Origin of the sequence: Streptomyces sp. NPDC101181, assembly GCF_044767975.1 — a bacterium.
Taxonomy (GTDB): domain Bacteria; phylum Actinomycetota; class Actinomycetes; order Streptomycetales; family Streptomycetaceae; genus Streptomyces.
The window spans coordinates 1-56,094 of sequence record NZ_JBIWOX010000018.1 but is presented as its reverse complement, the minus strand read 5'-3'; the positions used below and the strand labels follow the sequence as shown (position 1 = coordinate 56,094).

51 protein-coding genes (1 of these 51 only partly in view) are annotated in these 56,094 nt (G+C 72.9%); 27 read left to right on the top strand and 24 right to left on the bottom strand.

Annotated elements, in window-relative coordinates; translation table 11 throughout:
• The 6 genes from ACIRRU_RS24165 to ACIRRU_RS24140 form a co-directional block, all read left to right on the top strand.
• Positions 1–855: the 3' portion of an amino acid adenylation domain-containing protein gene (locus ACIRRU_RS24165; protein WP_403683779.1), read on the top strand. The gene continues 9,570 nt to the left of window position 1, outside the view; 855 of the gene's 10,425 nt are visible here — the last part of the coding sequence; its start codon lies beyond the left edge, outside the window; it ends in the stop codon at positions 853–855.
• A gap of 11 nt (positions 856–866) precedes the next feature.
• Complete coding sequence (locus ACIRRU_RS24160) at positions 867–1,073, top strand: MbtH family protein (RefSeq protein ID WP_363199963.1); 207 nt, start codon at positions 867–869, stop codon at positions 1,071–1,073.
• 68 nt (positions 1,074–1,141) lie between these two features.
• Positions 1,142–2,152: an ATP-binding cassette domain-containing protein gene (locus tag ACIRRU_RS24155; RefSeq protein ID WP_403683776.1), complete on the top strand. Its 1,011-nt coding sequence runs from the start codon at positions 1,142–1,144 to the stop codon at positions 2,150–2,152.
• Complete coding sequence (locus ACIRRU_RS24150) at positions 2,149–2,949, top strand: ABC transporter permease (RefSeq protein ID WP_363199961.1); 801 nt, start codon at positions 2,149–2,151, stop codon at positions 2,947–2,949. Before ACIRRU_RS24155 ends, ACIRRU_RS24150 begins: the two co-directional genes overlap by 4 nt.
• Before the next feature lie 384 nt (positions 2,950–3,333).
• A complete protein-coding gene (panD, locus tag ACIRRU_RS24145; RefSeq protein ID WP_403683774.1) occupies positions 3,334–3,759 on the top strand; it encodes an aspartate 1-decarboxylase in 426 nt (141 codons plus the stop codon).
• Between the two features lie 56 nt (positions 3,760–3,815).
• Complete coding sequence (locus ACIRRU_RS24140; RefSeq protein WP_403683772.1) at positions 3,816–4,199, top strand: GNAT family N-acetyltransferase; 384 nt, start codon at positions 3,816–3,818, stop codon at positions 4,197–4,199.
• A 627-nt stretch (positions 4,200–4,826) separates the two neighbouring features.
• Here the strand turns inward: ACIRRU_RS24140 and ACIRRU_RS24135 are convergent.
• From ACIRRU_RS24135 to ACIRRU_RS24125, 3 genes are all read right to left on the bottom strand, one after another.
• Positions 4,827–6,182: a diaminopimelate decarboxylase gene (locus tag ACIRRU_RS24135; RefSeq protein ID WP_403683770.1), complete on the bottom strand. Its 1,356-nt coding sequence runs from the start codon at positions 6,180–6,182 to the stop codon at positions 4,827–4,829.
• Between the two features lie 83 nt (positions 6,183–6,265).
• Entirely contained in the window at positions 6,266–7,708 is a 1,443-nt protein-coding gene (gene gndA, locus ACIRRU_RS24130; RefSeq protein WP_403683768.1) for an NADP-dependent phosphogluconate dehydrogenase, read from the bottom strand.
• 150 nt (positions 7,709–7,858) lie between these two features.
• Positions 7,859–8,419, bottom strand: coding sequence for a DUF5709 domain-containing protein (locus ACIRRU_RS24125; protein ID WP_403683766.1), 561 nt, complete (start codon positions 8,417–8,419; stop codon positions 7,859–7,861).
• Between the two features lie 385 nt (positions 8,420–8,804).
• Between ACIRRU_RS24125 and ACIRRU_RS24120 the strand changes: the two genes are divergently transcribed.
• Both ACIRRU_RS24120 and ACIRRU_RS24115 read left to right on the top strand, forming a co-directional pair.
• Positions 8,805–10,343: a carboxylesterase/lipase family protein gene (locus tag ACIRRU_RS24120; protein ID WP_403683765.1), complete on the top strand. Its 1,539-nt coding sequence runs from the start codon at positions 8,805–8,807 to the stop codon at positions 10,341–10,343.
• Positions 10,344–10,425: 82 nt separating this feature from the next.
• Complete coding sequence (locus ACIRRU_RS24115; protein ID WP_403683763.1) at positions 10,426–11,439, top strand: TerC family protein; 1,014 nt, start codon at positions 10,426–10,428, stop codon at positions 11,437–11,439.
• A gap of 22 nt (positions 11,440–11,461) precedes the next feature.
• Here ACIRRU_RS24115 and ACIRRU_RS24110 read toward each other — a convergent pair whose 3' ends face one another.
• On the bottom strand, positions 11,462–12,493 hold the full coding sequence (locus tag ACIRRU_RS24110; protein ID WP_403683762.1) for an SCO7460 family lipoprotein: 1,032 nt from the start codon (positions 12,491–12,493) through the stop codon (positions 11,462–11,464).
• 273 nt (positions 12,494–12,766) lie between these two features.
• Here ACIRRU_RS24110 and ACIRRU_RS24105 point away from each other — a divergent pair, with 273 nt between their 5' ends.
• From ACIRRU_RS24105 to ACIRRU_RS24095, 3 genes are all read left to right on the top strand, one after another.
• The gene (locus ACIRRU_RS24105) at positions 12,767–13,909 is read left to right on the top strand and encodes a S1 family peptidase (RefSeq protein ID WP_403683760.1); all 1,143 of its coding nucleotides are present in this window, start codon (positions 12,767–12,769) and stop codon (positions 13,907–13,909) included.
• A gap of 334 nt (positions 13,910–14,243) precedes the next feature.
• Positions 14,244–15,359 carry a DUF1996 domain-containing protein gene (locus ACIRRU_RS24100; RefSeq protein ID WP_403683759.1) on the top strand — a complete coding sequence of 372 codons (1,116 nt, stop codon included), beginning with the start codon at positions 14,244–14,246 and terminating at the stop codon, positions 15,357–15,359.
• Between the two features lie 176 nt (positions 15,360–15,535).
• Positions 15,536–17,302, top strand: coding sequence for a discoidin domain-containing protein (locus tag ACIRRU_RS24095; protein ID WP_403683758.1), 1,767 nt, complete (start codon positions 15,536–15,538; stop codon positions 17,300–17,302).
• A gap of 118 nt (positions 17,303–17,420) precedes the next feature.
• Here the strand turns inward: ACIRRU_RS24095 and proP are convergent, their stop codons facing one another.
• The 5 genes from proP to ACIRRU_RS24070 form a co-directional block, all read right to left on the bottom strand.
• A complete protein-coding gene (gene proP / locus ACIRRU_RS24090; protein ID WP_403683907.1) occupies positions 17,421–18,920 on the bottom strand; it encodes a glycine betaine/L-proline transporter ProP in 1,500 nt (499 codons plus the stop codon).
• A gap of 245 nt (positions 18,921–19,165) precedes the next feature.
• Complete coding sequence (locus ACIRRU_RS24085) at positions 19,166–20,524, bottom strand: GH1 family beta-glucosidase (RefSeq protein WP_403683756.1); 1,359 nt, start codon at positions 20,522–20,524, stop codon at positions 19,166–19,168.
• Between the two features lie 20 nt (positions 20,525–20,544).
• Positions 20,545–21,438, bottom strand: coding sequence for a carbohydrate ABC transporter permease (locus tag ACIRRU_RS24080; protein WP_403683754.1), 894 nt, complete (start codon positions 21,436–21,438; stop codon positions 20,545–20,547).
• Entirely contained in the window at positions 21,431–22,444 is a 1,014-nt protein-coding gene (locus tag ACIRRU_RS24075) for a sugar ABC transporter permease (RefSeq protein WP_363199948.1), read from the bottom strand. Before ACIRRU_RS24075 ends, ACIRRU_RS24080 begins: the two co-directional genes overlap by 8 nt.
• Before the next feature lie 11 nt (positions 22,445–22,455).
• On the bottom strand, positions 22,456–23,766 hold the full coding sequence (locus ACIRRU_RS24070) for an ABC transporter substrate-binding protein (RefSeq protein WP_403683752.1): 1,311 nt from the start codon (positions 23,764–23,766) through the stop codon (positions 22,456–22,458).
• 142 nt (positions 23,767–23,908) lie between these two features.
• Between ACIRRU_RS24070 and ACIRRU_RS24065 the strand changes: the two genes are divergently transcribed.
• Positions 23,909–25,243: an ROK family protein gene (locus ACIRRU_RS24065; protein ID WP_403683750.1), complete on the top strand. Its 1,335-nt coding sequence runs from the start codon at positions 23,909–23,911 to the stop codon at positions 25,241–25,243.
• 114 nt (positions 25,244–25,357) lie between these two features.
• On the opposite strand, the gene ACIRRU_RS24060 is transcribed toward ACIRRU_RS24065, so the two are convergent.
• A complete protein-coding gene (locus ACIRRU_RS24060) occupies positions 25,358–26,320 on the bottom strand; it encodes an AraC family transcriptional regulator (RefSeq protein WP_403683748.1) in 963 nt (320 codons plus the stop codon).
• A 117-nt stretch (positions 26,321–26,437) separates the two neighbouring features.
• On the opposite strand from ACIRRU_RS24060, the gene ACIRRU_RS24055 reads away from it, so the two are divergent.
• Positions 26,438–27,190 (top strand): SDR family NAD(P)-dependent oxidoreductase, encoded by a 753-nt coding sequence (locus ACIRRU_RS24055; protein ID WP_403683746.1) that lies wholly within the window; start codon positions 26,438–26,440, stop codon positions 27,188–27,190.
• 55 nt (positions 27,191–27,245) lie between these two features.
• Here the strand turns inward: ACIRRU_RS24055 and ACIRRU_RS24050 are convergent, their stop codons facing one another.
• Positions 27,246–28,322, bottom strand: a complete 1,077-nt coding sequence (locus tag ACIRRU_RS24050) for a LacI family DNA-binding transcriptional regulator (RefSeq protein WP_403683745.1) — start codon at positions 28,320–28,322, stop codon at positions 27,246–27,248.
• A gap of 224 nt (positions 28,323–28,546) precedes the next feature.
• On the opposite strand from ACIRRU_RS24050, the gene ACIRRU_RS24045 reads away from it, so the two are divergent.
• The gene (locus tag ACIRRU_RS24045; RefSeq protein WP_403683743.1) at positions 28,547–29,833 is read left to right on the top strand and encodes a transglycosylase family protein; all 1,287 of its coding nucleotides are present in this window, start codon (positions 28,547–28,549) and stop codon (positions 29,831–29,833) included.
• On the opposite strand, the gene ACIRRU_RS24040 is transcribed toward ACIRRU_RS24045, so the two are convergent.
• Entirely contained in the window at positions 29,803–31,047 is a 1,245-nt protein-coding gene (locus tag ACIRRU_RS24040; RefSeq protein WP_403683741.1) for a DMT family transporter, read from the bottom strand. The two genes, ACIRRU_RS24045 and ACIRRU_RS24040, sit on opposite strands and share 31 nt — an antisense overlap.
• A gap of 237 nt (positions 31,048–31,284) precedes the next feature.
• Here ACIRRU_RS24040 and ACIRRU_RS24035 point away from each other — a divergent pair, with 237 nt between their 5' ends.
• Positions 31,285–31,989 carry a (2Fe-2S)-binding protein gene (locus ACIRRU_RS24035; RefSeq protein WP_403683740.1) on the top strand — a complete coding sequence of 235 codons (705 nt, stop codon included), beginning with the start codon at positions 31,285–31,287 and terminating at the stop codon, positions 31,987–31,989.
• A 43-nt stretch (positions 31,990–32,032) separates the two neighbouring features.
• Here the strand turns inward: ACIRRU_RS24035 and ACIRRU_RS24030 are convergent, their stop codons facing one another.
• Positions 32,033–32,395: an STAS domain-containing protein gene (locus tag ACIRRU_RS24030; protein ID WP_403683738.1), complete on the bottom strand. Its 363-nt coding sequence runs from the start codon at positions 32,393–32,395 to the stop codon at positions 32,033–32,035.
• A 225-nt stretch (positions 32,396–32,620) separates the two neighbouring features.
• Positions 32,621–33,172 carry a MarR family winged helix-turn-helix transcriptional regulator gene (locus ACIRRU_RS24025; protein ID WP_403683736.1) on the bottom strand — a complete coding sequence of 184 codons (552 nt, stop codon included), beginning with the start codon at positions 33,170–33,172 and terminating at the stop codon, positions 32,621–32,623.
• Positions 33,173–33,258: 86 nt separating this feature from the next.
• Here ACIRRU_RS24025 and ACIRRU_RS24020 point away from each other — a divergent pair, with 86 nt between their 5' ends.
• The gene (locus ACIRRU_RS24020; RefSeq protein WP_403683734.1) at positions 33,259–34,428 is read left to right on the top strand and encodes a PP2C family protein-serine/threonine phosphatase; all 1,170 of its coding nucleotides are present in this window, start codon (positions 33,259–33,261) and stop codon (positions 34,426–34,428) included.
• A 56-nt stretch (positions 34,429–34,484) separates the two neighbouring features.
• Here the strand turns inward: ACIRRU_RS24020 and ACIRRU_RS24015 are convergent, their stop codons facing one another.
• From ACIRRU_RS24015 to ACIRRU_RS23995, 5 genes are all read right to left on the bottom strand, one after another.
• On the bottom strand, positions 34,485–34,940 hold the full coding sequence (locus ACIRRU_RS24015) for an ATP-binding protein (RefSeq protein WP_363200261.1): 456 nt from the start codon (positions 34,938–34,940) through the stop codon (positions 34,485–34,487).
• Between the two features lie 96 nt (positions 34,941–35,036).
• Entirely contained in the window at positions 35,037–35,480 is a 444-nt protein-coding gene (locus ACIRRU_RS24010; RefSeq protein WP_363199936.1) for a response regulator, read from the bottom strand.
• The gene (locus ACIRRU_RS24005; RefSeq protein WP_403683732.1) at positions 35,477–37,111 is read right to left on the bottom strand and encodes a CHASE3 domain-containing protein; all 1,635 of its coding nucleotides are present in this window, start codon (positions 37,109–37,111) and stop codon (positions 35,477–35,479) included. Before ACIRRU_RS24005 ends, ACIRRU_RS24010 begins: the two co-directional genes overlap by 4 nt.
• On the bottom strand, positions 37,101–38,339 hold the full coding sequence (locus ACIRRU_RS24000; RefSeq protein WP_403683906.1) for a PP2C family protein-serine/threonine phosphatase: 1,239 nt from the start codon (positions 38,337–38,339) through the stop codon (positions 37,101–37,103). The genes ACIRRU_RS24005 and ACIRRU_RS24000 overlap by 11 nt, the downstream gene beginning before the upstream one ends.
• A 118-nt stretch (positions 38,340–38,457) precedes the next feature.
• Complete coding sequence (locus tag ACIRRU_RS23995; protein ID WP_403683730.1) at positions 38,458–39,354, bottom strand: RNA polymerase sigma factor SigF; 897 nt, start codon at positions 39,352–39,354, stop codon at positions 38,458–38,460.
• A gap of 209 nt (positions 39,355–39,563) precedes the next feature.
• On the opposite strand from ACIRRU_RS23995, the gene ACIRRU_RS23990 reads away from it, so the two are divergent.
• Positions 39,564–41,048 (top strand): SDR family NAD(P)-dependent oxidoreductase, encoded by a 1,485-nt coding sequence (locus tag ACIRRU_RS23990; RefSeq protein WP_363199932.1) that lies wholly within the window; start codon positions 39,564–39,566, stop codon positions 41,046–41,048.
• A 357-nt stretch (positions 41,049–41,405) separates the two neighbouring features.
• Positions 41,406–41,582, top strand: a complete 177-nt coding sequence (locus ACIRRU_RS23985; RefSeq protein WP_403683728.1) for a hypothetical protein — start codon at positions 41,406–41,408, stop codon at positions 41,580–41,582.
• Between the two features lie 145 nt (positions 41,583–41,727).
• On the opposite strand, the gene ACIRRU_RS23980 is transcribed toward ACIRRU_RS23985, so the two are convergent.
• On the bottom strand, positions 41,728–42,258 hold the full coding sequence (locus tag ACIRRU_RS23980) for a DUF1990 family protein (RefSeq protein ID WP_403683727.1): 531 nt from the start codon (positions 42,256–42,258) through the stop codon (positions 41,728–41,730).
• Positions 42,255–43,115, bottom strand: a complete 861-nt coding sequence (locus ACIRRU_RS23975) for a YndJ family protein (RefSeq protein ID WP_403683726.1) — start codon at positions 43,113–43,115, stop codon at positions 42,255–42,257. Before ACIRRU_RS23975 ends, ACIRRU_RS23980 begins: the two co-directional genes overlap by 4 nt.
• Positions 43,116–43,287: 172 nt before the next feature.
• Between ACIRRU_RS23975 and ACIRRU_RS23970 the strand changes: the two genes are divergently transcribed.
• The 7 genes from ACIRRU_RS23970 (at position 43,288) to ACIRRU_RS23940 (ending at position 51,688) form a co-directional block, all read left to right on the top strand.
• A complete protein-coding gene (locus ACIRRU_RS23970) occupies positions 43,288–44,388 on the top strand; it encodes a DUF6777 domain-containing protein (protein ID WP_403683724.1) in 1,101 nt (366 codons plus the stop codon).
• A 111-nt stretch (positions 44,389–44,499) separates the two neighbouring features.
• Complete coding sequence (locus ACIRRU_RS23965; RefSeq protein ID WP_403683722.1) at positions 44,500–46,563, top strand: SpoIIE family protein phosphatase; 2,064 nt, start codon at positions 44,500–44,502, stop codon at positions 46,561–46,563.
• Between the two features lie 244 nt (positions 46,564–46,807).
• Positions 46,808–47,668 (top strand): Fpg/Nei family DNA glycosylase, encoded by an 861-nt coding sequence (locus tag ACIRRU_RS23960; protein ID WP_403683720.1) that lies wholly within the window; start codon positions 46,808–46,810, stop codon positions 47,666–47,668.
• Positions 47,669–47,797: 129 nt separating this feature from the next.
• Complete coding sequence (locus tag ACIRRU_RS23955) at positions 47,798–48,550, top strand: LytR/AlgR family response regulator transcription factor (RefSeq protein ID WP_403683719.1); 753 nt, start codon at positions 47,798–47,800, stop codon at positions 48,548–48,550.
• 86 nt (positions 48,551–48,636) lie between these two features.
• On the top strand, positions 48,637–48,999 hold the full coding sequence (locus tag ACIRRU_RS23950; protein WP_403683717.1) for a hypothetical protein: 363 nt from the start codon (positions 48,637–48,639) through the stop codon (positions 48,997–48,999).
• A complete protein-coding gene (locus ACIRRU_RS23945; protein WP_403683715.1) occupies positions 48,996–50,501 on the top strand; it encodes a cation acetate symporter in 1,506 nt (501 codons plus the stop codon). Before ACIRRU_RS23950 ends, ACIRRU_RS23945 begins: the two co-directional genes overlap by 4 nt.
• Positions 50,498–51,688 (top strand): sensor histidine kinase, encoded by a 1,191-nt coding sequence (locus tag ACIRRU_RS23940; RefSeq protein WP_403683714.1) that lies wholly within the window; start codon positions 50,498–50,500, stop codon positions 51,686–51,688. Before ACIRRU_RS23945 ends, ACIRRU_RS23940 begins: the two co-directional genes overlap by 4 nt.
• Before the next feature lie 28 nt (positions 51,689–51,716).
• Here ACIRRU_RS23940 and ACIRRU_RS23935 read toward each other — a convergent pair whose 3' ends face one another.
• Positions 51,717–52,238, bottom strand: a complete 522-nt coding sequence (locus tag ACIRRU_RS23935) for a hypothetical protein (RefSeq protein WP_403683712.1) — start codon at positions 52,236–52,238, stop codon at positions 51,717–51,719.
• Between the two features lie 35 nt (positions 52,239–52,273).
• A complete protein-coding gene (locus tag ACIRRU_RS23930; protein ID WP_403683711.1) occupies positions 52,274–52,849 on the bottom strand; it encodes a sigma-70 family RNA polymerase sigma factor in 576 nt (191 codons plus the stop codon).
• 259 nt (positions 52,850–53,108) lie between these two features.
• On the opposite strand from ACIRRU_RS23930, the gene ACIRRU_RS23925 reads away from it, so the two are divergent.
• Positions 53,109–54,311, top strand: a complete 1,203-nt coding sequence (locus ACIRRU_RS23925) for a CapA family protein (RefSeq protein ID WP_403683709.1) — start codon at positions 53,109–53,111, stop codon at positions 54,309–54,311.
• A gap of 31 nt (positions 54,312–54,342) precedes the next feature.
• Here the strand turns inward: ACIRRU_RS23925 and ACIRRU_RS23920 are convergent, their stop codons facing one another.
• The gene (locus ACIRRU_RS23920) at positions 54,343–54,804 is read right to left on the bottom strand and encodes a universal stress protein (RefSeq protein ID WP_403683707.1); all 462 of its coding nucleotides are present in this window, start codon (positions 54,802–54,804) and stop codon (positions 54,343–54,345) included.
• 172 nt (positions 54,805–54,976) lie between these two features.
• On the opposite strand from ACIRRU_RS23920, the gene ACIRRU_RS23915 reads away from it, so the two are divergent.
• A complete protein-coding gene (locus ACIRRU_RS23915) occupies positions 54,977–55,825 on the top strand; it encodes a polysaccharide deacetylase family protein (RefSeq protein ID WP_403683705.1) in 849 nt (282 codons plus the stop codon).
• Positions 55,826–56,094 lie beyond the last annotated feature (269 nt).

Here is a 56,094-nt window from a genome sequence, read left to right as displayed (position 1 = left end):
GCGCCCACCGTCGCCGCGCTGGCGGAGCGCCTGGGAAGCGGTGTCCAGGACGACCCGCTGGCGACCCTGCTCCCGCTGCGCACCAGGGGAACCCTGCCTCCGCTGTTCTGCGTCCACCCGGCGGGCGGACTGGCCTGGGCCTACGCCGGGCTGCTTCCCCACCTGGACAACGACCGGCCGGTCTACGGACTGCAGACCCCCAACCTCGACGGCACCCGGCCCTTCCCGGACAGCATCGAGGCCATGGCCGCCGTCTACGTGGCCGAGCTGCGGTCCGTCCAGCCGCACGGCCCCTACCACCTCTTCGGCTGGTCCTTCGGCGGCAACGTCGTCCAGGAGGTCGCCGTCCAGCTCCAGGAAGCGGGCGAGGAAGTGGCCCTGCTGACGATCCTGGACGCCTTCCCGCTCGCCCCGCTGGACGACCTGGACAGCGCCAGCCGGGACACCGTCTTCCGGGCCCTGCTCTCCAACATGGGGGTCGGCCAGGAGGCGTTGGAGGGCAACGGGCCGGTCGAGGCCGTCGCCGTACGCGACCAGTTCCGGGCCAACGGCAGCCCCCTCGGGGCGCTGGAACCGGCCACGATCGACGCGATGGTCGACAACTTCGCCGGTCAGGCCAGGCTGATGCGGAAGTACACCCCCCGCGTGTTCCACGGTCCGGCACTGTTCTTCACCGCCGTCGAGGGACGCCCCGCGAACACCTTCGACCTGTCCCTGTGGGACCCCTACATCACCGGTCCCATCGAGAACCACGACGTGGCGTGCGCGCACGCCCAGATGATGCAGCCCGCCGCGCGGGAGCAGATCGGCACCACCGTCACGGCCGTGCTCGCGGCCGGTCACCCCACCGATTGAGGAGAGCTGTCATGACGAACCCCTTCGACGACCCCAACACCCAGCACCGCGTCCTGGTCAACGACGAGGGCCAGCACGCCCTGTGGCCGTCCTTCGCGGCGGTCCCCGCCGGCTGGGACGAGGTCTTCGGCCCGGCGGAGCACACGGCCTGCCTGGAGTACGTGGAGGTCAACTGGACCGACATCACCCCCAGGAGCGCCCGCACGCGCGTGGCATGAACCCGGCCCCGCCCCCGCACGGGCCGCGCCTGGCCCCCGTCCTGAGCACCCACCTGAGAGAGGCGTCGATGACCTCCCCTCCGACCCGCCCGGCCATACGCGCCGAAGGACTCACCAAACGCTTCGGGAAGAAGCAGGCGCTGGCCGGTGTGGACCTGGAAGCGGCCCCCGGCACCGTGCTGGGGGTCCTCGGCCCGAACGGCGCGGGCAAGACCACCACGGTCAGAATCCTTTCCACACTGCTGCGACCGGACGGCGGCCGCGCCTGGATGGCCGGTCACGACGTCCTCGCCGCCCCGGAGGCCGTACGCCGCGACCTCGGGCTCTCCGGGCAGTACGCCGCCGTCGACGAGAAACTCACCGGGCGGGAGAACCTCTACCTGGTCGCACGGCTCTACGGATTCGGCCGGCACGCGGCCCGCCGCCGGGCCGCACAACTGCTCGGCGACTTCGACCTGAAGGACGCGGCCGACCTGCCGAGCAAAACGTACTCCGGGGGAATGCGCAGACGTCTGGACCTGGCCGGCGCCCTGGTGGCGCGGCCGCCGGTGGTGGTCCTGGACGAGCCCACCACAGGGCTCGACCCCCGAGGACGGGCGGACACCTGGCAGGCCGTCAGGAACCTGGTGGCCGACGGCACGACCGTGCTGCTCACCACCCAGTACCTGGAGGAGGCCGACCAGTTGGCCGACGCCATCGTCGTCATCGAGAGCGGCACCGTGGTCGCCCGTGGCTCCGCCGCCCAGCTCAAGGCGCGCGTGGGCGGCGAGCGCCTCTCACTCACCGTCGCCGACCCCCGGAACCGCCGCACCGCTACGGAGATCCTGGCCACGCTCGGCGACCACTTTCCCGACCTCGACCAGCGCACCGGACGCCTGACGGTCGCCACCGACCACGGCGCACGGAGCCTGGAGTACGCCCTGGGCTGTCTGCGGCTGGCCGGGATCACCGTCCAGGACGTGGAGCTGGCACCGCCGACGCTGGACGACGTCTTCCTCTCTCTCACCGGCCGGACCCCCGCACCCGACGAGGCAGCGCCCTCTCCGGGCGTCGCGGCGGTCGGCGGAGGTGCCCGATGACCACCGTCCAGCGGCTGGGCCGCGACTCCTCCATCATCGCCTGGCGCAATCTGCTGAACCTGCGCCGGACGCCCGGATCGGTCATCGCGGCGCTCGTGCAGCCGGTGATGTTCGTCCTGCTGCTCGCCTACGTCTTCGGCGGCAGCCTCGGCGGAGCCGAGTACCGTACCTTCCTCATGGGCGGCATCTTCGCCCAGGCCGTCACCTTCAACTCCGCCTTCACCGCCCTCGGCCTGGCCAACGACATGGACAAGGGCATCGTGGACCGCTTCCGCTCCCTCCCGATGCCCGCCATGGCCGTGCTGCTGGGACGCACCCTCTCCGACCTGACCATGAGTGCCATCACCCTCGTCGTCACCTCCCTGTGCGGTCTGCTGGTCGGCTGGCGCATCAGCGCCTCACCCACCGAGGCGCTCGCGGCCTACCTGCTGATCCTGCTCTTCGCCTTCGCCATGTCCTGGGTGGGGGCGGCGATCGGGCTGATGGCCCGCAGCGTCGAGGTGGCCCAGAGCGCGGGGCTGATCTGGCTCTTCCCGGTGACCTTCGTCTCCGCGGCGTTCGTCTCCCCGCACACCATGCCCGGCCCCCTGCGTACCGTGGCGGAGTGGAACCCGGTCTCCGCCACGGCCACCGCGGTCCGCGACCTCTTCGGCAACCCGCCTCCGGCCGGCCTGCCCGCGAGCGACGCCTGGCCCGTCGTACACGCGCTCCCTTACGCCACGGCCTGCGCCGTCCTCATCACCGGCGTCTTCATGCTCCTCGCGCTGATCCGTTTCCGGCGCATCACGCTCGGCTGAGCCGAGCGGTCTCCGGACTCAGTGACCTCTTCGCCCGCACTCTCACCCGCCAGGGCGCCCCGCTCCCGACGTCCCCCAGGTCGAGCGCCGGCCAGGGCGCGCCGTCGTCCACGCGCCCCCACAGGTAGCCAGGCGCTTTGACCTGGACGGACCACCGCGCGCGGTGCCGTCAGGAGGTGACTCCTCGTTCGGCCCGATGGTCGCCAGGAGGCGCCCCGTGTCATCCGGCGAAGCGCCAGCAAAGTCAGCGAGGTCCGCAAGTGGTCAGCCTGAGTCCTGAAGACCCAGGGGAACGCCGCCCGGCACGCGACGCGTTGTAGAGTCGGTAAACAGCCCTTGACCTGCACGTACGCAGGCAGGGAGCCGAAAAACGGGAGTTCGTCCATGTTGCGCACCATGTTCAAGTCCAAGATCCACCGCGCCACCGTCACCCAGGCCGACCTGCACTACGTCGGTTCCGTGACGATCGACGCCGAGCTGATGGACGCGGCCGACCTGCTGCCCGGCGAGCTGGTCCATATCGTTGACATCGACAACGGCGCCCGTTTGGAGACCTACGTCATCGAGGGCGAGCGCGGCTCCGGAGTCATCGGGATCAACGGCGCCGCCGCACACCTCGTGCACCCCGGCGATCTGGTCATCCTGATCAGCTACGCCCAGGTCGACGACGCCGAGGCGCGTTCCCTGGTGCCGCGGGTCGTGCACGTGGACGCGGACAACCGGATCGTGGCGCTCGGCGCGGACGCCTCGGCGCCGGTGCCCGGGACCCGCACCGAGCGGAGCCCGCACGCTGTCGTCGCGGGCGGCTGAGGCCGCCCCACCCGGGCGGGGGCGCGTCCGGGATCACGAGCGAGGGAGCATCAGCCATGACGGAGAACACGCCCGCGGAGGACACCCCAACGGGGAACACGCCCCCGGAGATCAAGGACGACCGGGAGCACGGCGCTCTCACGGCCTACGTGGCGGGCGAGCCCGCCGGGAGCATCGCGTACTTCGTCATGGAGCCCGCCCCGGGTGCGCTGGTCGCGGTGCACACCGTCGTCCGCCCCGAGCACGAGGGCAAGGGCGTCGCCGGGGCGCTCGTCCGGGAGTTCTACGCCCTGGCCGCCCGCGACGGCGTTCCCGTCGTACCGCTCTGCCCGTACGCCGCGACGTGGGCGCGGCGCCATCCCGAGGCGGCCCCCGAGGCGCCGGAGGAGCTGGTCCGGGAGGCGAAGCGGCAGCTCAGGAAGCACCCCGAGCTGTTCTGAGCACCGCGGTGGCGGCGGACGAGGCCGCAGGGGGTCCTGGTCGCCGCCCTCGTTCACGTGTGGACTCGGCGGGCGCGGGCAGCCGCACCGGGAGACGGTGGAGGAAAGCTCCATCTGTCCGTTTCGTGTCGTTGTGGAGGTTCGTATGACCCACCCGTACCCCGACCCCGTACCGCCTGCCCCGACGCCTCCGCCCGCGCCGGGTCCGCCCACCCCGGTGCCGAGCCCGACGCCGCCGGGGCCCGCGCCCGTGCCGCCCGGTCCGACGCCGGACCCCATCCCGCAGCCGCCCGGCCCGGACCCCGTACCGGCCCCGGAGCCCGAGCCGCAGCCCGCGGGGACCTGAGGACGCACCTCGCCCGGATCTCGTGCGCGCCGGCCGCCGCGGGGCCTTCGTCGCGCGCCCACGTCCGGTCCCTGTGTGAGGCCCCGCCCGCCGTGGTGGGGTCCAGGGCGGGGACCCGTGGCGCCGGGCCGCGCGGGGGCGTCTTCGGGGTCCCGGCCGTGACACCCCGCCCGCCGCCCGGGGGCCCGCCTCCGCTGATCGGGGCGGGCTCCGCGCTCCCTCGGGCCGATGGCCCCCGCGAGACGGATCGGCGAGCATGGCGAGAACAGGGCGCCCGGAGGTCAGCCCCCGAGGAGCAGCGCGTCCGCGTGCGCGAGACCGCTCTCCGCGGCGATCGCGTCCATCGTCTGGGCGTCCCGCACCGTCGCGAACACCACCGCCCCGTCCGGTCCGGCGCTCCGGAACCCGTACACCGCGGGCCGCGGCAGGCTGTTGTACGCCCACGGGGTGGAGAAGTAGTACGCCCCCGTGTCGTACAGCACCACCACATCGCCCTCGGTCAGTTCCGGAAGCTCCCTCCCGTACGCCACCACATCGCCCGCGAAGCAGCACGGGCCCGCGATGTCCTGCGCCAGCACCGGACCGGACTTGGGCGCCCCGTCCGGGCCGAACGCTCCGATCCGCAGCGGCCAGTCCCCGGGCATGAGCACCGTACGGGTCGCGGTCTGCGCACCCGCGTGGGGGAGCGCGATCCGGCGGGCCCCGGCGTCCTTGGTGTACTCCACCCGGGCCCCGATGAACCCGTTCTTCGCCAGCAGCGACCGTCCGAACTCGGTCACCAGCCCGTAGCGCCCGGAGAAGAGGCCGGGGGCGGCCCCGGCGAGCGCCGTCACGTAATCGGCGTAGCCGGGGCGCACCGTCTCGTCGGTGAAGTTGACCGGCAGGCCGCCGCCGATGTCGAGGCTGGTGACCTGTCGGGTGCCGAGCGTCGCGTTGATCTCCTCGGCCAGCTCGTACGTCCGGGCCACCCCGGCCGCGATCAGCTCCAACGGGCAGCCCTGCGAGCCGACATGGGTGTGCAGCCGGGTCAGCCACGGCCGGTCCGCGAAGGCCCGCACCACCGCCTCGCGGGCTCCGGGGTCGCGCAGCGCCACCCCGAACTTCGCGGTGTCCGTCGCCGTGCTCATCGGGCCGATCGAGCCGGCGCCCACCTGCGGGTTGACGCGCAGTCCGAACACCGAGGCCGTGGCCCGGTTCCGCAGGGCGTCGACGCGGCGCAGCTCTTCGAGGCTGTCCGCGTTCACCGCCACACCGAGGGCGAGCGCGAGGCGGATCTCCTCGCGGGTCTTGGCGGGGGAGTCCAGCACGATCGAGGCCGGGGCGAACCCCGCCTCCACGGCGAGCCGCAGCTCACCCGGGCTCGCCACCTCGCACCCCATGCCCTCGGCGGCGAGCAGCCGCAGCACCGGGACGAGCGAGCAGGCCTTCGCCGCGAAGGTGTGCAGCACCCCGGGCGCCCTCGCGAAGGCGTGGTGCAGGGCGGCGACGGAGGCGCGTACGCCGTCCGTGTCGATGAACCCGGCGACCGGGCCCCTCTCGCCCAGCAGCCCCTGCCCGACGGCCGCGCGGACGGCGGCGTCGAAGCGGGAGGCGGCGGGCGGTGCCGGACCGGGAGGGGCGGGAGGCGGCTGTGTCATGAGCCACCATCCCGGACCGCCGCTCCCCCCGCCGCCCGTCCACGCCGGTCCCGGAGCCCCCGGGGCACACCCGGCCGGGCGGGTCAGCTGGCCGCACCCTCCGACCGGTCGCCGCCCCACAGCGTGTGGAACGTCCCGTCCCGGTCCGTACGCCGGTAGGTGTGCGCCCCGAAGAAGTCCCGCTGCCCCTGGGTGAGCGCAGCGGGCAGCCGCTCCGCCCGCAGCCCGTCGTAGTAGGCCAGCGCCGCCGCGAAACCCGGCGTCGGCACGCCCTGGCGCACCGCCTCCGCCACCACCGCCCGCCAGTCGTCCTGGGCCGCGCCGGTCTCCCGCCCGAACTCCTCGTCCGCCAGCAGGCTGACCAGACCGGGGCGGGAGTCGTACGCCGCCCTGATGCGGTCGAGGAATGCCGCCCGGATGATGCAGCCCGCCCGCCAGATCGCGGCGACCGCCCCGAGGTCGACGTCCCAGCCGTACAGCTCACTGCCCGCCCGGATCTGGTGGAAGCCCTGCGTGTAGGAGACGACCTTCGAGGCGTACAGGGCCTGTTCGACCCGGTCCGCGAACGCCGCCGCCTCCGCGCCCCGCAGCGGCCGGGGCGTCGGCCCCGGCAGACCGCGCGAGGCCTCCCGCAGATCGGTGTGGCCGGAGAGCGACCGGGCGAAGACGGCCTCGGCGATGCCGGAGACCGGGACGCCGAGGTCGAGCGCGATCTGCACGGTCCAGCGCCCGGTTCCCTTCTGCTCGGCCCGGTCCTGGACGATGTCGACGAAGGGCTTCCCGGTCGCGGCGTCGGTATGGGCCAGGACCTCCGCCGTGATCTCGATCAGGTACGAGTCCAGCCGCCCCGTGTTCCAGGTGCGGAAGACGTCGGCGATCTGCGCGGGGGAGTAGCCGCCGACGGCGCGCAGCAGGTCGTACGCCTCCGCGATGAGCTGCATGTCCGCGTACTCGATGCCGTTGTGGACCATCTTCACGAAGTGCCCGGCGCCGTCGGGGCCGATGTGCGCGGTGCACGGCGTACCGTCCTTGGCCCGCGCGGCGATCCGCTCCAGCAGGGGCCCCAGCGACGCGTAGGACTCCGCCGAGCCGCCCGGCATGATGCTGGGCCCGTGGAGCGCGCCCTCCTCACCGCCGGAGATCCCCACCCCGACGAAGTGGATGCCGCGTCGGCGCAGCTCCTTCTCGCGGCGGCGGGTGTCCTCGAAGTGGGCGTTCCCGCCGTCGATGACGACGTCGCCCTCCTCCAGCAGCGGCGCGAACTCCGCGATCACCGCGTCGGTCGGCTCACCGGCCTTCACCATGATCACCAGGCGCCGGGGCCGCTCCAGGGCGGCGACGAACTCCTCCGGGGTCCGCGTCGCGACGAAGGTTCCCTCGTCGCCGAACTCCTCGACCAGCTCCTCCATCCGGGAGGTGGTGCGGTTGTGCAGGGCGACGGTGAAGCCGTTGCGGGCGAAGTTCCGGGCGAGGTTGCGGCCCATGACCGCGAGCCCGGTGACGCCGATCTGGGCGGTGCCGTTCATCTCTGTGCTCCTGGGGTGAGGGGTGGGGGGTGTGTACGTATGCGGGCGCCGTGCGGGCCGCGCGTGCGCCCCGGTGCGTTCAGGGTTACGGGGGGCTTACGGGTTGCGGGACGGGGACCAGGGGAGTCGTGGTGTCGGGGAGGCGGCGGCTCAGGGTTGCGTGCTGCCCAGGCTGGGACCGTCCGGGCCGCCGGAGCCGGGACCGTCCGCATCGCCGGGGCCGGGGAGCGCCCCGCCGTCGACGAGCGGGTCCTCTTCCGCGGGATCGGGGATCACGTGCATGGCCGCTTCCTCGGCGGACGCCGCCGCGCCGTCGATGCCCACATCGCTCGCGGTGAGCGTGGCCGGGACGCTCCACTCGGCCTGCTGGGTCAGCCGACCGGCGCGGGCGACCCCCACCTCGTCGTCCCAGAGCTCCCCGTCCCCGCCCACCAGGTCACCCACACCGTCACCCCGGTAGCCGTCGGACTCCGGCACCTCACGGGTCAGCCGGTCCTCCAGCGACTCACCCGCAAGGCCCTCCGTCGCGGTGGTGCCCCGGCCCTCGACCGCCCACGGCCGGTCCGGCGGCGAATAGCCCTCGTCCAGCGGATCGCCGGTGCCGGAGGGGTCCATGAGCGTGTCCTCGGCCCCCAGCTGCTCCGTGGGGTCGGAGGCCTCCGGCTGGTCCTGGGGCTGGTAGACATCGTCCCCCCGGTCGGTGTCGCTCATGGCGCGTCCTTTCCTCGGCGGAACCACGGTCCCCTGTACGCAATTCCACTCCGGTCCAGCTCCGGCCGCAAAGGGAAGATCGGCCTCCGCTCCCCATGCGGGGCGGCCGGGCGAGCCGCCCCGCCCCGGACGTACGGCCACCGCGCGCGGACCCGCCCGCTCCCCGGCGCCCCGGGCACCACGGACCTGCCCGCTCTCCGGTGCCCCCGGCACTCCGGCGCGCACAACCCGTCATCCACCCCGTAGTCCCCCCCGGCACGCCCATCGTCAGGGATTAAGCGCTGGCGCGACGGCCGCGCGGCCTGCGAAGCTCTCCGGCGGCCGACCGAGCGGCGGCCGACCGAGCGGCGGCCGACCGAGCGGTCGCCGGAGAGAGGGGGCGGGAGTGGCAGGGGCGGACGTCTTCACGACGAGGTCGGGGCGGGTAAGGGGGCGGCGCTCTCCCCGGGACCCGGAGATCGTGACCGTGCTCGGCCTGCCCTACGCCGCCCCGCCCTTCGGCGCGCTCCGGTTCCGGGCACCGCGCCCGGCCGCACCGTGGGACGGGACGCGTGAGTGCACCGCCTTCGGGCCGGTGGCTCCGCAGTCGGCCGAGCTGCCGGGCGCCCCGGCCTGGTCGCCCGGCGACGAGGACGTCCTCACGCTGAACATCTGGACGCCCGCCGACGGTCCCGGGGACCTCCCCGTCCTGGTCTGGCTCCACGGCGGCGCGTACCTCTTCGGCTCCTCGGCCCAGCCCGATTTCGACGGCACCGCGCTCGCGGCCCGGGGGCTCGTCGTCGTCACGCTCAACAGCCGCCTCGGCTTCGAGGGGTTCGGCCATGTCCCCGGCGGCTCGTTTCCCGACAACCGGGGGCTGCTCGACCAGATCGCCGCCCTGGAGTGGGTCCGCGACAACATCGCCGCGTTCGGCGGCTCGCCCGACCGGGTCACGGTCGCCGGGCAGTCCTCGGGCGCCACCTCGGCGGCCTGCCTGGTGGTGGCGGACCGGGCGCGCGGCCTGATCCGCCGTGCCGTTCTGCACAGCGCCGTCAACGCCTGCGCGTCGGTGAGCCAGGCGGCCCGTACCACCGCCGAGGTCGCCTCGGCCGCCGGTGTCCCCGCCACCGCCGACGCGTTGCCGCTCGCCCCGCCGCACACCCTCGTCGCCGCCTCGGACCGGGTCATGGACCGCTACCGGCAGGACCCCGGCTCGGGAAAGCGCCACTACGACCCCGCGCTCTACGGCCCGGTCGCCGACGGCGTCCTGCTGACGGCCGACCCGCTGGAGGCGCTGGCGGCCGGGGCGGGCGGCGAGGTGGAGCTGCTGGTCTGCCACACCACGGAGGAGTACGGGCTGATGGACGCGGTCGGCGGTGGCGCCACGATCGCGACGGAGGCCGGGCTGAGCGCTTTCGCCGCCGCCTTCGGCCTCCCCGCGCCCCTGGTGGACGGCTATCGCGCACGGCTGCCGGGAGCCTCGGTGGCCGATGTCCACCTGGCCCTCCACTCCGACCTGCTGTTCGCGGAGTACACCACCCGCCTCGCCGAGGCGCACGCCCGCGCGGGCGGCCGGGCCCACCTCGCCCGGTTCGACCGCCGCCGGGGCGGCCGGGGGAAGCGGGTGCGCGCCTGGCACTGCGCGGACATCCCGTTCGCCTTCGGGAACCTCCACGAGGAGAGCGTCCACTTCCTCATCGGCGGCCCGCCCGGCGATCAGGACGAGAAACTGTCGCGCCGCATGACCCGCGCCTGGGCGTCCTTCGCCGCTCACGGCGACCCGGGCTGGGACCCGCTGACCCCGGACACGGGGGCCGGGGCGGCGGTGCGGGTGTGGCGTACGGCGGGGGAGACCGGGGGAGTGCCGCGCGGTGGTGACCCGGGGCGGGGCGACGGGTTCCGGGACCTGTGGCGGGCGGCCGGTCTGCCCCTGCTCCCGCCGTGAGCACCCCCGTACACGGGCGCGGCATACATAAAATCGACCCGCACCGATGTTAAAGGAACGGCAAAGAGGGCATGAAATCGCTATGGACGTGCCGCCCATTGCCTGGATCGCGCTCATCGGCTTCATCGTCGTCGTGCTGGTCCTCGACCTCTTCGTCTTCCACCGCAAAGCCGCCGTCATTCCGGTCAAGGAAGCCGCCGTGTGGAGCGCCGTCTGGATCACCCTCGGACTGAGCTTCGCCGGACTTCTCCATCTGTGGCAGGGGCACGTCGCTGCGGAAGAATATCTGGCGGGTTATCTCATCGAGAAGAGCCTGTCCGTCGACAACATCTTCGTGTTCGCCCTCATCTTCGGGTACTTCGGCATCCCGGACCGCTACCAGCACCGCGTGCTGATGTGGGGCATCGTCGGCGCCCTGCTGATGCGCGGTGTGTTCATCGCCGTGGGCGCCGCCCTCCTCGACGCCTTCCACGTCACTCTCTACGTGTTCGGCGCGTTGCTGCTGCTCACCGCGTACAAGGTGCTCCGGCACGGAGCGGCCCAGGTCCGCCCCGAACGCAACATCGTGCTGCGCGGGCTGCGGCGGATCATGCCGGTCACCCGGGAACTGCACGGGCAGCGCTTCTTCGTCCGCTCCCGGGGGGTTCTGATGGCCACCCCGCTCTTCGCCGCGCTCCTGGTGGTGGAGACGACGGACGTCGTCTTCGCGGCGGACAGCATTCCCGCGATTTTCGCCGTCACGGAGACCACCTTCATCGTCTTCGCCGCGAATGCCTTCTCGCTGCTCGGAATGCGCGCCGCTTATTTTCTCATCAGTGGGGCCGCGCGTCGATTCCGGCGACTGCAAACCGGACTCGGCGTAATTCTCGCGGGCATCGGCGTGAAACTGCTGCTCACCGATGTCTACAAGGTGCCCATTTGGCTTTCCCTCTCCTTCATCGTCACGGTCCTCGCCGTCACCTTCGCCGTCTCCTGGTACGAGACACGCGGTGAACGAGGACGGGCGAAGCGCGAGGAGGCCGCACCCCGGGAGGAGTTGCCGGACGCCGGGGACGAACTGCACCCCGAAGCGGACCGGAACGCCGGCGGCAGGTGAGCTCCCGCGGGGTGTCCGGCGCTCAGTACGGCGGCAGCCGCAGGGCCCCGCTCCCGTCGCGGACATCGTGCACGACGTGCAGCTCACCCACCGGGTTGCCGTGCTCGTCGGTGGTGACCAGGACCGCGTCACCGCTGTTGACGCACTGTCCGCGCGGGCCCGGCTCCGGGCAGAACAGGACGTAGCCCCTCTGCCGGTCGACCCGGCCCGGTTCCAGCCGCCAGATCCACTGGTAGTCGCTCACGACCGCCCGCGGATAGGTGGCGCGCAGCCGCTCCCGCACCGCGTGCTGGACGGTCTCCCCGAACTTCTGCCGCTCCCGGAACGGCCGGACGGCCCGCGCGCTGCCCGTGGTGTCGACCCGGCCCGCCCCGATCTCGTAACTGGCGGAGAAATAGGCGCGCTTGGTAAGTGACGCCAGAAGGTCCGAACTGGTCAGCCGCATCAGCGTCGGCCAGGAGTCCTCACCCCGGTCGCGGCGTTCGGCCACCTCGGGGGAGACCACGTTGACGTAGGTGGCCTTCGCCCGGCCGAGCGGGCTGTCGGCGCCGCTCGCCGCCACCCAGCGCTGGACGCACTCCCCGATCTCCCTGAGCCTCTTCGCCACGGTCGCGTTCGTGAACTCGGCGACCACATAGGGCGGGGTCCCGGTCGGGCCCAGGGCGACGACCTCGTAGCCACACGCGTCGAACGCCTCCCGCAGCGTGCGGTAGTCCTCGGCCTGGGCCCGCGCGCGCTCCATCGCCTCCGCCAGTGCGCCCGCGCAGTCCTCCCGGTCGCAGGTGCCCGCGTCCGCGTCGACGCGGAGCCTGACCACGGCGTCCCGGTCGCCGGTCATCGCGAAGGACACCTCGGAGCCGCCCGGACCGGGGAAGAGCGTCCGCGCCCCGACCACCTGGAGCTGACCGGGAAAGTGCTTGTCGGCCAGCTCCTTCGCCGCTCGCCGGTCGTCCTTGGTGCCGAGCACCCCGCACCCGGCGCCCAGCAGGACCAGCGATCCCGCCACAACGCCGGTGAGTGCGGCTCTCCACTGTCGGCGGTGTGATCCGGCCATGGTCGGCTCCTCGTCGTGATGGTGCTGTCCGGTGTTCCTGTGACAGTAGGACCGGTCGCGGCAGGCCGGATGAGTACGCCTACTCACCCCGGTGGTACGGACGCCTCCCAGCCCCACGACCGCCCCTGTCATTGGCATGGACCTGACTCTGGAACTCCGCTACAGTCCGGGAACGGCACATCTGAGAGCGCTCTCAAAGCTCGATCGGATCGCGCTCCCGGACGCCTCCCGTTCCACCCCCACGTCGTTGGAACAACAGGAAGGGTCACCCCCGTGAGACACGCAACCCTGCTGCGGACCGGCCTGTCCGCGCTCATGGTGCTCGGCGCCTGGACCGCCGCCGGCCCGACGTCCGCCTCCGCCGCACCCACCCCCGCCGAGCCCCCCGCCTCCGCCGCCCTGCTCTCCGCGATGCAGCGCGACCTCGGCCTCACCGAGAAACAGGCCGTCACCCGGCTCGCCGACGAGAAGGCCGCCACCGCCCTGGAGAAGAAGGCCCAACGCGCCGCGGGCGCCGCCTTCGGCGGGTCCTGGCTCGACGCGAAGACGGGCAGGCTGACCGTCGCGGTCACCACCGCCGAGAAGGCCGAGGCCGTACGGGCGACCGGTGCCGACACCCGGCTCGTCCAGCACTCGGCCAAGCAGCTGGACGCCGCCAAGGCGCGGATCGACGCACTGAAGGCCCCGTCCGGCGTGAGCAGCTGGCACGTCGACCCGGCGACCAGCCGGGTCGTGGTGAACGTCGTCAAGGCCGAGCAGGCTGACAACGATGTCCGCTCCTTCGTCGCCCAGGCCCGCGAGACCGCGCCCGTCACCGTGCGGACCACCGCGGCGGCGCCGCAGACCTTCGCGGCCGGGACCGTCGGCGGCGACCCGTACTACACGGGCAACGTCCGCTGTTCCATCGGCTTCTCCGTGCACGGCGGCTTCGTCACCGCCGGGCACTGCGGCGGCGTCGGCCAGCAGGTCCGCGGCTGGGACAACTCCTACATCGGCAACTTCCAGGGCTCCTCCTTCCCCGGGGACGACTACGCCTGGGTCAACGTCGGCAGCGGCTGGTGGACCGTTCCCGTGGTGCTCGGCTGGGGCACGGTCCCCGACCAGCTGGTCCGCGGCTCGAACGAGGCCCCGGTCGGCGCCTCGATCTGCCGCTCCGGCTCCACCACGCGCTGGCACTGCGGCCGCGTCCTCGCCAAGAACGAGACCGTCAACTACAGCCAGGGCGCCGTCCACCAGATGACCAAGACCAGCGTCTGCGCCCAGGGCGGCGACTCCGGCGGCTCGTTCATCAGCGGCGACCAGGCCCAGGGCGTCACCTCCGGCGGCTGGGGCAACTGCTCCAGCGGCGGCGAGACGTGGTACCAGCCCGTCAACGAGATCCTCAACCGGTACGGGCTGAGGCTGCACACCGCGTGACCCGGGGGAGCCGCCCCGCCGTCCTCCCCCGGCGGCGCGGCTCCCGTCGGCGCACCAGTACCGTGGACCAGCGGCCCCGCCTCGGCGGGGCCGCTCTCGTGTTTCCCGGTGTTCCCCGCAGGTTCCCGGACGCCCCCGATGCCCCCAACAGCCTTTGCGCGGTGCATCGTTCACAGGCTATTGACACTCTCTCAGCACCGGCGCAACACTGGCACCGCCTTGGAGAGCGCTCTCCCAGAGGCTGAGCCTCTTCCCGGCTGCACCGTCCAGCTCACCCGTACTCCCCCCACCGTGCACCCGATGTGCAGGGACGAAGAGCGGCATGGAGGCCCTTATGGTGACCAGACTCAACCGCACCACCCTGGTGTCCGTCCTGATCGTGGCAACCGCCCTGGCGCTGGTCGCCCTCGGGCTGACCACGATCGGCGCGGCGGGCGCCGCCCCGGCGGGGGCGTCCCCGCCCGCCGGAGACCGGCCCGCCGCCGCGGCCCACGCGATGCAGGGCCACTCGATGGCTCCCGCCAAGCCGGTGGCCTTCGGTGACGACCCCGACGGCGACGGCTACATACCGGCTGTTCCGCCGGTCACCGGAGTGAAGCCGTCCCACGAGATACCGCCGCACACCTACTTCCACGAGTTCCAGGCGAACTGCTCGGTGACCCACACCGCCCCCGACGACCCGATCGTCTACCCCGGCCGGGCCGGCGCCTCGCACGACCACACGTTCATGGGCAACGACACCACGAACGCGAGCAGCACCACCGCCTCCCTCAGCGCCGGCGACACCAAGTGCCGTGCGCCCGGCGACCTGTCCGCGTACTGGATGCCGACCCTCTACGACGGGAACGAGGAGATCCGTCCGGTCGGCCCCCAGACCATCTACTACAAGGCCGGTGTCACCGACTACCGCACGGTCCGCCCCTTCCCCAAGGGGCTGCGGTTCGTCGTCGGCAGCCCCACGCAGACCGCCCAGCAGTTCCGCGACCACCCCGGCATGGTCGAGGGATACGAGTGCGGTGAGAGCTACCACAACTACGACTTCCCGGCCGCCTGCCCCACCAGCCAGGACACCCAGCTCAACCTGCGGATGCAGGCGCCCAGTTGCTGGGACGGGAAGTACCTGGACACCCCCGACCACAAGTCCCACATGGCCTATCCCGTGGTGACGGGGGCCAACCAGGACGTCTGCCCGCCGAGTCACCCGGTCGCCCTGCCGATGATCGAGTTCAAGATGGCATGGCCGGTCAACGGGGACATGTCGCAGGTGAGACTGGCGAGCGGCCCCGGCTACTCCTTCCACTACGACTTCTTCAACGCCTGGGACGACGCCACCCTCGACGCCCTGGTCGACCACTGCGTCGTCGGCGGTCTCCAGTGCGACGCCCGGGGCTACGACCAGAACAACCCGGGCCGCGGCGCGGCGCTGGACGAGAACTACGAGCTGCCCTGACCCGATGCGGCCGGGAGAGCTCCTCCCGGCGGGCCCGTTCCGCCCGGCCGGGAGGGCTCTGCCCGACGGACTCACCGCACCCGTCGGGGAGAGCGCTCTCCGGCCGCGCTCCGGGCCTGACCCCGTCTTTCCCGCCCCAACCCCCTCCACCCGCACCCGTGAGGAGCCCTTCCCCCATGAACCTTTCCCCTCTTCGACGGCCGCCCCGCGCCCGGGGCGCCACGGCCGCCCGTCTCGCCCTGGCCGCGCTCCTCGCCGCGGCCGCGACCGCCCTCCCGGCCCCCGCCGCCCAGGCGGCGGGCAGCGTGGTGAAGGTGACCGGCTCCCAGGGAGCCTGGCAGCTGACCGTGAACGGCGCCCCGTACACCGTGAAGGGCCTGACCTGGGGCCCGTCCGTCGCGGACGCCGGGCGGTACATGCCCGACGTGAAGTCGATGGGCGTCAACACGATCCGTACGTGGGGCACCGACGCCACCACGAAGCCGCTGCTGGACAGCGCGGCCCAGCACGGCGTCAAGGTGATCGCCGGATTCTGGCTCCAGCCCGGCGGCGGGCCCGGCAGCGGCGGCTGTGTGAACTACCTGACGGACACCGGCTACAAGAACGACATGCTCGCCGAGTTCCCCCGGTGGGTCGAGACCTACAAGGACCATGAGGGCGTCCTCATGTGGAACGTGGGCAACGAGTCGGTGCTCGGCCTCCAGAACTGCTACAGCGGTGAGGAGCTGGAGCGGCAGCGGAACGCCTACACCACCTTCGTCAACGACGTCGCCAAGAAGATCCACGCGGTCGACCCCAACCACCCGGTCACCTCGACCGACGCCTGGACCGGGGCCTGGCCGTACTACCAGAGGAACGCGCCCGACCTCGACCTCTACGCCGTCAACTCCTACGACGCCGTCTGCGACATCCGCGGCACCTGGGAGCGCGGCGGCTACGACAAGCCCTACATCGTCACCGAGGGCGGTCCGGCCGGCGAGTGGGAGGTCCCGGACGACGCCAACGGCGTACCGGACGAGCCCACCGACGTGGCGAAGGCCGACGGATACCAACGTGCCTGGGACTGCGTCACCGGGCACCGGGGGGTGGCGCTCGGCGCCACGCTGTTCCACTACGGCACCGAGTACGACTTCGGCGGCGTGTGGTTCAACCTGCTCCCCGCCGGACAGAAGCGGCTCTCCTACTACGCGGTGAAGGAGGCGTACGGAGCGGACACCTCCCGCGACAACACCCCGCCCGTCATCACCGCGATGAGCGTCGACAACGCCTCCGCCGTCCCGGCGGGCCGGAAGTTCACCGTCCGCGCCTCCGTCACCGACCCCGACGGCGACCCGCTGACCCACCAGGTCCTGGTGAACTCCAAGTACGTCGACAACAGCGGCCAGTTGACCGACGCTGCGTTCACCGACCGGGGTGACGGGACCTTCGAGGTCACCGCCCCCGACCGGCTCGGCGTGTGGAAGGTCTACCTCAAGTCGACCGACGGGAAGGGCAACGTCGGCATCGAGACGAAGTCGTTCCGGGTCATCCCGCCGCCGGCCGACGGGGTGAACGTGGCCCAGGGCAGGCCCGCCACGGCGTCCTCCTTCCAGCCGGACAGCGTCGGCTGCCCGTGCCCGGCGGGGAACGCCGTCGACGGCTCCTACGACACCCGCTGGGCCAGTGAGTGGGCCGACCGCCAGTGGATCCAGGTCGACCTGGGGGCGTCCACCTCCTTCGACCGCGTCCAGCTGGCCTGGGAGGCGGCCTACGCCAAGGCGTACACGGTGCAGACCTCCGCCAACGGCCAGGACTGGAACACCGTCCACACCGAGACCGCGGGCAACGGCGGCATCGACGACATCCAGGTCTCCGGCAACGCCCGCTACGTCCGCGTCAGCACCTCCGAACGCGGCACCCCCTGGGGCTACTCGCTCTACGAGTTCGGCGTCTACCGCCGCTGACGCCCCGAGCCCCCACCGGCCCGCCGCGCCGGCTCGTCCTCGCCGCCGGCGCGGCGCGTGAGCCCGGGGCGGCCGCGGGAACCCCCGCGGCCGCCCCGGGCGCCGCCGTGCCGCCCGTTCAGCGCTCCGGGCCCCGCCACAGGGTCCGCACCCGCAGCCACACGTCGCGGGCCTGCCGTCCGGCGGCGGTACGGCTCCGCGCCACCAGCTCCCGGGCCTGCTCGGGCGTCTCCACCATCGGGCCGGAACCGCGCAGCGGCCGCCCCGCCGTCTCGTGCAGGAAGAAGGTGGCCACCAGCCCGACCACCCCGGCCGCCATCAGGTAGTACGCGGGGACCATCTCGTTCCCCGTGGCCTCCACCAGACCGGAGGCGAACAGGGGAGTGGTGCCGCCGAACAGCGACACGGAGATGTTGAAGGCGATGGACAGCGCGCCGTAGCGCAACCTGGTCGGGAACAGCGCGGGCAGCGTCGAGGCGGCCGTCCCCGCGAAGCAGACCAGCAGCAGGCCGAGCACCGCGCACCCCAGGGCGGGCAGCAGGATGCCGCCCTGCCGGATCAGCAGGAAGGCCGGGGCGGACAGTGCGATCAGGGCCACGCTGCCGGCCAGGAACACCGGTCGGCGGCCCCACCGGTCCGAGGTCCGGCCCACGGTGGTGATGAGCAGCACCACCAGCAGCATCGTGCCGAGGACCAGCAGCTGCGAGGTGGTCTCCGGTTCGCCGAGGGTGGAGGACATGTACGTGGGGAGGTAGGAGGTCACCATGTAGTTCGTGACGTTGTACAGCAGCACCAGCCCCATGCAGACGAGCACGGCCTGCCAGTGCTTCGTGAAGATCTCCTTGAGCCGCCCCTTGCCCGACTGTCGGGCCTCCTCGACCGGATCGTCCCCCGGTCCCGCGGACGCCTGGGAGGCCTCCTCGCGCTTGAAGGCGGGCGTCTCCTCCAGCTTGAGCCGCATGTACAGTCCGATGATCCCCATCGGACCCGCGACGAAGAACGGGATGCGCCAGCCCCAGTCCGTCATCCCGTCCGTGCCGAGGACGGCGGTGAGCACGGTGACCAGCCCCGAGCCCAGCGCGTAGCCCACGAAGGTGCCGAAGTCGAGCCAGCTGCCGAGGAAGCCGCGCCGCTTGTCGGGGGCGTACTCCGCGATGTACGTCGTGGCGCCCGCGTACTCCCCGCCGGTGGAGAAGCCCTGCACCAGGCGGCAGACCAGGAGCAGCAGCGGCGCGGCGAAGCCGACCGCCGCGTACGTGGGCAGGAACCCGACGGCGAAGGTGCTCGCCGCCATCATGATCATCGTGAGCGCCAGGACCTTCTGCCGTCCCACCCGGTCGCCCAGCGGCCCGAAGACCAGCCCGCCCAGCGGACGCACCAGGAAGGCCGCCGCGAAGGTCGCGAACGTCGACACCACCTGGGCGCCCGGCGAGCTGGCGGGGAAGAAGACCTTGCCGAGCGTCCCGGCCAGATAGGCGTAGACCCCGAAGTCGAACCACTCCATGGTGTTGCCGAGAGCGGCGGCCGTGACGGCACGCCGGACCTTCGGGGGATCGGTGACGGTGACGTCGTCCTCGCGCAGGGACTTCTTGCGCCGCCGGATGAGGGTGCGGACCATCCGCTCCACGGCCACCTGGTCATTCCCGTGCCGGGGAGCGGGCCCCCGCCGTGCCGGTCCGGCCATCGGTCCGCCCTCTCCGCCCGCGAGGACGGCCACCGCGCGGAGCACGGGGCGTCCGGGGCTGTCCGAGCTTCCGATTCTGGCCCTGGGGGCCACCCCCGGCCCTCCGGGTGGTGCGCACGGGTGACGGCGGCCGGACGCGCGAGCCCGACCGCCGTTTCCCTGGTGCGTCCCGGCGGGTGTCAGGCGGTGCGGGGGGCGTGGTGCTCCGCGTGCCGCCGGACCAGCTCCGCGTAGCGGCGGCCGCTGCTCTTGACCGTACGGCGCTGCGTGGCGTAGTCCACGTGGACCAGGCCGAACCGCTTGTCGTAGCCGTAGGCCCACTCGAAGTTGTCCATCAGCGACCAGGCGAAGTATCCGGCCAGGGGCGCGCCCTTGCGCACCGCGCGGGCGCAGGCGGCCAGGTGCTCCTCCAGATAGCGGACGCGCTCGGGGTCGTGGACCGATCCGTCGGCCGCCACGACGTCGTCGTAGGCGGAGCCGTTCTCGGTGACGTAGACGCGCTCGACGCCGTACTCCTCAGTCAGCCGCAGCAGCAACTGCTCCAGACCGTCCGCGTGGACCTCCCAGTCCATGTGCGTCAGCCGGGCCCCGTGCACGGAGACCTGCCGGGCGTGCGGCGCGGGCCCGGACGGGTCGTCGGTGACCACCTGGCGGAAGTAGTAGTTGAGGCCCAGCCAGTCGAGCGGCGCGGCGATGGTCTCCAGGTCGCCTTCCCGGACCGGGAGGTCGACGCCGTACAGCTTCACCATGTCCTGCGGGTAGCCGCGTCCCAGGACCGGGTCGAGCCACCAGCGGTTGATGTGGCCGTCGGCGCGGCGGGCGGCGGCGAGGTCGGCCTCGCGGGTGCTCGCCGGTTCGACGGGGCTGAGGTTGTTGACGATGCCGACCCGGGCGCCGGAGGAGGCGGCCCGGATCGCCCGGACCGCGAGGCCGTGGCCCAGGTGCAGGTGGTACGAGGCGCGCACGGCGGCCGTCAGGTCGGTGAGCCCCGGGGCCATCCGCCCCTCCAGGTGTCCGATCCACGCGGAGCACAACGGTTCGTTGAGGGTCGCCCAGTCCTTGACCCGGTCGCCCAGGCGCTCCACCACGTGTCCGGCGTAGGCGGCGAAGTGCTCGGAGGTCTCCCGGACGGTCCAGCCGCCCCGGTCCTGGAGCACCTGCGGCAGGTCCCAGTGGTAGAGCGTGGCGAACGGGGTGATCCCGGCCGCCAGCAGCCGGTCCACCAGCCGGTCGTAGAAGTCCAGGCCCGCCTTGTTGACGGGACCGTCGCCGCCGGGCACGACGCGCGGCCAGGCGACCGAGAAGCGGTAGGCGTCCGCGCCGAGCCCGCTGATCAGCCCGATGTCCTCGGCGACCCGGTGGTAGTGGTCGCAGGCCACGTCCCCCGTGTCGCCGCCGTCGACCTTGCCGGGCGTGTGCGAGAACGTGTCCCAGATGGAGGGGGAGCGGCCGTCCTCGGCCACCGCCCCCTCGATCTGGTACGCGGCGGTGGCCACACCCCAGGTGAAGTCGGCCGGGAAGGCGTGGAGATCGGACACGTACGTCCTTTCCGAGGAGGTCACTTGACGGCTCCGGCGGTGAGACCGGCGACCAGATAGCGCTGGAGGAGCAGGAAGCCGACGACGATCGGGACGCTGACGACGAGGGACGCGGCCATGACCTGGTTCCAGTACACGTCGTTCTGCGTGGCGTAGCCCTGGAGGCCGACCGAGAGCGTGCGGGTGGCGTCGTTGGTCATGACCGAGGCGAACAGCACCTCGCCCCAGGCGGTCATGAAGGAGTAGACGGACACCGCGACGATGCCCGGCACCGCCGCCGGGACGACGACCCGGAACAGGGCGCGGACGGGGCCGCAGCCGTCCACCAGGGCGGCTTCGTCGAGGTCGCGGGGGATGGAGTCGAAGTAGCCGATCAGCATCCAGATGGAGAACGGCAGCGAGAACGTCAGATACGTGAGGATCAGCCCGCCGCGCGAGCCGTAGAGCGCCACACCCGTGCTGTTGCCGATGTTGACGAAGATGAGGAACAGCGGCAGCAGGAAGAGGATGCCCGGGAACATCTGCGTCGACAGCACCGTGACGGTGAAGACCCGCTTGCCCCGGAAGCGGTAGCGGCTGACGGCGTAGGCCGAGAACACCGCGATGGTCACCGACAGCACGGTCGCCGAGCCCGCCACGATCAGCGAGTTGACGAAGTACTTGGCGAGCGGAACGGTCTCCCAGATGTCGAAGTAGGGCCGGATCGTCAGCGTGGAGGGAATCCACTGGAACGTCCCCGACACGTCCTGGAGCGGCTTCAGGGAGCTGCTGACCATGACGTAGACCGGCAGCAGCACGAACCCGGCGAGCAGGGTCAGGACGATGCGCCGGGTCCACAAAAAGGACCGCGGCGCGGCCATCGGGGAGCGGGGGCGCCGGCGGGCGGCGCGGGCCGTCCGCGTCGGGCTAGACATCGGCGCCCTTCCTTCCACGCGAGGTGAGGAACAGGTAGACGGCCGTCACCAGCAGCAGGAAGAGCAGCAGCAGGACGGACATCGCCGATCCGGTGCCGAAGTTCCAGGTGACGAACGAGGACTGGTAGATGTGGATCGAGATCAGGTCCGCGCTCTCCGGGGCCGACTTCCCGAACAGGACGTAGGGGGTGTTGAAGTCGTTGAACGTCCACAGGAAGAGCACCAGGACCAGGACCTGGTTGACCGGTCGCAGCGAGGGCAGGGTGATCCGGCGGATCTGCTGCCAGATCCCGGCGCCGTCGATCGAGGCGGCCTCGTACAGCTCGCGCGGGATGTTCTGGAGCCCGGCCATCAGCATCAGGAAGGCGAACGGCCAGCCCTTCCACACCGACACGATGATCAGGGTGTAGAGGCTGTTCTCGCCGATCAGCCAGAACGACGGCTCGTCGGTGATGCCCAGCTGGTCGTGGAGCACGTGGTTGATCAGCCCGTTGTCCCGCTGGAACATGAACGCCCAGGTGATGACGGCCGCGTAGACCGGCAGGGCGTACGGCACGAGGAAGACCGCCCGCAGGAAGCCCCGGCCGCGGAAGCTCTCCTGGAGCAGGATCGCCGCTGCCGTGCCGAACAGCCAGGCCAGGCCCACCGAGAAGAACGTGAAGACGCAGGTGACGAGGAACGAGTGGAGCAGGGCCTCACCGATCGGCGCGTCGAAGTCGACGGCGATCCGGTAGTTGTCGAGACCGGACCAGGGCGCCGCGCCCCAGTTGTTGATGAAGAACTGCGTGAGCTGCCGGAAGCTCATCACGATCCCGATGACCATCGGGATGATGTGGATGAGGAGTTCGAGGAGGGCGGCGGGCAGGAGCAGGAGATAGGGCAGTCCGCCTCGGCGGATCCGGTCGGGGATGCGCGGCAGCCTCCTGCGCGCACCCCCGGTGCCCCGGCTCGTCCCCCCGCCGGCCGACTGGCCGACCCCGGGGTCCGTGGTGACGGTGGCGGTCATGGGTCAGGGCCTCACTGCTGCATCGTCTGCTGGGCCTTTTCCAGGCGCGCCTTGACGGAGTCCTCGGTCACGGGGCGTCCGGCCGCCGCGTCCGCCCACAGCTCCTTGACCGCGGTGCCCACGGCCGTCTCGAACTGCGACTCGTTGGGCACCTGGGGGAGCGGGGCGGCGCTGGTGGTGAGCGTGTCGCGCAGGACCTTGAGGTCCGGGGCGCCGAACGCGGCGTCCTGCTGCGCGGCCTTGACCGGAGGGATCGAGCCGTAGGTCTTGTTCAGCAGTTTCTGCTGGGCGTCGCTCGTCATGAACTTCACGAACTTCTTCGCGCCGTCGATGTTCTTGGTGTTCTTGAAGACCGCCAGGTTGATGCCCGCGACCATCGAGTTGACCTGCTTGCCCGCGCCCGGAGCGCCGGAGGGGACCGGCACCGGGGCCGCGCCCCAGTCCTCGGGCTTCATGCCCTGGGCGGCGAAGGTGGAGGCGGCGGCCTGCCACAGCACCATCCCCGTCCTGCCCTTGGCGAAGTCGGTGAGCGACTGGTTCTGGGCGTACTCCGCGTTGCCCGGGGCGATGATCTTGTCCTTGGCCATGAAGTCGACGTACTGCTTGACCGCCGCGACCGCGCCGTCCGAGGTGAACGTCGCCCTGCCGTCCGCGTCGAAGAAGTCCGCGCCGTGCTGCTGGCCCAGGACGAAGGTCTGGTGGATGTTGTTGGAGACGTTGCCCCCCTCCGCGCCCAGCCCCCACTTGCCGTCCTTGGACAGCTTCTTGCCCGTCGCGACCAGCTCGTCCCAGGTGGCCGGGGGCTTCTCGACGCCCGCGTCCGCGAACATCTTCTTGTTGTAGTAGAGCGCGTACGCCAGCGAGTAGAGCGGCACCGCGGCGGGCGGCTCGCCCTCCTTGCCCGCCGAGGCCACCGCCGAGTCGACGAAGCGGTCCCGGCCGCCGATCGCCTCGAAGTTCTTCTCGTCCCACGGCAGCAGCGCGCCGGTCGCCTGGAGCGAGGCCGACCAGGTGTTGCCGATGTTCAGCACGTCCGGGCCCTGGCCGGAGGTGGTGGCGGCGAGGATCCGGTTCAGCAGGTCGGCCCACGGCACGACCTCCAGCTTCACCTTGATCCCGGTCTCCTGCTCGAACTTCTTCAGCTCGGGCGTGAGGATCTTCTTGTCGGCCTCGATGCTGGGGCCCTGGTTGGAGGCCCAGTAGGTGAGGGTCTTCGGGGACTCGTTGCTGCCGCCCGTGTTCGATCCGCCGCCGCAGCCGGTGGCGGCTGCGGCGATGGCGATGGCGAGGGTGACGGCGCTGGCGGCTCTGACGTGACGCATGAGAGGTGGCCCCTTTCCGGGGATGGCTGCGTTCGGGAACCGAACGGCCTCCATGACTTAATTTATGCCGTGATTTAAGAGGTGAGGGAAGGTCGCGTCAAGGGCTTGGGCCGGGGTATGTTCCTGGACGGGAAGGAGCAACATGGCCGAGCGCGACAGACGGACCGTGCGTGACCTGCGCCGGGGCAACCGGGCCAGGATCCTGCAACGGTTGTATTTCGACGGGCCGTTGAGCCGCCAGGAGCTCGGCCCGGTAACCGGCCTGAGTTCAGGATCCATCAGCAACGTCGTCGCGGAGCTCTCCGCCGAGGGACTGCTGGAGGAGGCCGGGGTCGTCGATTCCGACGGCGGCCGCCCCCGTACGCTGCTGCGCGTCGCCCCGGACGGCGGGCTCCTCGTCGGCATCGACATCGGGGAGACCCGGGTCCGCGTCGAGCTGTTCGACCTCTCCCTCACCGAACTCGCCCGCACGGAAAGGCTGCTGGCCCAGCACGGCTACGACGTCGACCGCGTCGTCGGCCATGTCCGCACCGCCGTCGCCGACGTGCTCCGCGACGCGGGCGCCGACCCCCGCCGGCTCCTCGGCATCGGGGTCGGGGTCCCCGGCATCATCGAGCGCGACGGCCCCGAACGCCCCGACGGCACCCGCGGCGCGGTGGTCCACGGCCAGACGATCGGCTGGCGCGCGGTCCCCCTGGAGCAACTGCTGCGCGAGGCGGTCGACGTGCCGGCCGAGGTGCCGTTGTTCATCGACAACGGCGCCAAGACGCTCGGCCAGGCCGAGATGTGGTTCGGCGGCGGCCGGGGCGCGGGCGCCGCCGCCATCGCGCTCATCGGCTCGGGCGTGGGCGCCTGCGTCGACCACGGGGACGTCCTGGACGAGGACCGCGCGAGCCTCGCCCTCGAATGGGGCCACACCACCGTCCAGCTCCGCGGCCGCCGTTGCCGCTGCGGCTCCGTCGGCTGCCTGGAGGCGTACGCGGGCGCCGAGGCCCTGCGCGAACGGTGGCGGGAGGCGGGCGGCCCGCTGCCGGAGAACGCCGACGACGAGACCGCGCTCGCCGCCCTCCTCGCCGCCGCCTACCCCGCCCCGGACGGCCCCGCCCCGGACCCGGTGGCCCTCGCCCTCCTCGACGAGACGGCCGAATGCCTCGGCGCGGCCCTCGCGGACCTGGTCAACCTCTTCCTCCCCGAACGCGTGCTCATCGGCGGCTGGGCGGGCCTGCTGCTCGGCCCGCGGCTGCTGCCCGAGATCCGCCGGTACGCGGACGCGTACGCCCTGAGCCACGCGGCGGCCCGCACCACCATCGAGATGGGCCGCCTCGGCCCGGACGCGGTCACCGTCGGCGCGGCCACCCTGCCGCTCGCGGCCTTCCTCACCCGGGGCGGCAGCCGCCCCGCTCCGGGGGGCACCGGCGCCCCGCCGCGCACGGCGGCGCGGACGGTCCGGGAGCGGCACCGGGCCTCGGTCACCTGAGGAGCGGCCGTGCCGCGCCGGGACGCCGCTCCCCGCCCGGGGGCGGGGGAGCGCGGCGGTCGCGGCCCCCCGTGGACCGCGCCCAAGGCGCCCTTCGCGCCCCTTCAGCCCCCTTCAGCTTCCGTTCGCCGCCGAGCGGACCGGCTGCCGCCGCGTCCGGCTGCGGAACTGGGCGGGCGACGAGCCGACCACGCGCCGGAACGCAGTGCTGAACGCGCTCTCGGACAGATAGCCCGTGGCGTGGGCGAGTTCGGAGATCGGCAGGGTGTCGCGGGCGAGGGCGTCGCGCGCCAGGCTCATGCGCCACTGGATCAGGTACTCCAGCGGAGGGAGTCCGACGTGGCTCTTGAAGGCCTGCGCGAACGCCGACCGCGACATGTGGCTGATCTCGGCCAGTTCCTTGAGGCTCCAGGAGTGGGCCACGTCCGCGTGCACGGCTCGCAGGGCGGCGCCGACGCCGTCCTCGTGCAGGGCGCCCAGCCAGCCGGTGGGCCGGTCCGTCTGGGCGGCGTGGGCGCGCAGCATGTGCACGAGCAGGATCTGGGCCAGGTGGTTCCGCACCAGCGGGCTCCCGGCGGCGGCGTCCCCGACCTCGGTGGCCAGGTGGTCGATCAGCTGCCCGAGGCGGTCGCCGTGCGGATCGGCCGCGCGGACGACCACGAGCGGCGGCAGGAGATCGGTGAGGAGGGTGGCGTTCCGTTCGTCGAACCCGATGTGACCCGCACAGATGTAGAGGTCGTCGTCGGACTCGGGACCGATCTGCACGATGCCGTCCCCCGCGGCCGCCAGCACCTCGGCCGCCGGACGCGGGCTCGCGTCGAGCGAGCCGGAGAGCACGTAGGGCGGCGGATTGCCCAGCATGAAGGTGTCCCCCTCCCGCAGCAGCACCGGCTCGTGCCCGTCCAGGGCCAGCCAGCACGTGCCGCGCACGAGGCCCCCGATCCGCACGTGCGGGAACGGTTCGAAGCGCAGGGCCCACTCCCCGGTGGCCCGGAGCGTGGGGCCGATCACCGTATGGGGCCGAAGCAGGCCGATCGCGTCAGCCACCGGGTCGCCGAAGCCGAGCACTGCCGACACCTCCTGGACGATACGTAAAGTATTGCGGACTGTACATCATAGATAGTACGACCACGCTGACGCATTCTCGAAAGCGAACAGGTTGACATCGAGATCGAGAGTGACGGAGACATCCCCATGGGGCAGTTCGAGGGCAAGACGGCAGTGGTCACCGGCGGCAGCACCGGCATCGGTCTGGCCTCGGCCGTGCGGCTGGCGGAGGAAGGCGCGCACGTCTTCGTCACCGGCCGGCGCGCGGCCGAGCTGGAGGCCGCGGTCAAGACCATCGGACCGGACCGGGTCACCGCCGTCGTCGGGGACATCGCGAAGCCGGAGGACCTGGACCGGCTCTACGAGGCGGTGAAGGCGCGGGGTGCGGGTCTGGACGTCCTGGTGGCGAACGCGGCGATCGGCACGTTCGTGACCCTGGAGCAGACGACCGAGGAGCACTTCGACCAGACGTTCGGAGTCAACGTCCGGGGCACGCTCTTCACCGTGCAGAAGGCACTGCCGCTGCTCAACGACGGGGCCTCCGTCGTCCTGGTCGGTTCGACGGCCGGTGACCGCGGGGTGGAGGCGTTCGGCGCGTACGCGGCCTCCAAGGCGGCCGTGCGGTCGTTCGCCCGGACCTGGTCCAACGAGCTCAAGGGCCGCGGCATCAGGGTCAACGTGGTCTCGCCCGCCTGGATCGAGACGCCCGGAGGCACCGCCGCCTTCGGTGACGAGGAGACCGCCCGTGCCGTGAAGGAGAACGTGGCCGCGACCGTCGCCAAGGGCCGGATGGGCCGGCCCGACGAAGCCGCCGCGGTGGTGGCCTTCCTGGCTTCGGAGCAGAGCAGCTACGTCGTCGGCGCGAACCTCTACGTCGACGGTGGCACGAACCAGATCTGACCGGAGGGCCCGCGTGCGGTCGCGGGCCCCACGACTCCGGGCCGCGACCCGCCGATCACGCCGACCCCCGCACCACCAGCTCCGGTTCGAAGATCACCGAGGTCGGCGGGCGGTCCGGGCGGGTCAGCCGGTCCAGCAGCAGGCGCGTCATCTCCGCCGCCATCTCCTCCACCGGCTGACGGACGGTGGTCAGCGGCGGACGGCACGCCAGGGCCGCGCTGCTGTCGTCGAAGCCGACCACCGCCACGTCCCCGGGCACGGACCGGCCGCGCTCCCGCAGCACATGGCAGGCGCCCAGCGCCATCAGGTCGTTGGCGGCGAAGACCCCGTCCAGGTCCGGCTGTTGGGCCAGCAGCCGTTCCATCGCCTCCTCGCCGCTCTCCTGGGTGAACTGTCCCTCGGCCACCGGCACGTCACGATGCCCGTGCCGCGCCATCGTGTCCCGGAAACCGGCCAGCCGCGCCTCGCTCGCGGGCACGTCCAGCGGGCCGCTGACCGTCACGATCCGGCGGCAGCCGCGGGCCAGCAGGTGCTCCGCGGCCAGCCGGGCCCCGTCCTCGTGGGCGAGGTCGACGTAACTGACCGGGACCGGGCGCGCGGGGCGCGCGTAGAGCACCGCCGCCAGCCCCGCTTCGGTGAGGAGTCCGGGCAGCGGGTCCCCGGCGTGGGTCGAGACGACCAGCGCCCCGTCCGCGCGGCCCTGACGCAGATACGACAGCACCTCCTCGCGGGCCCGTGAGGTGTCCGCGAACATCAGCACCGGGTGCATCCCGCGCGGCCGCAGATAGTTCACCACCCCGGTCACCACCCGGCCGAAGAACGGGTCCGCGAACACCCGCGTGGTGAAGGCCCCCTGATCGCCGCTGCCGCCCGGGTCCGGGGCTCCCGGTTCGACGCCCGTCCCGGACACCACCAGAGCCACGGAGTCGGCCCGCCGCGTCACCAGGGAACGCGCCGCCCGGTTGGGGGTGTAGCCCGTGACGGCGACCGCCTGCCGTACGGCCTCCTGAATCGCCGGATCGACGTTCCGTACGCCGTTGACGACCCGGGAGACGGTGGCGCGCGAGACACCGGCCGCCCGCGCCACGTCCTCCAGGGTGGGGGTTCTGGTCGCCCGGGGATCATCCGTCATGAGCGCCTTTATAGCATCAGCGGAGAGCGCTCTCCATCGCCCTCTGCGCACGGGCGCCCGCGCCGGTGCACCGGGCGACGGGCCAGGTTCCGCCACCGTCCGGCGAATTCCGGCCACGCGGTGACCGGTGGTGGCCGAGTGTCACCTTTTGCTTGTGATCAGTGAGGGAGCGGACCTACGTTGCCGTGTGCGACGTGTCCCAAATCCCGTGGGGGAGTGCAGGTATGGCCGCTAACGGACGGCACCGGAGATATCAGCCCAGCCGGATCAACCGTGCCTCGCTCACGGTGACGGCGGGCGGCGCGGGTCTCGCGCTCCCGCTGATCACCGCCGCATCGGCGGGGGCCGCTACCGGCGAGGTCTGGGAGAAGGTCGCCGCCTGTGAATCCAGCGGCAATTGGTCCGTCAACACCGGCAACGGCTATTACGGCGGGCTCCAGTTCAGCGGGTCCACCTGGGCGGCCTTCGGCGGTACGCAGTACGCGCCGCGCGCCGACCTCGCCACGCGCGACCAGCAGATCGCCGTCGCCGAGCGGGTGCTGGATGGCCAGGGCCCCGGCGCCTGGCCGACCTGTTCGGTGCGCGCGGGGCTCACCCGGGGCGGCGACGCGCCGGACACCACCGCGCAGAGCGCGGGCAGCCGCCCCGCCCAGGCCGCGGCCCCGGCCACGGCCCCGCCCCGGCAGCAGCCGGCCGCCCGGCCCGCCGCGACGACGCCGACCCATGTGCCCGGCAAGCGGGACGCCTACACCGTGGCGAGCGGCGACTCACTCTCCACGATCGCCTCCGACCAGCGGGTACGGGGCGGCTGGCAGGGGCTCTACGCGGCCAACCGCACCGTCATCGGCGGCGACCCCGACCTGATCTTCCCCGGGCAGCGACTGAGAATCGACCCGCGGGCTGCGGGGCCCGTCGACCGCCGGGGCCCGGTCCCGGCCGCGCCGAAGGCGCAGAAGCCCGCCCCGAAGAAGACCGAGCGGGCCGAGGCCACACAGAAGAAGGAGCCCGAGCGGCGCGAAGCGCCCAAGCGGCAGGCCCCGAAGCAGACCGAGCCGAAGAAGACCGCCCCCAAGAAGGAGCAGCCCGCTCCGGAGCGGGCCGTCAAGCACGCGGGCTTCAGCTCCCCGGTGGCGGCTGGGACGGGCACCCCCTACCGGCAGGCCGGTTCCTGGTCCAGCGGCTATCACACCGGGGTCGACTTCCCCGTGCCCACCGGCACATCGGTGAAGGCCGTCGCCTCGGGCCGCATCGTCTCGGCGGGCTGGGCCGGAGCGTACGGCTACGAGGTCGTGATCCGGCACGCGGACGGCAAGTACAGCCAGTACGCCCATCTCTCCGCGGTCCACGTGCGCTCGGGGCAGTCCGTCTCCGGCGGGCAGCGGATCGCCCGCTCCGGCTCCACCGGCAACAGCACGGGACCCCACCTGCACTTCGAGATCCGCACCGGCCCCGGCTACGGATCGGACGTCGACCCGCTCGCCTACCTCCGGGCCGGTGGCGTCAGGGTCTGAACGATCCGCCCGGCCCGCCGGACCACACCCTCCCGCCCCCGCTGTCCGCTCAGGGGGCCCGTCCCGCCGAACTCCACACGCGGCACCGCCCGTCCGGACGGCGGCGCCAGCGACGACGTGTGCGGCACGGGCCACCGCCCGGCAGGCTCCGGCACGCCCGGCAGCAGGGGCGCCCCGCCCTCGTACGCCGGGGCTCCGGGGCGGGCGTCCGGCACCGCGGCACCCTGCGCGCCGGAACCGCCGACGGTGACTCTCCGCGGAGCGTCACCCCCCGCGAGCGCGTCGACCGGCCCTCCGTCGCCGGCGGCCGGGCCGTCCGCCGAGTGGTGCCCGGGGCGGGCGCCCCCACGGGCGTCCCGCGTGTCGGCGGACCGCTCCCCGGCGTGCTCCGCGCTCAGCCTCTCCCGCGTCAGCAGGACCAGGCCGCCCGCGGCCAGCGCCCCGCACGCCAGGGCGAGAGCCGTGCCCGGCCACCCGCCGCGGAAGTGCTCGCCGAACAAGGTCACCCCGACCGCCGCGGCCACCACCGGATTGACCACCGTCACCGTCGCGAGCGGTGCCGTCAGCCCCGCGCCCCGGTAGGCCGCCTGGGACAGCAGCAGGCCCGCCGCCGCCAGAGCGGCGATCACCAGCAGCGTCGGCAGCCCCGAACGGACCGAGCCCGAGGTCCACTCGATGGCCACGGTCTTGGTGAACACCGAGGCCATCCCGAACGCCACCCCCGCGCCCGTGGCCAGGGCGATGGCCCGCAGGGCCGGGCGGCGCAGCAGACGGGCGAACACGACGAGCCCGGCGACGCCCCCGAAGGTCCCGGTCGCCAGCAGGAACCGCTCCGGGCCGCTCAGGGTGTGCGGGGCGGCCTCGCCGGTGAGCGCCAGCAGTCCGCAGAGACCGGCCGTCGCCATCAGCGCGCCCCGCCAGGCCGTGGCCCCGGCTCCGCGACGGACGAACAGGGCGGCCATCGGCAGCGCGAAGACGATCGTCAGGGCGCCCAGCGGCTGGACCAGGCTGAGCGGACCGTAGGCCAGGGCCACCACGTGCAGGAGCGCACCGACCCCGTTGAGCAGCACGGCCACCCACCAGACCGGTTCGCGCAGCAGGCCGTACGAGGAGTGCTCACCGGTCGCGGCCACGCGCTCCTGGATGATCGCTCCGGCCGCGTAGGCGACCGCGGAGATCAGTGACAGCAGCACGGACAGCGCGAGGGAGCTCATGTACACCACGATGTCCCGTCCGGGGCCCCGCGTCGTCGTCCTTGAGACGGCGATCGGGCCTACTGCCCCAGTAGTACGCCCGTCGCACCGACGTCCTCCTCCCGACGGTAGTCCTCCTGCCCCCGTTCGTCAGAAGGTGGGGCGCGGCGGATACGGTGAGCGGCCGGGCGGCCACAATCGGTCCCCGTCCCCCGGCAGGACGCCCCGAGCCGGCCGGACACCGAGGAGGGAAACGGGATGGACCTGGCACTCCTGGCGTCGGTCGGGGGATTCTTCGCCCTGCGGACCACACCGGTCCCGGGCGGTGCCCACCGCCCGCTGGCGGAGGTGTACGGGGGAGAGGACGGCCCGCTCGCGGTGCGTGTCGACCGGGTCGCCGACCGTCTCGCGGCGCCCGAGCGCAGGGTCGCCGCCTCCATCGCCCATCTCGGTCTCGCCGCGCGGCTCTGGTCCCTCGCGCTCGGCCCGGCCGCGCTGTTCGGGCGGCTGCCCGCCCTGACGCCCGACGCCCTCCACTGGGACCCGCTCGCCGCCTCGCCCGACGACCTGTGGCTGGCGGAGACGGCGGAGCTGCCCGGTACGGCGGCGCACGTGCGGGCGGAGGTCCGGTCCGGGCATCTGGTGCCGCTGGCCGAGGCGTTCCGGCGGGAGGGGAACATCTCCCCGCGGCTGCTGTGGGGCAACGCCGGGTCCGCGCTCGCCGGAGCCGTACGCGAACTGCTCGTCTTCGCCCGGGTCCAGGGGCGCCCGGACGTCGCGGCGCGAACCCGCGCGCTGGCGGCGGAGCTGTTCGACGACCCGGATCTGCGCTCCACCGGCGCCCCGCACGGCCCGGAGTTCCGCCGGCGCAGCTGCTGTCTGTACTGGCGCTGCCCGGGTGGCGGACTCTGCGGGGACTGCGTGTTCGACAAGGCGCCGGGAACCGCGCCCTCCCGGCGGTAGCGGTCCGGCCGCCACCGCCGGGAGGGTCAGGAAGCCCGGAGGGTCAGGAGGGCAGCACGGCGTCGATGGCCTCGTCCACGCCGGGCAGGACGGGCAGGGCGCTGTCGAGGCCGATCATGCCGATCAGCCGCCGCATGAACGGGGAGGGGGCGGCCAGCCGCAGCCGGTCGCCCAGCGCGGTGTGCGCCTGAAGCAGCACGTTCACCGTCGTCGAGTCCGCGAAACCCACACCGGAGAGGTCCACGACGACCGGGCCGGTTCCGCTGTCCCGCGCTGCCGTGAGGGCGGTGCCCAACGGCGTCACGCTGTCGATGTCGAGGTCACCCGTCACGGTCAGGATCAGAGCCCCCCGCTCCTGGCGGGGGGTGACTCTGACAGCTCTGTCTTCGTTGGGTGATGAAAGCACGGGAGGCACCTCGGGCGGGTCGGGAGGGGGAGCTGAACCGATCTGCCGGACGGGGTCGGCGTCGTTCCGTCCCTGGTCGCGGCGGTGTAACGGGCTAACGATAGAAGTAACAGTTGCCATTTGACAACATTCACCATCGGGTAACAATCTGATCCCCGATGGTTGCTCGGTCCACCGTCGAGGGGCGGGGATTCCGACGGATGCGGAAGCAGGGGCTGGATGAAGCTAAGCGGTGTCCGCGACATCATCGCGGAGCCCGGAGCCGACCGTGCCGTTGTGCGGAGAACCGCGGCGGCCGCCGGGCCGGGAATCCCGCGGGGACAGGCGCTCCGAAGCGGCCGCGTGGAAGGCTCTGAGGCCTTGCGCGAGGGCGGCGACCGCGTCCGGGCCCATCTGCTCCAGGACGGCGTCCAGCTCCGCCGCGCGCAGGGCCCGGTACTCTTCGAGGAGGGCCCGGCCGCGCGGGCTCAGCCGCAGTTCCACCTCGCGCCGACTGGTCGCGCTGGGCCGGCGCTGGAGAAGCCCCATCGCCTCCATCCGGTCGCACAGCCTGCTGACGGACGGGGCGCGCGAGCCCAGCACCTCGCCCAGCGAGCGCAGATTGGTCCCCTCCTGCCGCTCGATCACGAGCAGGGCCCGCAGCTGGGAGGGCGATACGGTTCCGGAAGCGGCGGCTTCCTGGCCACGGCCCCACAGCACTTCCAGCAGCTCCGAGGCTGCGATGGCGTCGGCGGACATCTGTTCGCGACTGGGCGGGCGGAAAGCGCGGTGGGGCATTCAGCCACTGTGCCACCCGTCAGGCCTCCTTGTCAGCCCGGCCCCGGCCCTTACCCCGTCGTAGGACGAAGAATGTGCGAGAGACCGTGAACAGACGAACGGACATCGAGGCAGCCGTACGGGCCGCGGCTCCGCATGCCCTGCTGGCGACCCTGCGCACCAAGCTCGGCAACGTCTACGGGGCCCTCGCCGTCGAACTGCACCTCGCCGACTACGCTCTGCGGGTCCTCAAGTCCCTCGACCACCCCGAGGGCGAGCCGCTGTCGCTGGACAACAGTCCCGAGGGCCGGGCGTTCGGCAGCCAGGAGCCCCGCGAGCAGCAGGTCCGGCACGACGAGGCCGTTGACCACCACCTTCCCGTGACCGTACGGGGCGAGCGGCTCGGCATCCTCACGGTCCGGCTGCCCCAGACACTCTCCACCCCCGAACTGGTCGGTGAGCTGACGAGGGTCGCCGACCTGCTGGGCCACGAGATCCTGGTGGCGGAACGGGACACCGACCTCTACCAGCGGGCCCGCCGCACCACCCGCCTCACCCTCGCGGCGGAGATGCAGTGGCAGCTGCTGCCCGCCCGTGCGTGTGCCGTGGGGGAGTTCGCGATCGGCGCCCAGCTCGAACCGGCGTACGCCATCCACGGCGACAACTTCGACTGGGCGGCCGACGCCGACGAACTCACCGTCGCGGTGACCAACGGCATGGGCGAGGGCATACAGGCCTCGCTGCTGACCAACCTCGCCGTCAACGCCCTGCGCAACGCCCGCCGGGCGGGCATCGGCATCGCGGACCAGGCGGCCCTCGCGGACCAGGCGATCTACGAGCAGCACCGCGGCGCCTGGCACGTCTCGACCCTGCTGCTCCGCTTCGACCTGGCCACCGGGCGGGTCGGCGTCGTCGACGCGGGCTCACCGCAGCTGTGGCTCCAGCGCGGCCGGACGGTTCGCCGCGTGGAGCTGGAGGCCCAGCTGCCGCTCGGCATGTTCGAGGAGTCGCAGTACACCGCGCAGGAACTCGCCGTGGAACCGGGCGACCGGCTGCTGCTGCTCAGCGACGGCGTCTACGAGGCGCTGTCCCCGCTGGGCGAGGCGTACGGGGACCGGGCGCTGGCCCGCGCCATCCAGTCGACGCGGCTGCTCCCGGCCGCCACCGTCCCCCGGGCGATGCTCGGGGAGCTGGCGGAGTACCGCGGCGCGGAGACGCTCGACGACGCGCTGGTGCTGTGCCTGGACTGGTTCGGCCGCCCGGCCGCGACCGGCTGAGCGGGCCGGGAGCGCCGTCGCCGTACGGCGTTCCCCGCCCCGGGGCCCCTCCGGGCTCAGGGGCTGAGCTGGAACTCCGCCCGGATCCGCTTGCCGACCGGCACCCGCTCCGCGGTGAGCCGGTCGCACAGCGCCACGACGATCTCCATGCCGTGCCCGCCCAGCCGGCCGGGATCGGGGCCGTACAGCACGGGCATCGCGCTGCTGCTGTCGTAGACCGTGACGCTCATCGTCTGCGCGTTGCCCTCCAGCTCCAGCATGTAGGGGCCGTGGCTGTAGCGGTCGGCATTGGTCACCAGCTCGCTCACGGCCAGCATCAGGTCGCTGCGGGTGTGCTCACCGATCGTGGCCAGGCACTCCACCACCAGCCGGGTCAGGAAACGGTCGGTGAGCGCGCGGGCCAGCGCGATACAGCCCGGCTCGCCGTCGAAGACCTCGGCGCTGAGCAGCACCCCGGCGGGGCGCAACTCCTGACCGGGATCTTCCGGTGGGGAGGTGAGCTGTTCGTTCATGTGCTCCAGCCAGGGGGCCGCATCGGGGTCGGAGACCGTTTCCGCCATTCGTCTGCCCCTGGCGAAGTGGCCCACTCCAGGAGATCCGCACCGATCCTACGCACGTCCGGGCAGCCGCACCACGGTCACGAAGAACTCGTCGATCTGTCGCACCGCGGCGATGAACTGATCCAGGTCCACCGGCTTGGTCACATAGGCGTTCGCGTGGAGCTTGTAGCTGCGCAGGATGTCCTCCTCCGCCGAGGAGGTGGTGAGCACCACCACGGGGATGAGCGACAGTTCCGGGTCGCCCTTGATCCGCTCCAGCACCTGCCGGCCGTCGTACTTGGGCAGATTGAGATCGAGAAGCACGAGGTCGGGGCGGGGCGCGTCGGTGTGGTCGCCGCGCCGGTAGAGGAAGTCCAGCGCCTCCTGCCCGTCGCGCACGACGTGCAGGGTGTTGCGGATCTTGTTGTCCTCGAAGGCCTCACGGGTCATCAGCTCGTCGCCGGGGTCGTCCTCGACCAGCAGTACCTCGATGGGTTGGACCTGGGTGTTCACGAAGCGTCTCCCGACTGGCTGGTGAGCAGGGCGGGAGCGAGCAGCTCCGCCGTGGTGTGCGCGGGCGCCTCGGGCGCGACGGGCAGCGTGAAGTGGATACGGGTGCCTTCGCCCGGGTCGGGCTCCAGCCAGATCCGGCCACCGTGGAACTCGACGATCTTCCGGCAGAGCGCGAGGCCGATGCCGGTCCCGTCGTACTCGTCGCGCGCGTGCAGCCGCTGGAAGATCACGAAGACCTTGTCCGCGAACTCCTGCGGAATCCCGATCCCGTTGTCCGACACCGACAGGTGCCAGAACTCGTCCTCGCGTACGCAGGCGACGACGATCCGGGGCGGATGGCCGGGGCGCCGGAACTTCACGGCGTTGCCGATGAGGTTCTGCCACACCATGGCCAGGGCGGTGGCGTCGCCGAGCAGCTCCGGCAGCTCGTCGGGACGCTCGACCACCGCGCCCGACTCCTCGACGGCCGAGGACAGATTGCCCAGGGCCCGGTCCAGGGTGCGCTCCAGCGAGACCGGGTTCCAGCTCTCGTGGACCCGGCCCACCCGCGAGAAGGTCAGCAGATCGTTGATGAGTACCTGCATGCGCTTGGCGCCGTCCACAGCGAAGGCGATGTACTGCTTGCCCCGGTCGTCCAGCTCGGTGCCGTACCGCTTCTCCAGAAGCTGGCAGAAGGAGGCGACCTTGCGCAGCGGCTCCTGGAGGTCGTGCGAGGCGACGTACGCGAACTGCTCCAGCTCCGAGTTGGAGCGGCGCAGCTCCGTCGTCTGGTCGGCGAGCAGGTCCTCGCGCTTCTGCGCCTCGGCCAGTTCCGCGGCCAGCCGGGCGCGCATGTCCTCCACCGCGGCCGCGACGGCCTGGACGTCGGTGGGCCCCTTGATCTCCTCGATCTTCTTGCCGAAGACACCGGAACGCACGGCGTCGGAGGCGGCCCGCAGCCGGTTGAGCGGCACCCCCACCACGCGGTGGAGCAGCACGCTCAGCGCCACGATGGTGAGCGTGAGGACGGCCAGCAGGGCGGCCACCACCCAGTCGCGGGTGGTGCGTGCCGCGTCGAGATCGGCCCGTGCCTGGTCACGGGCCTCGGCCAGGTGCTCCTGCTGGACGGTGTACGTGCGCCGCAGGGTGTCGAACTCCGTCTTGCTGCCCTGGATCCGGGCGGCGGCGCCGGAGCCGCCGGGGCCGTCCGCCCGGACCGCCGCGATCAGCGGCTCGGCCTTGGTGCTCCGCCACCGGTCCGCGGCGGCCCGCACGGCGTCCAGGTCGGCCGAGAACCGCTCGTCGTCCCCGACCAGCTGCCGGGCCCAGGTGAGCCGCTCGGCCTCGGCCTTCCTGCCCGCCTCGTACGGCTCCAGGAAGGACCGGTCACCGGTGAGGGCGAACCCCCTGACGCCGGTCTCCTGGTCGAGCAGGGCGTTCTGCAACTGGAAGGCGACGGACCTGGCCGGCTGGATACGGTCCACCAGCTCGTCGGTACGGTCCGACATCCGCGACAGCACCAGACCGCCGATGACCAGGCAGGCGCAGACGACCAGGACGAAACCGCCGAGGACGAGGTGGACCCAGGTCTGCACCGGCAGGCGCGAGGCGAGCCCTCGCCGCGCTGTGTCTCTCCCGCCGTCAGTGCTCATGCTTGTCCGATCTCCAGCCCAGATGCAGTACAGCTACGTCGTCCGCGAGGCCACCGTAGGGCGCGGCGCCCTCGGCGGCTCCCGCCACCAGCGCGTCCACGAAGTCAGCGGCCTCCAGATGGCCGTTGGCCCGCCCCATGGCGAGCAGCCCCTCCTCACCGAGCCGGGCCCCCGGCCCGGTGCGCCCCTCGAAGAGCCCGTCGGTGAAGAGCACCAGACTGCCTCCCGGTGTCAGCGGTACGTCCACCGTCGGCCACCGGCCCGTTCCGGGCAGCAGTCCGAGCGCCATGCCGCCCTCGGGCTCCACCCAGTCCACCTCCGCGCCGCGGCGCAGCAGCAGCCCGGGATGACCGGCCCGTACGACCTGGACGTGCCGCTGGTCGGGGGCGAAGATCAGGGAGGTCACCGTCGCGAAGACATGGGCGTCCGAGCGCTCGGCGATCAGGATCTCCTCCAGCAGGGAGATCTGCTCCCGGTGGGAGGTCCCGCACAGGACGGCGGTGCGCCAGGCCACCCGCAGGCACACGCCGAGCGCCGCCTCCGCCGCACCGTGCCCGGAGACGTCACCGATGACCGCGTGCACCGTTCCGTCGGCCGTCTGCACGACGTCGTAGAAGTCACCGCTGAGCAGCCCGTGGGCGCGTCCGGGCTGGTAGCGGGCGCGGGCCTGGAAACGGTCGTCGCGCAGCAGCGGCACGGGCAGCAGACCGCGCTCCAGCCGCGCGTTCTCCTGGGCGATCAGACGGTTGGAGCGCAGCGCCGCGGCGGCCCGCTCCACTTCCTTGCGCTGGAGGGCGTAGCGGATCGCCCGCGACAGCACCTCGGGGTCCAGGCGGTCCTTGACCAGGTAGTCCTGGGCGCCCTGGGCGACCGCGCGCAGTCCGGCGCCCGACGCGTCGAGACCGGTGAGGACGACGATCGCCGCCTCGCTGTCGGACTCCAGTATCTGGCTGACGACATCCAGCCCGTGGACGTCGGGAAGGTGCAGGTCGAGCAGGACGCACACCGGGGAGGTGTGCGTACGCAGGAAGTGCCGGGCCTCCGCCAGGGTCTTGCACCAGGTGAGGGCGGCGGAGTCCAGCTCGCTGTCGGCGAGCATCTCCTCGACGAGCAGGGCGTCCCCCGCGTCGTCCTCGACGAGGAGGATGGAGGCATCGAGATTCCAGGGCGGAGCCTCGGGCTGCGAGAGGCTCTCGCCCTGCTGGGAGGGGATTCCGGCGGCGCCCACAGGCCACAGCGGTGTGCCCAGGGGCGACTCGGTCAACCCTCCACCCCCTTGCGCGTCGGCGCGGTGGGTCCGGCCGGGTCGTGACGAAGCATAAGGGAGTCCGAGGATCGCAGCCGAATCAGGCCTCGACGCTCATTCCCTTACGCAGTCGCTGGACGATCCGCGTGAGCAGCCGCGACACGTGCATCTGGGAAACACCCAGCTCGGCACCGATCTGGGACTGCGTCATCTCCGCGCCGAAACGCATCTGGACGATCCGCCGCTCCCGCTCGTCGAGCTGCTCCAGCAGGGGCGCCAGGGTGTGCAGGTTCTCGACGGTCTCCATCGCCGGGTCGGGCTCGCCGAGGACGTCGGCGTAGGCCCGCTGCTCCTGTCCGGAGTCGCTGTCGGCCGAGGGCGTGTCGAGCGAACCGGCCGAGTAGCCGTTGGCGGCGACCAGGCCCTCGATGATCTCCTCCTCGGGGAGGTCGAGGTGGGCGGCCAGCTCCTTGACGGTGGGGTCACGGTCCAGCTCGGCGGACAGCTGCTCCTTCGCCTTGGCGAGGTCCACGCGCAGCTCCTGGAGCCGCCGCGGCACGTGCACCGACCAGGTGGTGTCGCGGAAGAAGCGCTTGATCTCGCCGACGATGTAGGGCACCGCGAAGGTGGCGAACTCGACCTCGCGGGAGAGGTCGAACCGGTCGATCGCCTTGATCAGGCCGATCGTGCCGACCTGGATGATGTCCTCGGTGTCGTCACCGCCGCGGTTGCGGAACCGGGACGCGGCGAAGCGCACCAGGGAGAGGTTCATCTCGATCAGGGTGTTGCGCGCGTACTGGTGCTCGTGCGTGCCCTCCTCCAGCGTCTGGAGGCGGTCGAAGAAGATCTTGGAGAGGGCCCGGGCGTCCTGCGGGGCGACCTTGCCCGCGTCCTCGATCCAGGGCAGCTCTCCGGCGACGTCCGCTGCCCGCGTGCCCGACCGGTCGTCGCTCAACGGCGTCGTGGTTCCGGTGGCTCGCGCCGACATGGTCGTCATGGTGTCGCCCTCCCTGCTACCCAATGTGTCGGACGGTCGCCTTCCCGGAGTTCTCGAAGTCATGCGCACCATTTTCAGTTTTTTCCGACCGGCTTCCCGGCGCCCCTCCTCGCCCGAACGGAGCAGCGGCCCGCCCGTGGCAAACTTGACCGAGCGTTTCGGCCGCGGCGGTCGACGGCCCGCGGTGGGAAGAGGACAGAGGAACGGCGATGACGGTGACTAAGGACGGCCCGGAGCTGGATCCCGGGACCGACGATTTCGGCCCCGGCATCGACCCGGAGCGGCTGGCCGTCTGTCTGAGCGTGCTCGACGAACTGGACCGGATCGACGTCGACCACCCCGACGCCATCACCGTCCGGCGGGCCACCGCCGGTATCTACCGCACGGTGAAGCAGCGCCGCCGCCAGGAGCGCCGCGCGGCGAAGACCGCCCACGACCGGGCGGTCACCGAGGCCACCGCCACCGGCTCGGCCGAGCGCATCGACGACGAGACGCAGGGCGTGCTGCCCTCCTCCTCCACCCGGTCGGAGATCGCGGGCATCCTCCAGCGCCCCCGGTCCTGCTACATCTGCAAGACGCGTTACACCGAGGTCGACGCCTTCTACCACCAGCTCTGCCAGCCGTGCGCCAAGGACAACCGCGCCCGCCGCGACGCCCGCACCGATCTCACCGGCCGCCGGGCGCTGCTCACCGGCGGCCGGGCCAAGATCGGCATGTACATCGCGCTGCGGCTGCTGCGCGACGGCGCGCATACCACGATCACCACGCGCTTCCCCAACGACGCGATCCGCCGCTTCAAGGCGATGGAGGACAGCGACGCGTGGATCCACCGGCTGAAGATCGTGGGCATCGACCTGCGCGACCCCGCCCAGGTGGTCGCCCTCGCCGACTCCGTCGCCGCCGAGGGCCCGCTGGACATCCTCATCAACAATGCCGCCCAGACCGTACGCCGCTCCCCGGGCGCCTACAGCGAGCTGGTGAGCGCCGAGTCCGCGCCGCTGCCCGCGGGCGAGCTGCCCGCCGCCGAGGTCATCGGCGCCTTCAACAGCGGCACGGTCGACCGGGTGGCCGCGCTGCCCGCCGCCCGTAAGGAAGGACTGAGCGCCCAGGACGTGACCGGCCTCGCCCTCGTCACGGGCTCCGCCTCCCCGGCCCGGATCGCGGCGGGCACCGCGATCGACGCGGGCGGGCTCGTCCCGGACCTGCACGACACCAACAGCTGGATCCAGACGGTCGACGAGGTCGGGCCCATCGAGCTGCTGGAGGTCCAGCTCTGCAACTCGACCGCCCCGTTCATCCTGATCAGCAGGCTCCGCCCGGCGATGGCCAGGGCCGCCGCGAAGCACCGTTACGTCGTCAACGTCTCGGCGATGGAGGGCGTCTTCAGCCGCGGCTACAAGGGCGCGGGCCACCCGCACACCAACATGGCCAAGGCCGCCCTGAACATGCTGACGCGCACCAGCGCCCAGGAGATGTTCGAGAACGACGGCATCCTGATGACCGCCGTGGACACCGGCTGGATCACCGACGAGCGCCCGCACCCGGACAAGATGCGCCTGGCCGAGGAGGGCTTCCACGCCCCCCTCGACCTGGTCGACGGCGCGGCCCGGGTCTACGACCCCATCGTCCGCGGCGAGGCGGGCGAGGAGCTCTACGGCTGCTTCCTCAAGGACTACGCGCCGGCGAACTGGTAACCCGGACAGCTCAACCGGAACACACCCCTCCGTACGACCGCCGTCAACCCGGCCCGGCCGTCCCCCGGGCCGGGTTCGTCATGCCCGCAGTGGCTGAAAGTGACCTACCGCACACGTTCTATCGAGCACCTGACCGCTCATCTGGTTAAAGTGAGGCGAACGGACGCCATCGAGGAGCCCACGAAGGCTCGTCGACCGTCCTGGGACCTGGCTGGTAACCCGGCCGCCGTCCCGCCCCGAACCGGCGCCACCGCGACCGACATGTTCCAGATCCTGCCCGCACGGGGCGGTCGTGCTCCGGCATCGGTGCCGGAGCGTCGGCGACGCCCTGGGTGGCGCGACACAGAGGAGTGCGCGGTGACGACACCTGAACTGACCGAGCGAGAACAGCGCCCCGCCGAACGGAACGGGGGACGGCGCGGCCGCCCCGAGACCCTGAGGAACATCGAGGTCTGGGCCCGTTCCGCCCCCATCCGGCTCGCCGGATACGAGGACGACCTCGCCGAGCCCCACATCCTGCCCGGCGTCGACTGACCCACGGCGTCCCGGACGGCCCGCGTCCCGGCCTCCCCGCTCCGGCGGCGGGGCCGTGACGCGGGCCGCGGTCGTTCCCGTGCGTCTTCCGGCCGTTTCCGCGCCTCGCGGTGGACCACCCCGTCCGGCCGTACCGGGCGCGGTGTCACCGCGGAGACCCATCGGCCTCCTCCTGGACGATCCGCCGCAGCGTGCGGCCGAGCCTGCGGGCGTACCAGCGCTGGACGGGCGGCACCATGGGACCGGCGAGCCGGGTGTACCAGCGGGCGGGACGGGAGAAGGCGAGGACCGTGAACCACACGGTGGCGTCCTCCGCGAGTTCGACGACGAAGCACTCCTCTCCGCGCTCGGGGTGCCCGCTCAGCGTCCCGTAGGCGAAGCCGGTTCGTCCTTCCTCCCCGTACGACGTCCAGACCACCTGGCACGGAGCGCCGAGCCGCAGGGGCCCGAGGCCCAGCGACACCCGGACGCTCGCGCCGGGCTCCGCGCGGCGGGCCGAGGCCGCGACCCCGGCGCCCGATGCGCGGTGCATCCGCCACTCCGTGACGGCCGCGCCCGCGACGGCGAAGTCGGCGGCGCCCCGGCCGACCCGGGTGCGGTGACGCAGGTGGTGGTAGCCGTCGGGGAGCGGGCCGCCGCGGGTGGCCCCGGCCTCCGGATAGCTGAGCGTGCTCATGCGGTCCTGCCTTCGGTGTGGGTGGGGGCTGTCTGCCGGGTGGGGGTGTCGATACGGATGCGGTGCCAGGCGAGGAGCGAGCAGAGGGCGAAGCCGAGCGCGTTGCCGACGCCATGGGTGGCGGCCATCCAGGTCAGGCTGGGGCGGGGCAGTCCGGTCGCCTCGCCGAGCGCCCAGCTCATCGCCAGCACCATCGTCGCGACCAGGACGGCGGCGGAGCCGAGCAGCAGGATCCGCGTCGTCCGGTCCCGGTCCTCGGCCCGTCCCAGCCGCCAGGTGAGCAGGCCGACCGTCCACATCCCGGCCGTGAGGACGAGGGCTCCGGCCAGTTCGGCCCAGTCACCGATGAAGTAGCCGACCAGGACGAGCAGGGTGCCCAGCGGCACGCTCCGTGCGGCGAAGCGGCCCGCGGGGCCGTCCGAGACCCGGCAGACCAGCCCGGAGACCAGCGCGGCGGCGAATCCGGCGAAGTGGAAGTGCGGCACGGTCAGCGCCAGGATGCCGAGGTCGAAGCCGAACAGCTCGTGCCCCGAGCGCTCGGCCACCAGCGCGAGGGCGGCGACGGCCGGGGTGACCAGCGCGGTGAGCAGGGCGATGCCCGCCGGGTCTCGGTCCCGGCCGTGGCGGAACCGGCGCGCGGCGTGCAGCGCGAGCAGGACGGTGCCGAGGGCGTAGCAGGCGGCGAGCGCGGTGGCGAGCGCGCCGCGCGGCAGCCACAGGGCGATCGAGCCCGGGACGGCGAAGAGCGGCCAGAGCCCGCGGAGCCGGTCCAGCTCCACCGCCCCGGCCAGTCGCAGACCGACCGGGACGATCACCAGCATGCCGAGCATCACCACGGTGTTGACCAGGACGGACATGGCCGCCTCCCCCTGTTTTGAACGTGTTCAATTAACGGGATCGAGCGTAGAGCACGAGCTGAACACGTTCAAGAGCGGGGTGCCGGAGCGGATCGTCCGCTTGCGGGCCGGTGTCCGGTGCGGCACAGATGGTCACACCGAACCGTTCCACTGGGACAGGCAGGAGAGCTCTGTGCGCTCACCAGGACGTTTCCGGCGTGTCGTGCTCGCCGCGCTGTCCGCCGGAGTGCTGCTCGCGGCAGCGGGCTGCGGCGACGCCGGTGACCGGACGACCAAGGGCACCACGGGCACCGCCGAGGCGGGGGACGTCCTCCTCCAGCCGCTCGCCGCCCCCGGCCCCGGACCCTTCAGCGCGTCCACGGCGAGGACGGCACCCTCCCCCTCCGCACCGGACGCGCCGGACGGCGCGAAGCCCGCCGACCCCCGAACGGCCCATCCGGTCTCCGGCGCCGCTCCCGGGCTCTACGGCGGCACCCGGTCCGTGGCCGCCTGCGACGTCGAGCGGCAGACCCGCTTCCTCACCGGGGACAAGGAGAAGGCGGCGGCCTTCGCCGGAGCGGCGGACATCGAGGCCGTGCAGATCCCGGGCTACCTGAAGTCGCTCACCCCGGTCACCCTGCGCCTGGACACCCAGGTCACCAACCACGGGTACGGCTCCGGTACGGCGACGGCCTTCCAGGCCGTGCTCCAGGCGGGCACCGCCGTCCTGGTCGACAGCCGCGGGGTGCCCCGCGTCCGCTGCGCCTGCGGCAACCCGCTGAAGCCCCCCGTGGCCGCGGACGGCGAGGCCGTCCACCGCGGTGAGCGCTGGAGCGGCTACGACCCCGCCCGGATCGCCGCCGTCCAGCCCAGCCCGCAGGCGCTCACCGGGCTCGTCATCGTGGACGCCGACGACAACAGCTGGATCGAGCGGACCGCGGGCGACAGCGGCGGGCGGGACCGCACCCCGGCCGACCCGCCGCCGTACGAGCCCAGCGACGACCTGCTGCTCCCCGCCCCGGGGGAACCCTCCGAGCCGCCCTCCCCGGAGACCACCCCGCCCGGCCCGGTCCCCTCGGCCCCGACCGAGCAGGAGACGCCGGACGACTTCGGCGGGACACCGCCCGGGGAGCCGGGGGAGAGCGACCTGCCGCCCGGCGATCCGTGGGAGGGCGAGGAGGAGGTTCCGGAACCCGTGCCCGAGGCGACCCAGGTCTTCCCCGCGGAGCCGGACGAGCCCGCCGGGCCGGACGACTTCACCGAGCCCGGCGTCCCCGACCTGTTCGCGGGCTGATCCCGGCGCGCGCCGCCCGGTTCGCACCGCCTCCCTCCGATCCCTCTGACCCCTCCGGGGCGCCATCAGGATCGCTCGAAGAATCGGACAAACGATGGCAGAGTGGCCACCATGGATGATCGGGTAGCGGGTGCCCTGTCACTCCCCGACGACTGGCCCGCCCACCCGGACCTCAGCCTCGCCCTGAACCGTATGGGCGGCTTCGACTGGGACCTGGACACGGGCCTCATGCACATGGACCAGCCTGCTCTGGACGTCTTCGACCTGACCCCGGAGGAGTACGACGGCCGACCGGGCTCGCTCCACGGGCGGGTGCCGACGGACGAGGCGATCCGGCTGGACGGGGTGGTCTCGCAGGCCCTCAAGAGCGGCCGCACCAATTACGGGGCGTACTTCCGCATCCAGCGCCGCGACGGCTCCCTGCGCTGGACCCACACCCAGGGCTACGTCCGCCGCGACGAGACCGGGCGCCCCCGGCGCATCATCGGGATCGTCCGTGACGCCACCCAGGAGCTGGCCGACTCCACCGCCCGACGCGAACTGGACGAGGAACGCGGCCGGCGCACCAGCCTGGTCGAGGGCACCACCGCGGCCCTGGCCCACGCCCGTACGGTCAAGGACGTCATCGCCGTCCTGAAGAACTCCGAGGGCCTCGCCCACCTCGGGGCGACCAGCCTGGTCATGGGCCTTCTGGAGTCCGGCCGCATCCACCTCGTGGCCGACGGGCCCGAGGGCGCCCACGTCCCCGGCACCCGCTACACCCGGGTGGACGAGCAGTACCCGATGAGCGAGGTCGTCCGTACGCTCACCCCGCGCTTCATCGACTCGGCCGGTGACTTCGCCGCCTCCTACCCGGTCCTGTGGCCCCACATCAGCCACCTCGGGATCACCTCGGCCGCCTACATGCCGCTGATCGCCCAGGCCCGCCCGATCGGCGCGCTCGGGCTGCTCTACAGCGACAAGGCGGGCTTCACGGCGGACGAGCGCAACCTGCTGATGGCGCTCGGCACCTCCATCGCCCAGAGCCTCCAGCGCGCCATGCTCTACGAACAGGAGCACGATCTCGCCGAAGGGCTCCAGCAGGCGATGCTCCCGCGCCGCATCCCGGCCGTGCCCGGAGCCCAAGTCGCCGTCCGCTACCGCTCGGCCCGCCTCGGCCGGGACATCGGCGGCGACTGGTACGACCTGATCCCGCTGCCCGGCGGCCGCGTCGGCGCCGTCATCGGCGATGTCCAGGGGCACGACACGCACGCCGCCGCCGTGATGGGCCAGCTCCGGATCGTCCTGCGCGCGTACGCCGCCGAGGGGCACAGCCCCGCCACGGTCATGGCGCGGGCCTCGGTCTTCCTCCACGAACTGGACACCGACCGGTTCGCCACCTGCACCTACGCCGAGGTCGACCTCACCACGGGAGTCGTCCAGGTGGTCCGGGCCGGGCACGTCGACCCGCTGGTACGGGACGTGGACGGGAGCTGCCGCAGGGTGCCGGCCGAGGGCGGGCTGCCGCTCGGACTCTCGGCGGAGTTCGGCCGGCTGGAGTATCCGGTCTCCACCGTCGAACTGGACCCGGGCCAGACGCTGATCCTGTTCACCGACGGCCTGGTCGAACTGCCCGGCGCCGACCTCGACGAGGGCATGCAACTGCTCACGACCCGCGTCACGGGCGGCCCCCACGACCTGCAGAAACTCGCCGACCAGCTCTGCGACGCCGTCGACGGGCGCGGCGGCCAGGACGACGTCGCCCTCCTGCTGCTGCGCCGCCGCGCCGCCCACGCCCCCCAGCCGGGCGGCCGCCTCCAGCAGCACGTCGCCCAGAACGACCCCGAGGCGCTCAGCTCCTCCCGTCACATGATCAGGGCCGCGGTCCGCGCCTGGGGGGCGAAGGACCGGGCCGACGAGATCGAGCTGGCGGCCGACGAGCTGATCACCAACGCCCTGATGCACACCGACGGCGGGGCGGTCGTCACCATCCGGGTGCTCGCCGGAACCGAACGCCGGCTGCGCGTCGACGTCGAGGACCGCTCCAGCGCCCTGCCCCGCCGCCGGGACGCGGGGGAGTCCGGGGTGTCGGGGCGGGGCCTGATGCTGGTCGACCGGCTGGCCGACGTCTGGGGCGTGGAGTCCCGGGGCAGCGGGAAGTGCGTGTGGTGCGAGTTCCTCATCCCGGCACGGTGAATCCCGGGCGTGCTGGATCCGGGGTTGCCGCAGGTCGCGGCGCGCGAAACTCCGGCGCCCCGCGGGCCTGCGGCAACCGGCTCTCCGCCTGCCTGCCGGACCTTCCCGTCACCGCACTGGCCGGCCAACTGCCGCACCGGCCCCCGGTGCGGCCCGCGTGCGCTTCGGCGTCCTGGTCACCGGCCGGAGCACGGTGACGGTCTCCTGACGGGCGGCCGTCGCCCGCCTGCGGCAGTCTTGGGACATGCCCGAACTGCCCGAGGTCGAAGCCCTGCGGGTCTTCCTCGACGACCACCTGGTCGGCAAGGAGACCGCCCGAGTCCTGCCGCTGGCGATCAGTGTCCTGAAGACCTACGACCCACCACTGACCGCCCTGGAGGGCGAGCGGGTCACCTCGGTGGCGCGGCACGGCAAGTTCCTCGACATCGAGGCGGGCGGGCTGCACCTGTGCACCCATCTGTCCCGGGCGGGCTGGCTGCGCTGGAAGGACTCCTTCCCCGAGGCCCCGCCCCGCCCCGGCAAGGGGCCGCTCGCGCTGCGCCTGGTCACCACGGACGGCGACGGCTTCGACCTGACCGAGATGGGCACCAAGAAGCGCCTCTCGGTCCACCTCGTCCACGACCCCATGGACGTCCCCGGCATCGCCCGGCTCGGCCCCGACCCGCTCGCCGACTCCTTCGACCGTGCCACCTTCGCCGCGCTCCTCGCCGGTGCCCGCCGCCAGATCAAGGGCGCGCTCCGCGACCAGTCGCTGATCGCGGGCGTCGGCAACGCCTACAGCGACGAGATCCTGCACGTCGCGAAGATGTCCCCGTTCAAACGGACCGCCGACCTCGACCAGGACGACGTCACCCGCCTGTACACCGCGCTGCGCACCACCCTCAAGGACGCCGTGGCCCGCTCCAGCGGGGTGGAGGCCGGGAAGCTGAAGGCCGAGAAGAAGAGCGGGATGCGGGTCCACGGACGTACCGGAGAGGCCTGCCCGGTCTGCGGGGACACCATCCTGGAGGTCTCCTTCAGCGACTCCTCGCTCCAGTACTGCCCGACCTGCCAGACCGGAGGCAAACCGCTCGCCGACCGCAGGACGTCCAGGTTCCTGAAGTGAGACCCGGCGCGCCCGGCGCACCGGCCCCCACCTGGCCGCGCGGTCCGGTCGTCCGCACGGGCCGGGCCACCGGAACGAGCCGCCCCTTCACCCCCACCGCGGGCCCCGGGAACACCTAAACTCCCGCCCATGCTCCGCGTACTCGCCGTCGACGACGAACAGCCCGCCCTGGAGGAACTCCTCTACCTCCTGCGCGCCGACCCGCGCGTCCTCAGCGCCGAGGGAGCCACCGGGGCGACCGAGGCGCTGCGGCTCATCGGCGGCGCGGTCGACGCGGGCTCCGACGACCCCGGCGCCATCGACGTCGTCTTCCTCGACATCCACATGGCCGGGCTGACCGGACTCGACGTGGCCCAGCTGCTCGCCGGGTTCGCCGCGCCCCCGCTCATCGTCTTCGTCACCGCCCACGAGGGCTTCGCCGTCCACGCCTTCGACCTGAAGGCCGTCGACTACGTGCTCAAACCGGTCCGCCGCGAACGCCTCGCCGAAGCCGTGCGCCGGGCCGCCGAACAGGTGGGGGAGCGGTCCGCCCCGGTCCACGACGGCGCGGGCGACCAGATAGCGGTCGAGCTGGGCGGCGTCACCCGCTTCGTCCCCGTGGACGAGATCGCCTACGCCGAGGCCCAGGGCGACTACGCGCGTCTGCACACCGCCTCCGGCAGCCATCTCGTCCGCATCCCGCTCACCACCCTGGAGGAGCGCTGGCGCTCCCGCGGCTTCGTCCGTATCCACCGCCGCCACCTCGTGGCGCTGAAGCGGATCGACGAACTGCGCCTGGACGCGGGCAGCATGAGTGTGCGCGTCGGGGAGGCCGAACTGGCCGTCAGCCGCCGCCACACCCGCGCCCTGCGCGACCTCCTGATGCGTCAGGGCGGCCGCTGAGGGAATCCGGCGGCCCGCCGCTGACCTGGGGCGACCCTCCACGGACCCTTCCCAGCGGCGACCGCCGCCGCCTACACTCCGAGCCCATGTCCGCAGAGCCATCCCCCCGGCGCGAAGTGGTCACGGGGGTGCCGAGGCGGGTGCGCCCGCTGCCCCGCTACCGCACCCAGTCGGAGATCGACGACCAGACCGCCCTCGGCGGCGCCTACGTACGGTCCCTGATGCGCGGCCAGCTCCGGGCCGCCCTCACCGTCTTCGGCGTCCTGGCCCTCGTCGCGGGCACCCTGCCGCTGCTGTTCGCCGCGCTCGGCAGCTCCGCGCTGGTCTGGGCGGTGCTCGGCTTCGCCACCTACCCGCCGCTCACCCTGGCCGCCTGGTGGTACGTCCGCCGGGCCGAGCGCAACGAACGCGACTTCGCCCGGCTGGTGGAGGGCCGCCCCGCCCCGTGAGCACCCCCGACCACATGGCGTCCTGGGTGGCCGTCGCCCTCGTCGTTCTCGCCACCGTCCTGGTCGGCGGCTTCGGGCTGCGCATCTCCCGTACGACCTCCGACTTCTACGTCGCCTCCCGCACCGTGCGCCCCCGCCTCAACGCCGCCGCGATCAGCGGCGAGTACCTGTCGGCCGCCTCCTTCCTCGGCGTCGCCGGACTGGTCCTCGTCCACGGCCCGGACATGCTGTGGTACCCGGTCGGCTACACCGCCGGATACCTGGTGCTGCTGGTGTTCGTCGCCGCCCCGCTGCGCCGCTCGGGGGCCTACACCCTGCCGGACTTCGCCGAGGGGCGACTCGAATCCCTCCAGGTCCGCCGCCTGGTCAGCGTCCTCGTGGTCGGCGCGGGGTGGCTCTACCTGGTCCCGCAGCTCCAGGGGGCGGGGCTGACGCTGAAGATCCTGACCGGGGCGCCCGGCTGGCTCGGCGACGTGCTCGTCGCGACCGTCGTGGCGGTCGCCGTCGCGGCGGGCGGGATGCGCTCCATCACCTTCGTCCAGGTCTTCCAGTACTGGCTGAAGCTGACCGCCCTGCTGGTCCCCGCGCTCTTCCTGGTCCTGGCCTGGCAGGGCGACGGGCGGCCCCGGGTCAGCTTCGAGGACCAGCTCACCGTCTTCCGCGCCGACCACCCGCTGTACGCGACGTACGGGCTGATCGTGGCGACCTTCCTCGGGACCATGGGGCTGCCGCACGTCGTCGTCCGCTTCTACACCAGCCCCAACGGACGCGACGCCCGCCGCACCACCGTCGCCGTTCTCGCCCTGGTCGGCCTCTTCTACCTGGCGCCGCCCGTCTACGGTGCGCTCGGCCGCCTCTACACCCCCGAACTGCGCCACGGCGGCGACGCGGACGCCGCCGTGCTGCTGCTGCCCGCGCGGGTCATCGGCGGGCTCGGCGGCGATCTGCTGGGGGCGCTCATCGCGGGCGGGGCGTTCGCCGCGTTCCTGTCCACCGCCTCCGGGCTGACCATGGCCGTCGCCGGGGTGATCACCCAGGACGTCCTGCCCGGACGCGGGGTGCGGCACTTCCGGCTCGCCACCGTCCTCGCCGTCGCCGTACCGCTCGCCGGGTCGCTGCTGGTGAGCCGGGTACCGGTGGCGGACGCGGTGGGCATGGCCTTCGCCGTCTCCGCGTCCTCCTTCTGCCCGCTGCTCGTCCTCGGCATCTGGTGGCGGCGGCTCACCCCGCCGGGCGCGGTCGCGGGCCTCGTGCTGGGCGGCGGCTCCGCCCTGCTCGCGGTGGCCATCACGGTCAGCGGGGCCGTCACCCCGCCCGGCTGGCCGCACGCCCTGCTCGCCTGGCCCGCCGTGTGGTCCGTGCCGGTCGGCTTCCTCGCGATGATCCTCGTCTCGCTCGCCACCCCGGGCCGGATACCACCGGGCACCAACGCCGCCATGACCCGCTTCCACCTCCCCGAGACCCTCACCTCGGTGCGTGCCGTCGCCGGGAGGGAGCGATGACCGGGGCCGCCGTCGCCGTGCTGGCGGTGCTCGCCGCCCTGCTGCCCGTCGCGGGCTACCGGCTGGGCCGCCGCGCCGGCCGCCCGGTGCGGCCGAGCGACGTCGGCACCCCCGTCGAGCACGCCACGTTCGAGACCCTGCACACCGCGTCGCTGGCCGCGCCCCCGCTGCGCGCCGGGCTCACCGAGGAGAGCGCCCGCCGTGCGGCGCGGCGGCTGCGCTCGCTGCTCGGCACCGACGCCCTCTGTCTCACCGACCGGGACCGGGTGCTGGTCTGGGACGGGGCCGGGCACCACCACGGCAAGGACGTGATGGAGCATCTGCGGGAGCTGCTGGAGGGGGGCCGCGACACCGCGTTCGACAGCGGCTGCGGCGACCTGGACTGCCCGCTGCGCTGGGCCGTCGCCGTCCCCCTCACCGTCGACAACCGGGTCCTGGGGGCGCTGGTCGCCTACGCCCCGCGCGAGTCGGCCGTGCTGGCCAGGGCGGCGGGGGAGGTGGGCCGCTGGGTCTGCGTGCAGCTGGAGCTGGCCGAGCTGGACCGCTCCCGCACCCAGCTCATCGAGGCGGAGATCAAGGCGCTGCGAGCGCAGATCTCCCCGCACTTCCTGTTCAACTCGCTCGCCGCGATCGCCTCGTTCGTCCGCACCGACCCCGAGCAGGCCCGCGAACTGCTGCTGGAGTTCGCGGACTTCACCCGCTACTCGTTCCGCAGGCACGGGGAGTTCACCACCCTCGCGGACGAGTTGCACTCCATCGACCAGTATCTGGCCCTGGTCCGGGCCCGGTTCGGGGAACGGCTCGCCGTCACCCTTCAGGTCGCTCCCGAAGTCCTCCCGGTGGCCCTGCCGTTCCTCTGTCTCCAGCCGCTGGTGGAGAACGCCGTCAAGCACGGACTCGAAGGAGCGGTCACCCACAGCCGTATCACCATCAGCGCTCTGGACGCCGGGTCGGAGGCGGAGGTCGTCATCGAGGACGACGGGACCGGGATGGACCCCGAACGGCTGCGGCGGATCCTGCGCGGCGAGGGCGGCCCCTCCACCGGCATCGGCCTGCTCAACGTGGACGAGCGGCTGCGCCAGGTCTACGGGGACGACTACGGGCTGGTCATCGAGACCGGCGTCGGGGCCGGGATGAAGATCACGCTGCGACTGCCCAAGTACCGGGCCGGGGTGCACGGTTCCTGAACCGGCCCGCGCCCGGCCGGGGCGCGCGTCAGTACAGGTGCACGGCCAGATGCCCCAGCGGCAGCCCCAGCTGCCAGGCGGGCGTCCAGACCTGCGCCTCGCCGTCCTCGTGGGGTGCCGCCCCCACCGGCTCCCGGGCCACGGGCGGTCCGATCGCGTCCAGGTCGGCGGCGAGCACCTCGGTCTCCTCCAGCCACCGCCAGGCCGCCCGCGCCAGCCGCAGATCGGGGTCACCGGGCGCGGTGCGCCGCTCCGCCTCCGCCAGCCGCTCGCAGACCCAGCCGCGCCAGGCGCTTCCGTACGCGGTCAGGAGCCGCAGTTCGTCGACGCGGGGGCCGGGCAGGGTGGCGGGCGCGGGGGTGTCCCGCAGGAATCCGCCGAGGAACATCGTCAGCGCGAGCGCGTCACGTCCCGCGCGGAACTCCAGGGTCGTCGGCTCCATCAGATCGCCGGTGCGCAGCAGCTCGTCGGCGAGGTATTCGGTGCACAGCCAGGCCATGGGTACCGGCAGCCCGTTCCCACCGGCCCCGCCGCTTCTCTCGGGACACATCGCCTCTCGCCTCTCTCCGTCGTTCGTGCCGGGCCTCACGCAGCATTGAACCGGGGGCGGGCGTCCCGTGGGGGCAGAAGGGCCCGATCGCTGTCGGGGGAGTAGCCGGGCAGGGTGCGCGACAGCCGGCGCAGGGCGTAGTGGGAACGGGACTTGACGGTCCCGGCCGGGATGCCCAGCTCCGTGGCCGTCTCGCCGACGCTCAGCCCGCGGAAGTAGATCCGTACCAGCACCGCGCGGTGTTCGGGGCTCAGGGTGCGGACCGCCTCGCGGACGTCCAGGGCGCGCACGGCCGAGTCCGCGGTGTCCTGCGCGGCCGGGGTGCTCTCCAGCACGGTGTCGCTGACCTCGGCGGGGCGGGCCAGACGGGAGCGGCGCGCGTCGATGGCGAGACGGCGGGCGACGGTGAACAGCCACGGCCGCATCGAGTCGTAGGGCGCGGCGAACGCCTCGGGGTGCTGCCAGGCGCGGACGAGCGTCTCCTGCACCAGGTCCTCCGCCCGCTGCCGGTCCCCGAAGGTCAGGCCGAGCAGGAAGTGGAACAGGGCGGGACCGTGTTCCCGCTGCAACTCCGCGATGGCCCGCTCATCGGTCGTCGTCGTGGTGTTCATGGACGTCCTCTCCCGCCGACGGCCTCGTTGCCGACGGGCGTATACGAACGCATTCGGGGGCGCGGGTACACCCGGAGCGCCGAGGTGTGCGACGAGCGGTCGCTCAGTGCGGCGAATGGTGCGGTGAACGGTCGAGGGGGCCGTCGGGGTCGGCCGGTACGACCAGTTCAGCTAGGTATGCGGCAATGCTCCTTGCTTCTCCGGTATGACAATCGGTGTAGTCGGATGGTCGTAATCATCCGAACATGGAGTCGAGCAGATGACGCAGCGCATCCGGCCGGGCACCGTGGCCGCCATCGCCCTCCTCCTCGCCGCGGCCACCGCCTGCACCGGGCAGCAGCCCCCGGCCCCCGCCGCACCGAGCCCGCCGCCCACCACGGCCCGGGGCGCCGGCGGCCAGGACGCCCACGGCCCCCGCCCCTTCACGCTCATCGCCTCCGGCGACGTGCTGCCGCACTCCTCCGTCATCGACCGGGCCGCCGCCGACGCGGGTGACGCGGGCTACGACTTCGCGCCGATGCTGGCGGGCGTCGCCCCCGTCGTCTCGGCCGCGGACCTGGCGATCTGCCACATGGAGACGGTCTACGGCAGGAAGGGCGGCCCCTACACCGGCTACCCGAGCTTCACCTCGCCGCCCGAGGTGGCCACCGCCCTGCGCGCCACCGGCTACGACTCCTGCTCCACCGCCTCCAACCACACCCTCGACGACGGGCCCGAGGGCGTCCGCCGCACCCTCGGCGCGCTGGACGAGGCGGGCATCCGGCACGCCGGGTCCGCCCGCGACGCCGCCGAGGCCGCCCGTCCCACCATCCTCACCGCCGGGCCGGGCGAGGGAGGGGCCAAGGTCGCCCACCTCGCGTACACCTACGGCACCAACGACATCCCGGTGCCCGCCGACCGGCCCTGGACGGTCAACGTGACCGACGAGCGGAAGATCGTCGAGGAGGCCCGCGCGGCCCGCCGGGCGGGTGCCGACGTCGTCGTGCTCTCCGCGCACTGGGGTACCGAGTGGCAGGACGCCCCGGACGCCGAGCAACTCGAACTGGCCGAACGGCTCACCGCGTCCAGCGACCGCGGCCGCCCGGACATCGACCTGATCATCGGCACCCACGCCCATGTCCCCCAGGCGTACGAGAAGGTCAACGGGACCTGGGTCGTCTACGGCATGGGCGACCAGATCGCCGGAGCGATGATCAACCACCAGGGCGCCCAGGACCCGCGCGGCAACCAGGGCACCCTGGGCCGCTTCACCTTCGCGCCGCCCGCCGCGGCCGACGGACGCTGGACCGTGAAGAAGGCCGAGTTCGTGCCGCAGTGGTACGACACCACGACCGGACGCACCGTCAACCTCAACGCCCCCGCGGCCCGGGGCGAAGAGCGCCTGCGCGCGGTGCGCGACCGCATCCGGGACGTCGTCCTCGGCCGGGGCGCGGAGGCGGACGGGCTCCGCATGGGCGACTAGCGGGCGTCGGGGCACGCGACCGGCGGGGCCCCTACGGCACCACGGTGACCGGCCAGCGCCCCGCCTTCACCAGGCGCACCGCCACCGAGCCGACGAAGCGGTGCCCCGCCGACTCCGAGGCCCCGACCACCACCGCGTCCGCCTTCAGCTCGTCGGCCGCCGTCACCAGCCCGTTGTAGGGGTCGCCCCGGAAGGTGTGGAACTCCCAGCGCACGTTCCACGCGTCCCGGAAGCGTTCCGTCGCCTCGCGGATCTCGGCGACCAGGTCCTGCGCGATCTCACCCGTCGCGTCACCCGTCGGCACGCCGAGCGCCGCGCCCGCGGTGAGCACCGGCTGGACGTAGACCAGGGCCAGCATGGCGTTCTGACGCCGGGCCAGTCCGGCCGCGTAGGCGGCGGCGCGCATCGAGGAGTCGGTGCCGTCGAGCCCGGCGACGATCACCTTGGGGCCGTCCGTACCGCGTTCGAACCGATGAGGCTGCTGCTCCGTCACGCGTCCGAGGCTATCGGGTCGTCCGGGGCGGTACGCTTCGGGGCGGCACCGGCACCCCGCTCCCGGCAGAGGGCGATCCCCACGATGAGCATACTGCGTCGATCGGGTGCAAAACGGGTCATCTCTGGTGTCGGCGGCGGAGCCGGGCGCCCGGCCGTGCGAGCAGTTGGCCATGAGAAGTGATCACACCGGACCCGAGCGCCGCACCCTGCTGAGGGTCGCCCTCGGCCTCGGTGCGGCCACCGCGCTGCACCTGACCGTCGCCGATCCGGCGTCCACGCCCACCCGCCCCGCGCGCCCCGCAACAACCCTGCCCGCGGCCGCCGGACCCCCGGCCGGTGTACGGGGCAGACCCTCCCCGTACCGCCTGGAACCGATGACGGCGAACACCCCGCCCCGGTTCCGGCCCGGCCGGCCGCCGGTGCGCACCCGGCCCTTCGAGCGGCTGCCGGACCTCGGGCGGTCGATGGTCCTCAGCTTCGACGACGGCCCCGATCCGCGGTACACCCCCCACATCCTGGCCACCCTGCGCGAGCACCGGGTCCGCGCGATGTTCTTCGTCTGCGGGGAGATGGCCGCGGCCCACCCGGACCTGCTGCGCGAGATGGCCGACGACGGCCATGTGATCGGCAACCACTCCTGGTCGCATCCGCTGATCCCGAAACTGTCGCGCGCCGCGATCCGCGGGGAGCTGGGACGCACGAGCGAGGTGGTCGAGACGGCGCTGGGCACAGCGCCGCTCTGGTACCGCGCCCCGTACGGCGCGTGGAACCGCAACTCCTTCGAGATCGGTGCCGAGTTGGGCATGGAGCCGATGGCCTGGACCGTGGACACCCTCGACTGGAAGGAGCCGGGTACGGGAAAGATCGTCCGCCGGGTGCTCGACGGGGCGGCGCCCGGGGTGGTCGTCCTCTCGCACGACGCGGGCGGCGACCGCTCCCAGAGCGTCGCGGCGCTGCGCCGCTATCTGCCCCGGCTGCTCGACGACGGTTACCGCGTCACCGTCCCCTACCGCGTCTGAGCGCGGGGGGGGCCCGGGGGGGGGGGGGGGGGGCGGGGGGGGGGGCCCGGGGGGGGCGCGGGCCGCGCGCGGCGCCCCCCCCCGCCCAGGCCCCCCCGCCCCGCCGCGGCCCCCCCCCCCCCCCCCCCGCACGGTGCGGGGGGGGGCGCCGAAGCCCCGGCGGGGGCGCGGCCCCGGGCGGGTGGGGCCGGGGGCGCCGGGGGGGGGGGGGCGGGGGGGGGGCCGGACCCGTCCGCACCGGCCGCGACGACTCCGGAGACGCCCATTCC

What these genes read in the sequence shown, in the direction of transcription:
- ACIRRU_RS24160 (WP_363199963.1), top strand. Translation starts at nt 867, where the DNA reads ATGACGAACCCCTTCGACGACCCCAACACCCAGCACCGCGTCCTGGTC.
- ACIRRU_RS24155 (WP_403683776.1), top strand. Translation starts at nt 1,142, where the DNA reads ATGACCTCCCCTCCGACCCGCCCGGCCATACGCGCCGAAGGACTCACC.
- ACIRRU_RS24150 (WP_363199961.1), top strand. Translation starts at nt 2,149, where the DNA reads ATGACCACCGTCCAGCGGCTGGGCCGCGACTCCTCCATCATCGCCTGG.
- panD (WP_403683774.1), top strand. Translation starts at nt 3,334, where the DNA reads ATGTTGCGCACCATGTTCAAGTCCAAGATCCACCGCGCCACCGTCACC.
- ACIRRU_RS24140 (WP_403683772.1), top strand. Translation starts at nt 3,816, where the DNA reads ATGACGGAGAACACGCCCGCGGAGGACACCCCAACGGGGAACACGCCC.
- ACIRRU_RS24135 (WP_403683770.1), bottom strand. Translation starts at nt 6,182, where the DNA reads ATGACACAGCCGCCTCCCGCCCCTCCCGGTCCGGCACCGCCCGCCGCC.
- gndA (WP_403683768.1), bottom strand. Translation starts at nt 7,708, where the DNA reads ATGAACGGCACCGCCCAGATCGGCGTCACCGGGCTCGCGGTCATGGGC.
- ACIRRU_RS24125 (WP_403683766.1), bottom strand. Translation starts at nt 8,419, where the DNA reads ATGAGCGACACCGACCGGGGGGACGATGTCTACCAGCCCCAGGACCAG.
- ACIRRU_RS24115 (WP_403683763.1), top strand. Translation starts at nt 10,426, where the DNA reads ATGGACGTGCCGCCCATTGCCTGGATCGCGCTCATCGGCTTCATCGTC.
- ACIRRU_RS24110 (WP_403683762.1), bottom strand. Translation starts at nt 12,493, where the DNA reads ATGGCCGGATCACACCGCCGACAGTGGAGAGCCGCACTCACCGGCGTT.
- ACIRRU_RS24100 (WP_403683759.1), top strand. Translation starts at nt 14,244, where the DNA reads ATGGTGACCAGACTCAACCGCACCACCCTGGTGTCCGTCCTGATCGTG.
- ACIRRU_RS24095 (WP_403683758.1), top strand. Translation starts at nt 15,536, where the DNA reads ATGAACCTTTCCCCTCTTCGACGGCCGCCCCGCGCCCGGGGCGCCACG.
- proP (WP_403683907.1), bottom strand. Translation starts at nt 18,920, where the DNA reads ATGGTCCGCACCCTCATCCGGCGGCGCAAGAAGTCCCTGCGCGAGGAC.
- ACIRRU_RS24080 (WP_403683754.1), bottom strand. Translation starts at nt 21,438, where the DNA reads ATGTCTAGCCCGACGCGGACGGCCCGCGCCGCCCGCCGGCGCCCCCGC.
- ACIRRU_RS24075 (WP_363199948.1), bottom strand. Translation starts at nt 22,444, where the DNA reads ATGACCGCCACCGTCACCACGGACCCCGGGGTCGGCCAGTCGGCCGGC.
- ACIRRU_RS24070 (WP_403683752.1), bottom strand. Translation starts at nt 23,766, where the DNA reads ATGCGTCACGTCAGAGCCGCCAGCGCCGTCACCCTCGCCATCGCCATC.
- ACIRRU_RS24065 (WP_403683750.1), top strand. Translation starts at nt 23,909, where the DNA reads ATGGCCGAGCGCGACAGACGGACCGTGCGTGACCTGCGCCGGGGCAAC.
- ACIRRU_RS24055 (WP_403683746.1), top strand. Translation starts at nt 26,438, where the DNA reads ATGGGGCAGTTCGAGGGCAAGACGGCAGTGGTCACCGGCGGCAGCACC.
- ACIRRU_RS24050 (WP_403683745.1), bottom strand. Translation starts at nt 28,322, where the DNA reads ATGACGGATGATCCCCGGGCGACCAGAACCCCCACCCTGGAGGACGTG.
- ACIRRU_RS24045 (WP_403683743.1), top strand. Translation starts at nt 28,547, where the DNA reads ATGGCCGCTAACGGACGGCACCGGAGATATCAGCCCAGCCGGATCAAC.
- ACIRRU_RS24040 (WP_403683741.1), bottom strand. Translation starts at nt 31,047, where the DNA reads ATGAGCTCCCTCGCGCTGTCCGTGCTGCTGTCACTGATCTCCGCGGTC.
- ACIRRU_RS24035 (WP_403683740.1), top strand. Translation starts at nt 31,285, where the DNA reads ATGGACCTGGCACTCCTGGCGTCGGTCGGGGGATTCTTCGCCCTGCGG.
- ACIRRU_RS24025 (WP_403683736.1), bottom strand. Translation starts at nt 33,172, where the DNA reads ATGCCCCACCGCGCTTTCCGCCCGCCCAGTCGCGAACAGATGTCCGCC.
- ACIRRU_RS24015 (WP_363200261.1), bottom strand. Translation starts at nt 34,940, where the DNA reads ATGAACGAACAGCTCACCTCCCCACCGGAAGATCCCGGTCAGGAGTTG.
- ACIRRU_RS24005 (WP_403683732.1), bottom strand. Translation starts at nt 37,111, where the DNA reads ATGAGCACTGACGGCGGGAGAGACACAGCGCGGCGAGGGCTCGCCTCG.
- ACIRRU_RS23995 (WP_403683730.1), bottom strand. Translation starts at nt 39,354, where the DNA reads ATGACGACCATGTCGGCGCGAGCCACCGGAACCACGACGCCGTTGAGC.
- ACIRRU_RS23990 (WP_363199932.1), top strand. Translation starts at nt 39,564, where the DNA reads ATGACGGTGACTAAGGACGGCCCGGAGCTGGATCCCGGGACCGACGAT.
- ACIRRU_RS23980 (WP_403683727.1), bottom strand. Translation starts at nt 42,258, where the DNA reads ATGAGCACGCTCAGCTATCCGGAGGCCGGGGCCACCCGCGGCGGCCCG.
- ACIRRU_RS23975 (WP_403683726.1), bottom strand. Translation starts at nt 43,115, where the DNA reads ATGTCCGTCCTGGTCAACACCGTGGTGATGCTCGGCATGCTGGTGATC.
- ACIRRU_RS23965 (WP_403683722.1), top strand. Translation starts at nt 44,500, where the DNA reads ATGGATGATCGGGTAGCGGGTGCCCTGTCACTCCCCGACGACTGGCCC.
- ACIRRU_RS23960 (WP_403683720.1), top strand. Translation starts at nt 46,808, where the DNA reads ATGCCCGAACTGCCCGAGGTCGAAGCCCTGCGGGTCTTCCTCGACGAC.
- ACIRRU_RS23955 (WP_403683719.1), top strand. Translation starts at nt 47,798, where the DNA reads ATGCTCCGCGTACTCGCCGTCGACGACGAACAGCCCGCCCTGGAGGAA.
- ACIRRU_RS23950 (WP_403683717.1), top strand. Translation starts at nt 48,637, where the DNA reads ATGTCCGCAGAGCCATCCCCCCGGCGCGAAGTGGTCACGGGGGTGCCG.
- ACIRRU_RS23940 (WP_403683714.1), top strand. Translation starts at nt 50,498, where the DNA reads ATGACCGGGGCCGCCGTCGCCGTGCTGGCGGTGCTCGCCGCCCTGCTG.
- ACIRRU_RS23935 (WP_403683712.1), bottom strand. Translation starts at nt 52,238, where the DNA reads ATGTGTCCCGAGAGAAGCGGCGGGGCCGGTGGGAACGGGCTGCCGGTA.
- ACIRRU_RS23930 (WP_403683711.1), bottom strand. Translation starts at nt 52,849, where the DNA reads ATGAACACCACGACGACGACCGATGAGCGGGCCATCGCGGAGTTGCAG.
- ACIRRU_RS23925 (WP_403683709.1), top strand. Translation starts at nt 53,109, where the DNA reads ATGACGCAGCGCATCCGGCCGGGCACCGTGGCCGCCATCGCCCTCCTC.
- ACIRRU_RS23915 (WP_403683705.1), top strand. Translation starts at nt 54,977, where the DNA reads ATGAGAAGTGATCACACCGGACCCGAGCGCCGCACCCTGCTGAGGGTC.